Here is a 57671-nt window from a genome sequence, read left to right on the forward strand (position 1 = left end):
AGGCGCCGGCCCTCGTTGTGGTACTGGGCGACGGTGTCCTCGTTGTGGATCGCGTTGACGAGACGCTCGTACGCCGCGTGCAGCAGGGCCATGCCGGGCGCCTCGTAGATGCCACGGCTCTTCGCCTCGATGATCCGGTTCTCGATCTGGTCGGACATGCCGAGGCCGTGCCGGCCGCCGATCGCGTTGGCCTCCATGACCAGGTCGACGGCGGAGCCGAACTCCTTGCCGTTGATGGTCACCGGGCGGCCCTGGTCGAAGCCGACCGTGACGTCCTCGGGGGCGATCTCGACCGACGGGTCCCAGAACTTGACGCCCATGATCGGCTCGACGGTCTCGATGCCGGTGTTGAGGTGCTCCAGGGTCTTGGCCTCGTGCGTGGCGCCCCAGATGTTGGCGTCGGTGGAGTACGCCTTCTCCGTCGAGTCCCGGTACGGCAGCTGGTGCGCGACCAGCCACTCGGACATCTCCTTGCGGCCGCCGAGCTCGGTCACGAAGTCCGCGTCCAGCCAGGGCTTGTAGATCCGCAGGTTCGGGTTGGCGAGCAGGCCGTAGCGGTAGAACCGCTCGATGTCGTTGCCCTTGAAGGTCGAACCGTCGCCCCAGATCTGGACGTTGTCCTCCAGCATCGCCCGGACCAGGAGCGTGCCGGTGACGGCGCGGCCCAGGGGCGTGGTGTTGAAGTACGCCCGCCCGCCCGAGCGGATGTGGAACGCCCCGCAGGTGAGCGCGGCCAGTCCCTCCTCGACCAGCGCGGCACGGCAGTCGACCAGGCGCGCGATCTCGGCGCCGTAGGCCTGCGCGCGGCCGGGCACCGAGTCGATGTCGGGCTCGTCGTACTGGCCGATGTTCGCGGTGTAGGTGCAGGGGATGGCGCCCTTGTCGCGCATCCACGCGACCGCGACGGAGGTGTCGAGACCGCCGGAGAAGGCGATGCCGACGCGCTCGCCGGCGGGGAGGGACGTGAGGACCTTGGACATAGGAAGATTATGCATCACCTCGCATGGTCATGCAAAGCCCCTGGTGTCACCCCTCACGTGATTCACGTCATCGTGGCGCTGACCCGCGGCGGGCGTGGGGTCGTCCTCGGGGTGGGCGCTCTGGCGGTGCCGGCCCGGGCCGTGCCGCTCTCGCAAGCGCCTACCCTTGACCCATGACCATCAGCAGCGACCGGAGCCCGGCAGTGGACGTTTCATCTCCGAAAACATATGAAGTGCGCACTTACGGGTGCCAGATGAACGTCCACGACTCCGAGCGATTGTCCGGCCTGCTGGAGGAGGCGGGTTACGTGCCCGCTCCCGAGGGTTCCGACGGGGACGCGGATGTCGTCGTCTTCAACACCTGCGCGGTGCGGGAGAACGCCGACAACCGGCTCTACGGCAACCTCGGCCGGCTCGCGCCGCGAAAGGTCTCGCGGCCCGGTATGCAGATCGCGGTCGGCGGCTGTCTCGCGCAGAAGGACCGCGACACCATCGTGAAGAAGGCGCCCTGGGTGGACGTCGTCTTCGGCACGCACAACATCGGCAAACTGCCGGTCCTGCTGGAACGCGCGCGCGTGCAGGAAGAGGCGCAGGTCGAGATCGCCGAGTCCCTTGAGGCGTTCCCGTCCACGCTGCCGACCCGGCGCGAGAGCGCCTACGCGGCCTGGGTGTCGATCTCCGTCGGCTGCAACAACACCTGCACCTTCTGCATCGTCCCGGCCCTGCGCGGCAAGGAGAAGGACCGCCGCACCGGCGACATCCTCGCCGAGATCGAGACACTGGTCGGCGAGGGCGTCTCCGAGATCACGCTGCTCGGCCAGAACGTCAACGCGTACGGCTCCGACATCGGCGACCGCGAGGCGTTCAGCAAGCTGCTGCGCGCGTGCGGCGCGATCGAGGGCCTGGAGCGCGTCCGCTTCACCTCCCCGCACCCTCGCGACTTCACGGACGACGTGATCGCGGCGATGGCCGAGACGCCGAACGTCATGCCGCAGCTGCACATGCCCCTGCAGTCCGGCTCGGACACGGTCCTGAAGGCGATGCGCCGCTCGTACCGCCAAGAGCGCTACCTGGGGATCATCGAGAAGGTCCGCGCCGCCATCCCGCACGCGGCGATCACCACCGACATCATCGTGGGCTTCCCCGGCGAGACCGAGGAGGACTTCGAGCAGACCATGCACGTGGTCCGCGAGGCCCGCTTCACGCAGGCCTTCACCTTCCAGTACTCCAAGCGTCCCGGGACCCCCGCCGCGACCATGGAGAACCAGATCCCCAAGGAGGTCGTCCAGGCGCGCTACGAGCGTCTTGTCGCCCTCCAGGAGGAGATCTCCTGGGAGGAGAACAAGAATCAGGTCGGCCGCACCCTGGAGCTGATGGTCGCCGAGGGCGAGGGCCGCAAGGACGGCGCCACCCACCGCCTCTCCGGCCGCGCCCCCGACAACCGCCTGGTCCACTTCACCAAGCCCGACCAGGAGGTCCGCCCCGGCGACGTGGTCACGGTCGAGATCACCTACGCCGCCCCCCACCACCTCCTCGCCGAGGGCGCCGTCCTCGATGTGCGCCGCACGCGCGCGGGGGACGCGTGGGAGAAGCGGAACGCGGCCGAGGCCGCCGTACCCGCGGGTGTCATGCTGGGCCTCCCGAAGATCGGGGTTCCCGAGCCGCTGCCGGCGGCCACGGGCGGCTGCGCGGCGCACTGAGCCCACGCCGCCGGTCACGCAGGAGAGGCGGGGCGGGGCATGGGGCGCTGGGTGGTCTTGGTAGACCGTAGCTACGGGGACCATCACGACGTCGACGAAGTGGCGCACTTCGAGGGCACCCGGGAGGAGGCCCGCGCACGCCTGTACGAGATCGCCTGCACCCACCGTCCGGGCGCCGGGCTGCGCCAGAAGCGTCGGCAGGTCTACCGGATCGGTGACGGGGACGCCTACTACGCGAACATCGAGGGCATGATGGCCACGTTTCGCGTGGTGTACCGGCTCGGCGAACTGGCATGGAGCACCCATCCCGAGTCCTGGCCCTGGGCCTGGAAGTAGGCTGCCGATCATGCTTGTAGCAGCCGCCGTCTGTCCGTGTCCGCCCCTACTCGTGCCGCCGGTCGCCGCCGGGGCGGCGCCCGAACTCGACGGGGCCCGCGCCGCCTGCACGGACGCGCTGGGCGTGCTCGCGGCGGCCCGGCCCGACCGCCTCGTCGTCGTGGGGCCCGCCGAGCAGAGCGGGCGCGGCCCGCACCCGCAGGGCGCCCGCGGCTCGTTCCGCGGCTTCGGCGTGGATGTGGACGTGTGGCTCGGACCGGAGCGGGGGCCGGCTCCGCAGCGCCCGCTGCCGACCTCACTCGCCGTCGCCGCCTGGCTGCTGGACCGCACCGGCTGGTCCGACGCCCCGATCGAGGGACTCGGTGTGGGGGAACCTCTGGAGCCCGAGCGGTGTATTCAGACCGGGAGGAAGATCGCCGCCCGGGCCGAGCGGGTGGCGCTGCTGGTGATGGGCGACGCCAGCGCCTGCCGCACGCTCAAGGCACCCGGCTACCTCGACGAGCGCGCGGCCCCGTTCGACGCGGAGGTCGCGCGTGCGCTGGGCGAGGCCGACGTGGCGACCTTGAAAGCGCTGGACGCCGAGTTGGCGTACGAACTGAAGGCCTCGGGCCGGGCCTGCTGGCAGGTCCTCGCGGGCGCGGCCGAGGGAGCGAGCCTCGGCGGCTCGCTGCTGTACGAGGACGCGCCGTACGGCGTGGGGTACGTGGTCGCGACCTGGTCCTGACGGCTGGATGAGCCGCAGGAGCCGTAGCGGAGTCCTGACGGGATACGGCGGCCGGCCGGGGGCGGTCCTGCCCCGCGGCCGTCCGTCGGTGTGCCGTGCTGCCCTTCAGGAAGCCGGCGGCGGTGAGGCCGGCGGCGGCGTGCTGCCGCCACCTGGTCCCTCCGTGCCGTCCCTGTGCGCGAGTCGGTCCATGGCGCCCTTGGCTTTGCCCGTGCCCGTCTGGATCTTGCCGCTGTACTTTCCCTTGGTCTTCTCGTCCACGACCTTCGCGGCCTTGTCGAGGCCGTGCTGGACCTTGTCCCCGTGCTGTTGCGCGAGGCCCGAGACCTTGTCCTTGGCCGGGCTGAGCTTGGCCTTCAGATTGTGCAGGAGACCCATCGTTCACCTTCCCACGCGGGGCAATTACGTGCGGGCGCCGTCACCGGCCTCCCGGTCGGCCGCCTCGTCGGCGGACTGCTGCTTGGGGATCTCGACGCCGTCGGCGGCGGTGTCCTCGACGGCCTCCGTAGCCGTCGCTCCATCCGCGTCCTCGCCCTTGGCCGTCTCGGCGACCTCGGCCTCGGTCCTGCCCTCGGCCTGGGACTCGGTCCCGACCTCGGCCTCGGCCTTGGCGTCGGTCGATCCCTTCGCCTCTCCCGCCTCCGCCGCGGCGGGCTCAGCTGTTGGGATGTCGGCCTGCGTCTCGGCGGTTGACGCCTCCTCCGTGGCCTTCGACCTCCGGAGAAGTCGTGCGAAAACGCCCATATCCACTCCATACGCTACTCGTGCGGGGGGAAACCCGCGTCGTCCTAAGCGCCCGATTGCGCCACCCGGATCGCCGCCTCCGCAGCCAGGGCGGCGGAAACCACGCAACTGGCAACGACGCCGGACCCGCGCCGTCACGTAACTCGTTCGAGGTGGTGCTCCTGGGTTTGCGAGACTGGGGCGGTGAGCAGCGCACCCCCCTCCCCCCGCGTCATCGCCGTCGTCGGACCCACTGCGGCCGGAAAGTCCGATCTGGGCGTCTTCCTCGCCCAGCGACTGGGAGGCGAGGTCGTCAACGCCGACTCCATGCAGCTCTACCGAGGGATGGACATCGGCACCGCCAAGCTGACGCCCGAGGAACGCGACGGCGTCCCGCACCACCTCCTGGACATCTGGGACGTGACCGTCACGGCGTCCGTCGCCGAGTACCAGAGGCTGGCCCGCGCCCGGATCGACGCCCTGCTCGCCGAGGGCCGCTGGCCGATCCTCGTCGGCGGTTCCGGGCTCTATGTCCGCGGGGCCGTCGACAACCTGGAGTTCCCCGGCACCGACCCCGAGGTCAGGGCCCGTCTGGAAGAAGAACTCGTGCTGCGCGGCTCCGGCGCGCTGCACGCCCGTCTCTCCGCCGCCGACCCCGGGGCCGGGCAGGCGATCCTGCCCAGCAACGGTCGCCGTATCGTCCGGGCCCTCGAAGTGATCGAGATCACCGGCAAGCCCTTCACCGCCAACCTCCCCGGCCACGACTCGGTCTACGACACCGTCCAGATCGGCGTCGACGTCGCGCGGCCCGAGCTCGACGAGCGCATCGCGCGCCGCGTCGACCGGATGTGGGAGGCGGGTCTCGTGGACGAGGTGCGGGAATTGGAGGCGCGCGGGTTGCGCGAGGGGCGCACGGCCTCGCGAGCGCTCGGGTACCAGCAGGTGCTCGCGGCGCTCTCGGGGGAGTGCACGATGGAGGACGCGCGGGTCGAGACCATCCGTGCCACGAAACGCTTCGCGCGCCGTCAGGATTCATGGTTCAGGCGCGATCCGCGGGTGCACTGGTTGAGTGGGGCCGCAGCGCACCTCACAGAACTTCCGCAGCTCGCACTGGCGTTGGTCGAACGACCGGTTACAGCCTGATCACGTCCTGGCATCGGGACGCTCCGGCCGTCATCCCCGCCTCCGGCGCCGTGCCATCATCGAGCTTCGATCGACCAAGTGGAGTCCGAGTTGGGAGGGCGCGTGGCGATGGAGGCCGGCCCTCGCGACACCGCACAAGGCACCGAGCCCCTCACCGCCGAGAGCGGTGAACCGGAGCAGGACGTACAGCGTCTGAGCCCCGACGGGCCCGACGACACCCAGGGCGGTGTGACCGCCGACGGTCCCGAGCCCGAGGAGATGTTCCCGGGCGGGGAAGAGGTCGAGGTCGAGCTGCGCCCGCAGCGCCGTCTGCGGATCTGGCAGCTCGCCCCCATCGTCTCGCTGGCCGCGGTCGGCTCCCTGATGTTCGCCTTTCCCCTGGCCTTCGACTTCGGTGACAGCGGAGCGGTGATCGCGATGCTGGGTCTGCTGATCTGCTCCTGTGCGGCGGGCTGGGGCATGATGGCCGCGCGCCGGGTTGGTTACACGTGGCCGGGACTGCCGCAACGGGGGTCCGGCGGCCGCGCGGACTGGCGGGTCGCGCTCGGGTACGTGCTGCTGGTAGCGGTCGTGGTCGTCCTCGCGGTCTGGCGCGTGGCGAGGCTCCGCTAGAGGCTTTCACGGGCGTGGGGCTGTGTCGTTCTGCGGCTACCGCCGAGTGGGCGAGGCTCCGCTGGAGGTTTTCATAGGCGTGGGGCTGTGTGGATCTGCGGCTACCGCCGAGCGGGCGCGACCAGTCCTCACCGGCCTGCACGTACGATCGAGACATGAGCACCCGGATCGCCTTTCTCAAGGGCCACGGCACCGAGAACGACTTCGTGATCGTCCCGGACCCCGAGAACACCATCGACCTGCCCGCCGCCGTCGTCGCCGCCCTGTGCGACCGCCGGGCGGGCATCGGCGGTGACGGCCTGCTCCACGTCGTACGGTCCGCCGAGCACCCCGAGGCCGCACACCTGGCCGGGGAGGCCGAGTGGTTCATGGACTACCGCAACGGCGACGGTTCCGTCGCCGAGATGTGCGGCAACGGCGTACGCGTCTTCGCCCGGTACCTGCAGCGTGCCGGTCACGTCACCGAGGGTGACCTCGCGGTGGCCACGCGCGGGGGCGTGAAGGCCGTGCACATCGCGAAGGGCGGTGACGTCACCGTCGGCATGGGCAAGGCGCTGCTCCCCGAGGGGGACGTGACGGTGAGCGTCGGCGACCGCAGCTGGCCCGCACGCAACGTGAACATGGGCAATCCGCATGCCGTCGCCTTCGTGGACGACCTGGCGCACGCCGGTGACCTGTACTCCCCACCGCCGTTCAGCCCGGCCGCCGCCTACCCGAGCGGGGTCAACGTCGAGTTCGTGGTCGACCGCGGCCCCCGCCATGTCGCCATGCGCGTGCACGAGCGCGGGGCGGGCGAGACCCGGTCCTGCGGCACGGGCGCGTGCGCCGTCGCCGTCGCCACGGCCCGCAGGGACGGCGCCGACCCGGGGGCCACCGGCACCCCGGCGACCTACACCGTCGACGTGCCCGGAGGCACCCTGGTGATCACCGAGCACAGCGACGGCGAGATCGAGATGACCGGACCCGCGGTGATCGTCGCCGAGGGCGAGATCGACGCCGACTGGCTTGAAAACGCGGTTGGTTGACCATATGAATCGCAGCACTCGGATGGCCTACGGCGTGGAACCCCAGTCTCCGACCCTCTGGGCGATTCAAAACCACGGTCGGCCGCCAGTCAGGCGGCGTGAAATCGTAAACCTCGAAGCCTTCCCTCGTATGGGTGATCCGTTTCACGCTCGCCGAGAGGCGGTCAGCCGGGCGTGATGGGCTCGGTAGCATCAAGCACCGGCCCGGACGGGGGACAGATGCCATCCCCTGAGCCGTGTCCGCCATGGGGCACCCCGTCCGCCGGTCCACAGCCGGAGGTGCCCATGAGTGCGGAGGCCACGAACCCCGCGACCCCAGGTCCGGTAACAGGTGCGGCCGCCCGTTGGCGGGCGCGGATCGACCTGCGCCGCCTGGGCCGCGCCGCGCTGCTCGGCCCCGCCGCCCGAGACCGGCTGCCCGACGCCATCGGCCATGTCGCCGAGGCCCACCGCGCCCACCACCCCGACGCCGACCTCGAACCGCTTCGCCGCGCCTGGGTCCTGGCCGAGTCCTCGCACCGCGGCCAGATGCGCAAGAGCGGTGAGCCGTACATCACACATCCGCTCGCCGTGACCCTGATCCTCGCCGAACTCGGCGCCGAGACCACGACCTTGACGGCCTCTCTGCTCCACGACACCGTCGAGGACACCGAGGTGACGCTCGATCAGGTCGGTGAGGAGTTCGGCGCCGAGGTCCGCTTCCTCGTCGACGGCGTCACCAAGCTGGAGAAGGTCGACTACGGCGCCGCCGCCGAGCCCGAGACCTTCCGCAAGATGCTCGTCGCCACCGGCAACGACGTCCGCGTGATGTCGATCAAGCTCGCCGACCGGCTGCACAACATGCGCACCCTCGGCGTGATGCGCCCCGAGAAGCAGGCCCGCATCGCCAAGGTCACCCGCGACGTCCTCATCCCGCTCGCCGAACGCCTCGGCGTCCAGGCACTCAAGACCGAGCTGGAAGACCTGGTCTTCGCGATCCTCCACCCCGAGGAGTACGAGCACACCCGCGAGTTGATCGTCGACAACGCCGCGCGCGCGGACGACCCGCTCGCCGAGATCGCGGACGAGGTACGGGGGGTGCTGCGCGAGGCCGGGATCCCGGCCGAAGTCGTCATCCGGCCGCGCCACTTCGTCTCCGTGCACCGCACGGCCCGCAAGCGCGGCAGACTGCGCGGCGCGGACTTCGGCCGCCTGCTGGTACTGGTCGGCGAGGACGCGGACTGCTACGCCGTCCTGGGCGAACTGCACACCTGTATGACGCCGGTCGTCTCGGAGTTCAAGGACTTCATCGCCGTACCGAAGTTCAACCTGTACCAGTCGCTGCACACCGCTGTGGCCCGCGGCGACGGCCAGGTCGTCGAGGTCCTCATCCGCACCCACCAGATGCACAAGGTCGCCGAAGCCGGCGTGGTCGCCCTCGGCAATCCGTACGCCCCGCCCTCGGACCCCTCGGAGGCGCCGGGCGCGTCCACCGGCGCAGGCGCCGACGAGGAGCGGGTGGACCCCACCCGGCCCGGCTGGCTCTCCCGCCTCCTCGACTGGCAGGCGGCCGCGCCCGACGCCGACACCTTCTGGTCGACCCTCCGTGAGGACCTCGCCCAGGACCGCGAGATCACCGTCTTCCGACCCGATGGCGGCACCCTGGGCCTGCCCGAGGGCGCGACCTGTGTGGACGCCGCGTACGCGCAGTACGGCGAGGACGCGCACGCGTGCCTCGGCGCCCGCGTCAACGGCCGTCTGGCGACCCTGAGCACCGTTCTGAAGGACGGCGACACCGTCCAGCTCCTCATGGGACAGGACCCCGCCGCCGAGCCCTCCAAGGAGTGGCTGGAGCACGCGCACACTCCCGCGGCGCGGATCGCCATCCAGCGGTGGATCGCGACCCATCCGTCGCACGAGACGCCGGAGGAGATCGTGGAGCGGGGCGGGGCGGCCGACGTGGCGAGGGCCACCACCGCAGAGCCACCGGTGGCCGACACTCCCGACAGCGTGGGCCGGGTCACCGCCGAGTCGCAGACCTCCGACAACCCGGCCGCCGACCACCCCGGCGCCGCCGTCGTCCTCGTCGACCAGCCCGGAGCGACCGTACGGCTCGCCGGCTGCTGTACGCCCGTACCGCCCGACGAGATCACCGGCTTCGCCGTGCGCGGGGGAGTGGTCACCGTGCATCGCGTCGAGTGCGCCGCGGTGGAGCGGATGAAGAGCGTGGGGCGCACGGAGGTCGGCGTGCGCTGGGGCGACACCGCCGGGTGTCGGGTCACGCTGTTCGCGGAATCGTTCGGCCGCCCGCACCTCCTCGCCGACCTCACCGAGGCCATGGCCGGCGAGGGCGCCGAGATCGTCTCCGCGACCGTCGAACCCCCCAGCCAGCAGCGAGTACGCCACACCTACACCGTCCAGCTGCCGGATGCGGCCCGGCTGCCGTCCCTGATGCGGGCGATGCGGAACGTGGCCGGGGTGTACGACGTGAGCAGGGCGCAGACGCCTGGGGCCTGAAGGACGGACGCCTTGGGGGGCGCCTGACGGGGGCGGGGATGGGGTCGCAGGTCTGCTGGCGCGTGGGGGCCGGTCCACAGGTCTACACGCGCGTAGGGGACTGATCCACAGGCCCGGACGCGCGTACCGGTCCACAGGTCTGGACACGGGTGAGGGATCGGTCCACAGGTCTTCACGCGGGTGAGGGTCCGGCTCGTAGGTCTTCGCAGGCGTATGCGGGATCGGTCGACAGGCCCTCATGCGCGTGGCAGGACCTCACACGCGCGTGGCAGGCCGCAGGACCTCTCACGCACGTGGCTGGCCAAATGACGTCAGGCGTCTCCTCAACGGAACCGGAGCACCCCGTTCGAGTGGGACAGTCGCGCGTCGTCGCCGTGGGGCACGCGCGCGCTGGTAGCGGTGGTGCATGCCGCTCAGCTCCCACACACACGCCGGTCCCACCCACACGCACTCCACCCACGCCGACCGGCTCGGCCCCGACGCCCCCCCTCGCCGTACCGGAAACGCCCGACGGCGCAGGGCGGTCGGGCTGCTCGCCTCCGCCGTCTCCGTCTGCCTGCTGGCCGCGAGCGCCCCGGCCGCACCCCTCGGGATCGGTGACCGCCTCTTCCCGCACCTCGGCAACCCCGGCTACGACGTGGCGTCGTACGACCTCTCCTTCACCTATCCCGGCGACAACAGCAAGCCGCTCACGGCCGTCACCACGATCGACGCCTGGACGACGACCGAACTCGACCGCATCAACCTCGACTTCGCACAGGGTGAGGTCCAGTCGGTGGAGGTCGACGGTCTGTCCGCGGACTTCACCAGCGCCGGCGAGGACCTCGTCGTCACACCCGACGGACCACTGCCCGCCGGCAGCTGGATGCGGATCACCGTCCGGCACACCAGTGACCCCGTCTCCGCCGACGACCGGGACGGCGGCTGGGTGCGCACCGCGGACGGGCTCGCCATGGCCAACCAGGCCGACGCCGCCCACCTGGTGTTCCCCTGCAACGACCACCCCTCCGACAAGGCGATGTTCACCATCCGGGTCACCGCACCCGACGGCTACACGGCCGTAGCCAACGGCCTGCCGACGGATGTGGACCGCGCCGGCCGGGCGACCACCTGGACATACCGCACCCAGCACCCCATGGCCACTGAACTCGCGCAGGTGTCGATCGGCCGCTCCACCGTGCTGCGCCGCAGCGGACCGCACGGACTGCCCGTCCGGGACGTCGTGCGCACAAAGGACCGCGCCAAGCTCGAACCCTGGCTCAAGAAGACTCCCGGACAGCTCGCCTGGATGGAGGGCAAGGTCGGGCAGTACCCCTTCGAGACGTACGGCATTCTCATGGCCGCCGCCGACACCGGCTTCGAGTTGGAAACCCAAACCCTGTCCCTCTTCGAGAAGGACCTCTTCACCGAGCCCGCCTTCCCCAAGTGGTACGTCGAGTCGATCATGGTCCACGAGCTCGCCCACCAATGGTTCGGCGACAGCGTCAGCCCCCGTACCTGGTCGGACCTGTGGCTCAACGAAGGGCATGCCACCTGGTACGAGGCCCTGTACGCGGAGGAGAAGGGGGGACGCACCCTTGCGGCCCGTATGAAGGCCGCGTACGGCGCCTCCGACCGCTGGCGGGCCGAAGGCGGACCGCCCGCCGCACCCAAGCCGCCCCAGCCCGGCCAGAAGATCAGCATCTTCCGGCCGAACGTCTACGACGGTGCCGCCCTCGTCCTGTACGCCCTGCGCCAGGAAATCGGCCGCAAGTCCTTCGAGAACCTGGAAAGGGCCTGGGTGCGGGAACACCGGGACGGCACGGCGTCGACCGCCGACTTCGTGCACCTCGCCTCCGAGATCTCCGGGCGCGACCTCAGCGGCTTCCTCCAGGGATGGCTCTACGGCAAGAAGACCCCGTCGATGCCCGGCCACCCGGAGTGGAAGGCCGTGGCACCGGCGAAAAGGCGGTGACGAGACGCCCCGTACCGTGCGACCATCTTCAGGTCGGCGCGGCACGGGGCGCGGGAATCTCCCGGGGTGCTCGTGCGTTGTGAGATGTGACCGCCGAATCGGAATCCCCATCGACGTAAGGATCAAATGACCTCCTCTTCATCCCCTTCCCAGGACACGCAGCGCCTCGCGCACACATACGCCGAAGGTCTTCGGGCCGATGCCCTGATGGAAGAGGACGTCGCCTGGAGCCACGAGATCGACGGAGAGCGGGACGGCGAGCAGTTCGACCGCTCCGAGCGCGCGGCGCTGCGACGCGTCGCAGGCCTCTCCACCGAACTCGAGGACGTCACCGAGGTCGAGTACCGTCAGCTCCGTCTGGAGCGGGTCGTGCTCGTCGGCGTCTGGACCTCGGGGACCGCGCAGGACGCGGACAACTCCCTCGCGGAGCTCGCCGCCCTCGCGGAGACCGCCGGCGCACTCGTGCTCGACGGTGTGATCCAGCGCCGCGACAAGCCCGACGCGGCCACCTACATCGGTTCCGGCAAGGCCGACGAGCTGCGGGACATCGTCCTGGAGACCGGCGCGGACACCGTCATCTGCGACGGTGAGCTCAGCCCGGGCCAGCTCATCCACCTCGAGGACGTCGTCAAGGTCAAGGTCATCGACCGTACGGCCCTGATCCTCGACATCTTCGCCCAGCACGCCAAGTCCCGAGAGGGCAAGGCGCAGGTCGCGCTCGCGCAGATGCAGTACATGCTGCCGAGGCTGCGCGGCTGGGGTCAGTCGCTGTCCCGTCAGATGGGCGGCGGCAAGGGCGGCGGCCTCGCCACCCGTGGTCCCGGTGAGACCAAGATCGAGACGGACCGGCGTCGGATCCGCGAGAAGATGGCGAAGATGCGCCGGGAGATCGCGGACATGAAGACCGGCCGTGAGATCAAGCGGCAGGAGCGCAAGCGCCACAAGGTGCCTTCAGTCGCCATCGCGGGCTACACCAACGCCGGCAAGTCGTCCCTGCTCAACCGCCTCACGGGCGCGGGCGTCCTGGTCGAGAACTCCCTGTTCGCGACCCTCGACCCGACCGTCCGGCGCGCGGAGACCCCGAGCGGCCGCCTGTACACACTGGCCGACACCGTCGGTTTTGTACGGCACCTGCCGCACCACCTGGTCGAGGCGTTCCGCTCCACCATGGAGGAGGTCGGCGAGTCCGACCTGATCCTGCACGTGGTGGACGGCTCGCACCCGGACCCGGAGGAGCAGCTGGCCGCCGTGCGCGAGGTGATCAGGGACGTCGGCGCCACCGGCGTGCCGGAGATCGTCGTGATCAACAAGGCCGACGCGGCCGACCCACTGACGCTCCAGCGGCTGATGCGGAACGAGAAGCGCTCCCTCGCGGTCTCGGCCCGTACCGGCCAGGGCATCGCCGAACTGCTCGCCCTGATCGACAACGAACTGCCCAGGCCGTCCGTCGAGATCGAGGTGCTCGTGCCGTACACCCACGGCAAGCTGGTCGCCCGTGCCCATGACGAGGGCGAGGTGATCTCCGAGGAGCACACGGCGGAGGGCACCCTGCTCAAGGTGCGGGTGCACGAGGAGCTGGCCGCGGAGCTGGCGCCGTACGTGCCGGCACCGGTTGTGGTCTGAGTGCTGTAGCCCTCCGAGCCATAGCTCTGTGAGCCTTAGCTCTCTGAGAGGCCCGCCCTTCTCCCGAAGGGCGGGCCTCCAGCGTGTTCAGGTCACCGACGGTTCGTGGTCCGTTGTGGGCGTTATGGTCGTCGGTGCCGACAGCGGGCTCGGGAAAGCCGAGGGGCTCACTGGCTCGCGAACTTCTCGCTGACCGAGTCGTACGCGCCCTTGGCCACCTCACCCAGCCGGGGCCCGGCCAGCCAGCCCGCGCTCACCGGCCCGATCGAGGTGTTGGACACCAGGGCCGGCCGGCCGTCCGCACCGGTCGCGACCCAGCCGCCGCCGGACGAACCGCCGGTCATGGTGCAACCGATGCGGTACATCGTCGGGGCCGAGGCGTTGATCGACAGCCGTCCCGGCCTGTCCTGGCACTGGTACAGCGTCCCCCCGTCGAACGGCGCCGCAGCCGGATACCCACCCGCCGTGATGCTCTCCACCTGCGGCACCGCGGGCGCGGTGAAGTTCACCGGCAGGGCCGAACCGACCGTCTCCTCCAGCGACTTGCCTGTGCCCCCCTCCTCCGGCGTCACATGGATGACGGCGAAGTCGTACGGGGCACCGTCCCCGCCGGTCGGGCCGCCCTGGGCTATCCACTGGTCCGAGGTCTGCGCCCAGTCGGCCCACCAGACGCCGTACGGAGCGACGTCCTTCTCGCTCGCGCCCTCCAACTCCGCGCCCGACAAGGCCCGGTCGTTGTACGACGGCACGAACGCGGTGTTGCGGTACCAGCCACCGCTCTTGCCAGCGTGCACACAATGCCCCGCCGTCCACACCAGGTCGGACTTGCCCGGGTGTGCCGGGTCCTCCACGACCGTCGCCGAGCAGACCATGGTGCCCTCGGGGGAGTCGAAGAACACCTTGCCCGCCTCGGGAACGTTGTCGTGGTACGTAGGAGATACGGGTTTCGCGTCCACCGGCGCCGGCTCCGGGTCGGTCACACCCTGATCACCCGAGAGGTCGCTCTCCTGGACACCGCGATCGGGATCCTCGGCCTCCCGCATCCGGTCCGGGTCCCACAGGCCCTCGATGATCGGGTTGATGTAGTCCTGGGCCTCGCGCAGCCAGTCGTCCCTGTCCCAGTTCTTCCAGGCGCCGTTCTTCCACTTGTCGACATCGATCCCGTGCTCCCTGAGCCTGTCCCTGATGTCGTCCGGGATCGTGATCTTGCCGTCGCCCTCGGACGTGTCCGAGGCGGAGGCCTGCGCGTTCGCGTCCGAGTCGCCCGAACCGCAGCCGGTGGCGGTCAGTGCCAGCACGGAGGCGAGAGCCATTGCGGCGAGAACAGGAGCGGTTCTGCGGCGGGCGCCCTTTTCGCCATCGCCGCGAGCAGTCAATGACAGCGGTTCGGATCCCATGCTCTGCCTCCCCCTGTGTGGACGAACCTGGGTGCGCGACCGGAGACTTCGCGCCGACATCCCGCGAGTTCCCCCTCATGCACCGCGACTTGGAACGACATCACACACTATGCGCCCGTTATGGGGGACTTCCGACGGAACCGCAACAGTTCCGTCACGCCAAAGATCTTCAGGCAACCCGTAACCCGGTGAACGGTCCGGGGTTGGTAGCGGTGGGGGCTTGCTGCCGGCGGACGCTTCGGTCCCCGGCGCCCCAATCCCCGGAGATTTCCCGACAGTCGGGGCATCGATGTGCCGAGCTGTCGAGCAAAGGGTCCCGGGGTTCCGTATGTCGGGGCGGGTGAGTCCGCGAGGGAACCGCTTGCCCCTGCACAGCGCGACGACGGGAGAACCATGGCCGTGACCGAGACCGCACCCGGGGAGGCCATGGCGGGGCACACCGCCGTCGAGGAACCGTCGGAGGCCCGCTCCGCGCACGAGGGAATCCTGCGGCGCCAGTCCGCCCGCGAGTCGGCGGCACGCACCTACGCCCGTGCCCTCCCGATCGTGCCGGTACGTGCACGCGGTCTGACCATCGAGGGCGCCGACGGCCGCCGCTACCTCGACTGTCTTTCCGGCGCCGGCACCCTTGCCCTCGGACACAACCACCCCGTCGTCCTGGAGGCGATCCGCAAGGTCCTCGATTCGGGCGCACCCCTCCACGTCCTCGACCTCGCGACGCCCGTCAAGGACGCCTTCATCACCGAACTGTTCCGCACCCTGCCGCCCGGTCTCGCCGACCACGCACGCGTGCAGTTCTGCGGCCCGGCCGGCACCGATGCGGTGGAGGCCGCGTTCAAGCTCGTGCGCGCCGCGACCGGCCGCAACGGCATACTCGCCTTCGCCGGCGCCTATCACGGCATGACCTCCGGCGCTCTCGAAGCGTCCGGCCACGCCTTCGACGTACGGGTCGCCCGGCTGCCCTACCCGCAGGACTACCGCTGTCCCTTCGGGATCGGTGGCCCGCACGGCGCCGAACTCGCCGCCCGCTGGACGGAGTCCGTCCTCGACGACCCCAAGTCCGGGGTGCCGCTGCCCGCAGCGATGATCCTCGAGCCCGTCCAGGGCGAGGGCGGAGTGCTTCCGGCTCCCGACGCATGGATGCGACGCATGCGACGGATCACGGCCGACCGCTCGATCCCGCTCATCGCCGACGAGGTCCAGACGGGAGTCGGCCGTACCGGAGCTTTCTGGGCCGTGGAGCACAGCGGCATCACTCCCGACGTGATGGTTCTGTCCAAGGCCATCGGCGGAAGCCTGCCCCTCGCCGTGGTGGTCTACCGCGACGACCTCGACGTCTGGGAACCCGGCGCCCACGCCGGCACCTTCCGCGGCAACCAACTCGCCATGGCCGCGGGCACGGCCACGATGGCCTACGTCCGCGAGAACGGGCTCACGGAACGCGCGGCAACGCTCGGTGCGCGGATGCTGGAACAACTCCGAGGGTTGAGCCGGGAGTTTTCTGTGATCGGTGATGTGCGGGGGCGGGGGTTGATGATCGGGCTGGAGATGGTGGAGGAGGAAGGCGAAGGGGAGGAGCGGGGTGTCGCGGGTGTCGCTGGACCCGGGGGATCCAACGGGCACGGTGCGACTGGTAGGTCCGGTGGATCCGATGACGATCGTGGGTCCGCTGGGTCCGCTGGGTCCGCGGGGCTGTTGGGCTCGGTCGGGCTGAGTAGTGCCGATGGGGCGGGGGCCGGGGCGATGCCGGGTTCCCTCCCGTCCCCTCGCCCTGCCTCTCCTGAGCTTGCCGTCGCCGTCCAGCGGGAGTGCCTCCGGCGTGGTCTGATCGTCGAACTCGGTGGTCGTCACGCGAGCGTCGTGCGCCTGCTCCCCCCTCTGACGATCACCGACGAACAGGCGACCGCCGTCCTCGACCGACTCGCCGACGCCGTGGCAGCTGTGGCCCGCGGTCACGGCCGCGGTGCGGGGAGACAACAGCAGCGTCGGCGCCGGAACGAGGGGACGGGGTAGCTGCCCGAGTTGCGGCGGGAGCCGAAGGGGCGGCAGGAACTGACGTGTCGGCTGGAGCCGAACCGGGGCCGCAGCCACGCCCTCAACCCGAGCGACAACTCCTCCCAGGACCGGCGGGACAGCCGCGTTCGGGGTCGGGGCTGGGGCTGAGGGCGGGACTGGAGCCGGGGCCGGGGCTGGGACCGGAGTCGGATCCGGATCCGGAGTCGGGACCGGAGCTGGGGTCGGGACTGGGACCGGATTCGGAGTCGGGACTGGAGTTGGAATCGGGGTTCGGCCGGCAGCCGGAGTCCGGGCCGGGCCCATAGGCGCCGCCACCCTTCGCGCCACAGGCCGAGGCGCGAGCCGCTTACCGACGCTCCGAACAGTCGCCGCCATCCCGCCGATTGCTCACCGAATCCCTCCCGAACACCACTCACCTCCACGCGATGCGACCGCTCATCTGCTCTAGATCCCCGGTCAACCGGTCGCCCTTTACAACGGCACAACAATCTGCGCCCACCACCCACGAGGCAGCAGCCCCTCCCAGGCAGAACCACCCCTGAGGACACCGCACTTGAACACCACCCCCACCCCCCAAGACCGCACCCCCACGAACCCGCGCAACCACTCCGAGACAGCCCCCTCTCCGCAGCGCCGCTCCCGCCCCGACCACACCCCGCACCAGGGCAGCCCTCCCGAGCGGGAACGCCTGCGCGGCGCCACCAGCGACCCGCTGAGTCATCCAGACCCGCGCACCGCGGCCGAAGCCGCCACCGTGGAGAATCTGCTGCGCTGCTGGGTTCGCGAGACGGACCTGCCCGCCCCCACCGGCGGAGCCCTCCGCATTGATCTTCCCGCCAGCGGCACCTCCCTCCTCGTCCCCGTCCTCTACTGGTCGCCGACGGGATGGCACCGTTTCGGCCTCCCCCATCTCGCCGACGCCCCCGGGCAGGCCCCGCCGGCCGATGCGGTCACCGTCGCGGCGCTGCTCACTCGGGAGGGGCTGACGGCAGAGGCCCCCGCGTCTGCAGCCGGTGCCGAAGTCGTGGCCCGTGTGGCCGACTCCGTCCGCCGTACCGCCACCTTCGTCCGCGAGCGCCGCAAATACGCCGACGATGGCCCCGACCTCTTCCTCACCGCCGAACAGGCACTCGTCCTCGGCCACCCTTTGCACCCGGCCCCCAAGAGCCGCGAAGGTCTCTCCGAAGCCGAAGCAGCCTCGTACTCACCCGAGCTGCGCGGCTCCTTTCTCCTGCACTGGCTCGCCGTCGACCCCTCTCTGCTCGCCACCGACTCGGCCTGGACCGAACGCGGCCGTGCCGTCACCGCCGCCCAGCTCACCCGACGCCTGGCCGGCCCCGACCTGCCGCTGCCCGACGGCCGCACGGCCCTGCCGCTGCACCCCTGGCAACTCCGCGAGGTGCGGCACCGTTCCGAGACCGCCCCGCTGTTCGACGCCGGACTGCTCCAGGACCTGGGCGCCCACGGCTCCCCCTGGTATCCCACCTCCTCCGTACGCACGGTCCATCGCTCCGGCGCCCCCGCCATGCTCAAGCTCTCGCTGGCCCTGCGCATCACCAACTCCCGCCGCGAAAACCTCCGCAAGGAACTCCACCGTGGTGTCGAGGTGCACCGGCTCCTGCGCAGCGGCCTGTCCAAGCAGTGGCAGGCGGCCCACCCGTCCTTCGACATCGTCCGTGACCCTGCCTGGCTCGCCATCGACGGGCCCGACGGCAGTCCCGTCCCCGGAATCGACGTGATGATCCGGCACAACCCCTTCAACCCCTCTCACGACGTCTCCTGCATCGCCGGACTCGTCTCACCCCGTCCCGGTCCCGGCGCCCAGGCCGCTGCCACCGACGACCGCCCGGCCGGAGACAGGCCGGACCGCGACCGCCCCGAGACGGACCGGCCGGTCTGGCGGTCCCGTCTGGCCGAGGTCGTCACCCGTCTCGCCGTCCGCACCGGCCGCCCCCGAGGAGCCGTCGCCGCCGAGTGGTTCCTGCGCTACCTGGAACACGTCGTCCGCCCGGTGCTGTGGCTCGACGGGGAAGCGGGCATCGCTCTGGAGGCGCATCAGCAGAACACCTTGGTCCTGTTGGACGCCGACGGTTGGCCCGCCGGCGGCCGGTACCGCGACAACCAGGGCTACTACTTCCGCGAGTCCCGACGGGCGGAGCTCGATGCCCGCCTGCCCGGCATCGGCGCATACAGCGACACTTTCGTCTCCGATGAGGTCACCGACGAGCGTTTCGCCTACTACCTCGCGATCAACAACGTCCTCGGCCTCATCGGTGCGTTCGGCTCCCAGCGTCTGGCCGACGAACGGCTGCTCCTCGCCGCCTTCCGCGGCTTCCTCGACGATGTGGCCTGCGGACCCGCGCGACTGCGCACCACCCTCCCCGGCCGCCTGCTCGACTCACCCGTTCTGCGCTGCAAGGCCAATCTGCTGACCCGCGTGCACGGCTTGGACGAACTCGTCGGCCCGGTCGACACCCAGTCCGTCTACGTCACCATCGCCAACCCCCTTCACTCCTGAGGAACATGACCCACCCCACCTCCTGAGAGGAGAGTCCTGTGTCTGCCACAAACGCGAGTGCCGATGCCGTTTCCGCCACCTCGACCGACGGCACCGGCGCCTGTCCCGACGCGGGCGAGGACAGCGTCGCCCTGGGCATTCGCCGGGGCACCGACAATGAGGACACGCTGGAGCTGCGCCTGCCTGACGAACTAGTCGCGCTCTTCGAGGAGGGACGGTCAGGCGCAGATACAGCCACGGTCGATGCTGCAGCCAGACACGGAGACGTACACGGGCACGGGCAACAGAGCTGGAGCGATGGCACTGCCCCGCCCGCCGCACGCACCCCGGGCGGCGACGACCTCCTCGACGGAGTCGCCGACTGGGGGCCGGTCGCGACCCCGGCAGGCGCGTTCCAGCTCGTGCCCGTACGCGTCGAGCGGGACCTTGCACTCGTCTGCCGCTGGATGAACGACCCTGCCGTCACCGCGTTCTGGGAGCTGGCCGGGCCCCAGAACATGACGGAGGACCATCTGCGCCCCCAACTGGCCGGTGACGGGCGCAGCTCTCCCTGCCTCGGGGTTCTGGAAGGCACTCCGATGAGCTACTGGGAGATCTACCGGGCAGACCTGGATCCGCTGGCCCGCCACTATCCGGTCAGACCGCACGACACCGGTATCCATCTCCTCATCGGCGCCGTCACCGATCGAGGTCGCGGTCTCGGCAGCACTCTTCTCAGAGCCGTCGCCGATCTCGTACTCGACAGGCGACCCGCCTGTGCTCGTGTCATTGCGGAACCCGACCTTCGCAACATCCCGTCCGTCACCGCCTTTCTGAGCGCAGGCTTCCGCTTCTCCGCTGAGGTCGACCTGCCCACCAAGCGGGCGGCCCTCATGGTCCGAGATCGGTCCCTGCGCGATCTGCTGTAGCAACGCGTCATCACGCAATCACTTTTGGTACACCGCTCGCGCCCATCCGGTTCCCACCCGCCGCGAGACTTTTTCGACGACCCCGGACACACGACCCGGGACACACGACCTCGGACACACGACCCGGGACACACGACCTCGGACACACGACCCGGGACACACGACGCCGGACACGCGACCCGGGACGACCTCGGACGCACGACCTCGGACACCCGGGTTCCGCCATACCGGTTCCGCCCACAAAAGCCTCGGTCAATCTCGGCCACCGCATGACCGAAGTCGCCTCCACTCGGATCAGACCCGGCTGAAGTCGAACCGAGTCGACCAGATCCGACCCCGCTCGCCACCCCTCCGAGGAGTTCCCGGCCTTGATCCCGCCCCTCGTCCCCGCCGTGATCACCCCTTTGTCAGTGCTGGGCCGTAGGGTGGTCGCGCTATGACGAAGCCCTCACTCCCCGAACTCCTGCATGCTGCCGTCACTGCCGTCGGCGGTACGGAGCGCCCCGGCCAGGTGACCATGGCCGAATCCGTCGCGGACGCGATCGACGACGGCTCCCACCTGCTGGTGCAGGCCGGCACCGGTACCGGAAAGTCGCTCGGCTATCTCGTGCCCGCACTCGCGCACGGGGAGCGGGTCGTCGTCGCGACGGCCACCCTCGCGCTGCAGAGACAGCTCGTCGAGCGCGACCTACCGCGCACGGTCGAGGCGCTGCACCCGCTGCTGCGCCGCCGCCCGGAGTTCGCGATGCTCAAGGGCCGGTCGAACTATCTGTGTCTGCACCGCCTCCACGAGGGCGTCCCGCAGGACGAGGAGGAGGGGCTCTTCGACCAGTTCGAGGCCGCCGCGCCCACCAGCAGGCTGGGCCAGGATCTGCTGCGGCTGCGGGACTGGTCGCAGGACACCGAGACCGGTGACCGCGACGATCTCACGCCGGGCGTCTCCGACCGCGCCTGGGCGCAGATCTCCGTGTCCTCCCGTGAGTGCCTGGGAGCGACGAAGTGCGCCTACGGCGCCGAGTGCTTCGCCGAGATGGCCCGCGAGCGTGCCAAGCTCGCCGAGGTCGTCGTCACCAACCACGCGCTGCTCGCGATCGACGCCATCGAAGGCGCCCCCGTACTTCCTCAGCACGAAGTACTGATCGTCGACGAGGCGCACGAGCTGGTCTCCAGGGTCACCGGTGTCGCCACCGGCGAGCTCACCCCGGGCCAGGTCAATCGCGCGGTGCGCCGCGCCGCGAAGCTCGTCAACGAAAAGGCGGCCGATCAGCTCCAGACCGCGGCGGAGGGCTTCGAGCGGCTGATGGAGCTAGCCCTGCCCGGCAGGCTGGAGGAGATCCCGGAGGACCTCGGGTACGCGCTCATGGCCCTGCGTGACGCCGCTCGTACGGTCATCTCCGGGATCGGAGCGACCCGCGACAAGTCGGTCCAGGACGAGGACGCGGTCCGTAAACAGGCGCTGGCCTCCGTGGAGGCGGTGCACGACGTGGCGGAGCGGATCACGAACGGCTCGGAGTGGGACGTCGTCTGGTACGAGCGGCACGACCGCTTCGGAGCCTCCTTGCGCGTGGCCCCCATGTCGGTCTCCGGCCTGCTGCGGGAGAAGCTGTTCGCGGACCGTTCCGTGGTCCTGACCTCGGCGACGTTGAAGCTGGGTGGCGACTTCAACGGCGTAGGAGCGTCCCTGGGGCTCGCCCCGGAAGGAACCGAGGGCGAAGACCTACCGCAGTGGAAGGGCCTCGACGTCGGTTCGCCCTTCGACTACCCCAGGCAGGGAATCCTCTATGTCGCCAAGCACCTCTCTCGCCCCGCGCGCGACGGTGACCGAGTGGACATGCTCGACGAGCTGACCGACCTCATCCAGGCGGCAGGTGGCCGCACCCTGGGGCTCTTCTCCTCCATGAGGGCCGCCCAGCTGGCCGCAGAGGAGCTGCGCTCCCGCATCCCGGAGTTCCCGATCCTCCTCCAGGGTGAGGAGACCCTCGGCGAACTGATCAAGAACTTCGCGGCAGACCCGCGGACCTGCCTCTTCGGCACGCTGTCGCTCTGGCAGGGCGTCGACGTCCCCGGCCCCAGCTGCCAGCTGGTCGTCATGGACAAGATCCCGTTTCCGCGCCCGGACGACCCTCTGATGAGCGCCCGCCAGAAGGCGGTGGAGGACGCGGGGGGCAACGGCTTCATGGCGGTCGCCGCCACGCATGCCGCACTGCTCATGGCCCAGGGCGCCGGCCGCCTCGTCCGGGCCTCGGGGGACCGTGGTGTGGTCGCGGTACTCGATCAGAGACTGGCGACGGCGCGGTACGGCAGCTACCTGAAGGCGTCACTGCCCGACTTCTGGTACACCACGGACCGTAACCAGGTGCGTAAGTCCCTGACGGCGATCGACGCCGCGGCGAGGGCGACGGAAGCGGCGGGGCTTGCGGCAGAGGCCGCGGAGGCGCAGGCGGAAGCCGAGTGATCGCGGTTGGCCTGACCCCTCACCGGGTCAGGCCAACCGCGATGCTGAGCGACCCGTCACCGGGTCCGGACATGGCAGGGCCCCGGAACCGGCGCAGGGGTTCCGGGGCCCGGTCGGATCGGCGAGGCCTGCCGCGGTGCTCAGACGCGCCGCAGTACTGCCACTACCTTGCCGAGGATGGTCGCGTCGTCGCCGGGGATCGGCTCGTACGCGGAGTTGTGGGGGAGGAGCCAGACGTGGCCGTCCTCGCGCTTGAAGCGCTTGACGGTGGCCTCGCCTTCCAGCATCGCGGCCACGATGTCGCCGTTCTCGGCGACGGGCTGGCGGCGGACGGTGACCCAGTCGCCGTCGCAGATCGCGGCCTCGATCATCGAGTCGCCGACGACCTTCAGCACAAACAGCTCACCGTCGCCGACGAGTTGGCGGGGGAGGGGGAACACGTCCTCGACCGATTCCTCGGCGAGGATCGGGCCACCGGCGGCGATCCGGCCGACGAGCGGGACGTACGACGCGGCGGGCTTGCCCGCGGTGTCCGTGGGCTGCACCGAGGCGCCCTGGTCCGAGCCGCGCACCTCGTACGCACGCGGGCGGTGCGGGTCGCGGCGCAGGAAGCCCTTGCGCTCCAGCGCCATCAGCTGATGTGCGACGGATGAGGTGCTGGACAGGCCGACTGCCTGGCCGATTTCCCGCATGGACGGCGGGTAGCCGCGCCGCTGGACGGAGTCCCTGATGACCTCGATCACCCGGCGCTGCCGGTCGGTGAGCCCCGAGCTGTCCGCCCGGATGCCTGGAGGTCGGCCCGGGAGGGATCGCTTGTGCCCCTCGGGATTCACGGCTTCGTTCATCGCATGCACCGGCTCGAGTCGGCCCTGGGAACGGTCCTGGGCAGTGATGGTGGCACTGTCTGCGGTCGTGGTCACGTCGGCCCCTCTCGATGGTCTCCCTGCTGGACAACGGTAGTTGCTTTCGAAAGGTTGCGCCAAACACACGTTCGAGTGAAAAATCGCGATCCACCTGACGCGATCATGTGTCTGGGTGTATGGCTAACGCGCCGCCTGCCGAACAAAAGGGTCCATTGCTGTACTCTTCACCGCCGGATGGCGACCTCGCGGGTTGTTGCCACAGTCTGCCATCCAGTGCCCAGTCGGCCGGGTAACGGCTCCCATTTCTGCGGGAATCCCACGTCCCCTCCTTGTGGCGCCCACGGTATCTCCGCATGCGCCGCAGCGATACGGCTGTGCGTCGTGTTCGCCGCGGGCCGGGGCAGTCGTATGGCACATGCCCATACAGGCGCGACTTGCATGTACGGCGTGTATGCCGTGCCAATCCCTACATGTAGTGCTTGGATTGCTACAGCAGCCCAGAAGTTGTGGTCCCCCGGGTCTCCACGCCCGCCGCGATCCCCTATGCTTGGGGCTGCTTCGAGGGGCCCATGGGGCTCAGCGAGGCTATTGAGTCTGCTGTGAGGAGGGTTGGGAGTTCATGCACTGCCCCTTCTGCAGGCACCCCGACAGCCGCGTCGTCGACAGTCGTACGACCGACGACGGCACGTCGATCCGCAGGCGCCGCCAGTGTCCGGACTGCTCCCGTCGTTTCACGACCGTGGAGACGTGCTCGCTGATGGTGGTCAAGCGGTCCGGAGTCACCGAGCCTTTCAGCCGTACCAAGGTCATCAACGGTGTGCGCAAGGCATGCCAGGGACGACCTGTCACCGAGGACGCGCTCGCCCAGCTCGGCCAACGGGTCGAGGAGGCGGTGCGGGCCACCGGGAGCGCCGAGCTGACCACCCACGACGTGGGGCTGGCCATACTCGGCCCGTTGCAAGAGCTCGATCTCGTCGCGTATCTGCGATTCGCCTCCGTCTACCGGGCGTTCGACTCGCTCGAGGACTTCGATGCGGCCATCGCGGAACTGAGGGAGACGGGACCCCCCGCCGCGGACGACGAGGACCGCGGAGAGGCTGTGGACGGCGAAGAGGCCGTCGCGGGGAGCCAGGAAGACGATCGCGGGCCCGGAGGGACTGCACAACTCCCCGAGCCCGCCCGCGCCGCCGACTGATCGGCGGGCCGGACCGGGCCAAGACCCCGGCTCGGCCGGACGGCGGCGACCGAAGACCTGTTGCGGGCGGTAGTGAGTGGGCGCCCGCAATACCAGACAGAACACCGTGCCACGGGAACATCGGGGCACTTCAGGGCGTTTTCGCCCGTACAGGGAGGCGGCATGACAGAGACGGCGAGCGGTCCGGCACGGAGTTCCCGCGCCAAGGGCACCAAGGCGGCAGCGAACAAGGGCCTGCGTATCGAGCGCATCCACACCACCCCCGGCGTGCACCCGTACGACGAGGTGGACTGGGCGCGCCGTGACGTCGTCATGACCAACTGGCGCGACGGCTCGGTCAACTTCGAGCAGCGTGGCGTCGAGTTCCCCGACTTCTGGTCGGTGAACGCGGTCAACATCGTCACCAGCAAGTACTTCCGCGGTGCCGTCGGCACCCCCCAGCGCGAGGTGAGCCTCAAGCAGCTCATCGACCGCATCGTGAAGACGTACCGGAAGGCCGGCGAGGACTACAAGTACTTCGCCTCGCCCGCCGACGCGGAGATCTTCGAGCACGAGCTGGCGTACGCCCTCCTGCACCAGATCTTCAGCTTCAACAGCCCTGTGTGGTTCAACGTCGGTACGCCCCAGCCGCAGCAGGTCTCGGCCTGCTTCATCCTGGCCGTCGACGACTCCATGGAGTCGATCCTCGACTGGTACAAGGAAGAGGGCATGATCTTCAAGGGCGGCTCCGGTGCCGGCCTGAACCTCTCCCGTATCCGCTCCTCCAAGGAACTGCTGTCCTCGGGCGGCAACGCCTCCGGTCCGGTCTCCTTCATGCGTGGCGCCGACGCCTCCGCGGGAACGATCAAGTCGGGTGGCGCCACGCGCCGCGCCGCCAAGATGGTCATCCTCGACGTCGACCACCCCGACATCGAGGACTTCATCGAGACCAAGGTGAAGGAGGAGGAGAAGATCCGCGCCCTGCGCGACGCGGGCTTCGACATGGACCTGGGCGGCGACGACATCACGTCGGTGCAGTACCAGAACGCCAACAACTCGGTCCGCGTGAACGACACGTTCATGAAGGCCGTCGAGACGGGTGGCAAGTTCGGCCTGACGTCCCGTATGACCGGCGAGGTCATCGAAGAGGTCGAGGCCAAGACGCTGTTCCGCAAGATGGCGGAGGCCGCCTGGGCCTGCGCCGACCCGGGCATCCAGTACGACGACACCATCAACAACTGGCACACCTGCCCGGAGTCCGGCCGTATCAACGGCTCGAACCCCTGCAGCGAGTACATGCACCTGGACAACACGTCCTGCAACCTCGCCTCGCTGAACCTCATGAAGTTCCTCAAGGACGACAGCAAGGGCAACCAGTCCTTCGACGTCGAGCGCTTCGCCAAGGTCGTCGAACTCGTCATCACCGCGATGGACATCTCCATCTGCTTCGCGGACTTCCCGACGCAGAAGATCGGTGAGAACACGCGCGCGTTCCGCCAGCTCGGCATCGGCTACGCCAACCTCGGCGCCCTGCTGATGGCGACCGGCCACGCGTACGACTCCGACGGCGGCCGCGCTCTCGCCGGGTCCATCACCTCCCTGATGACCGGCACGTCGTACAAGCGTTCCGCCGAACTCGCCGCGGTCGTCGGCCCGTACGACGGCTATGCCCGCAACGCGCAGCCGCACCTGCGGGTCATGAAGCAGCACTCCGACGAGAACACCAAGGCCGTCCGCATGGACGACCTGGACACGCCGATCTGGGCCGCCGCGACGGAGGCCTGGCAGGACGTGCTGCGTCTCGGTGAGAAGAACGGTTTCCGCAACGCCCAGGCGTCCGTCATCGCTCCGACCGGCACCATCGGTCTCGCGATGTCCTGCGACACCACCGGTCTCGAGCCCGACCTCGCGCTGGTCAAGTTCAAGAAGCTGGTCGGCGGCGGCTCGATGCAGATCGTCAACGGCACCGTCCCGCAGGCCCTGCGTCGCCTGGGCTACCAGGAGGAGCAGATCGAGGCGATCGTCGCCCACATCGCCGAGAACGGCAATGTGATCGACGCCCCCGGCCTCAAGCACGAGCACTACGAGGTCTTCGACTGCGCCATGGGCGAGCGCTCCATCTCCGCGATGGGCCACGTCCGCATGATGGCCGCGATCCAGCCGTGGATCTCCGGCGCGCTCTCCAAGACGGTCAACCTGCCGGAGACGGCGACCGTCGAGGACGTCGAAGAGGTCTACTTCGAGGCCTGGAAGATGGGCGTCAAGGCGCTCGCCATCTACCGCGACAACTGCAAGGTCGGCCAGCCCCTCTCCGCCAAGACCAAGGAGAAGGAGAAGGCCGAGGTCACGGAGAAGGCCGAGGAGACCATCCGCGCGGCGGTCGAGAAGGTCATCGAGTACCGTCCGGTCCGCAAGCGCCTCCCGAAGGGCCGTCCCGGCATCACCACGTCCTTCACCGTCGGCGGCGCCGAGGGCTACATGACCGCCAACTCCTACCCGGACGACGGTCTCGGCGAGGTCTTCCTGAAGATGTCCAAGCAGGGCTCCACCCTCGCGGGCATGATGGACGCCTTCTCCATCGCCGTCTCGGTCGGCCTCCAGTACGGCGTGCCGCTGGAGACCTACGTCTCGAAGTTCACCAACATGCGCTTCGAGCCGGCCGGCATGACGGACGACCCGGACGTGCGGATGGCGCAGTCGATCGTCGACTACATCTTCCGTCGCCTGGCGCTCGACTTCCTGCCCTTCGAGACGCGTTCCGCGCTCGGCATCCACTCCGCCGAGGAGCGTCAGCGCCACCTCGAGACGGGCTCGTACGAGCCGACCGAGGAGGAGGTCGACGTCGAGGGTCTGGCCCAGTCGGCGCCACGCGCCCAGGAGCTGAAGGCGGTCGTCACGCCGAAGGCCGAGGTCGAGGCGGCCAAGCCCGCACCCCAGCAGGCCCACACCAGCGCCGAGCTGGTGGAGATGCAGCTGGGTATCCAGGCCGATGCCCCGCTGTGCTTCTCCTGCGGTACGAAGATGCAGCGGGCCGGTTCCTGCTACATCTGCGAGGGCTGCGGTTCGACCAGCGGCTGCAGCTGATGTGAGTCAAGCCAGGGCGGTGCAGTCGGACATCGGCTGCGCCGCCTTCGGCTTTTCCGTTTCTCCACGAGACGATCACACGTTAGGCTCCCCCAGCGCACGACCGGCGCAACGGCGGGGTGGGGGACACGGGGAACATGACTGACCAGCAGATCGCAGATGTCGCGCAGAGGGTGCAGCGGTCCGAGAAGGGCCCGAGTGAGTGGGGGCAGGCTGTCGCGGCACTGGTGGTGGTCGGGGGCCTCGCGGCTCTTGTGTTGTCAGGGACCTTTCAGCAGAATTCCGGTGACCCCGAACCGGCCGAGTGTCACACGTCGGACGACGCCCGGCCGTCGAAGCCGGTCTCCGGGGTGCAGTTGTGCACAGCGCTGAACCGTGCGGACCTGCCGACGTTGCTCGGTACGCCGACCGAGTACGCGATGAACGCCAGTGGCAACGAGAGCGTGAGCACCTGGGCCGACGGCACCAAGACCGTCACACCCGAGGCGGAGGTGCAACTGTCGACCTACTCCGTGAAGATCTCGACGTCCGACGACGACATTCCGGTGGCCGAGATGGCCGGCTTCCTGGGGAAGTCGGCGGAGAACAGGACCATAGGCGGGCACCCGGCGGTCCTCTACTCGGACCGGACCATCGCCCTCAACTTCAACCTCGGTGGCGGCAAGGTCGACACCGGCCCCGGTGGCATCGCCCGCAGCCTGCTGGTCGCCAAGGACAGCAAGGACGGCGGCGGCTTCTACGAGGTCGCCATATGGCGCCAGGACGACGTCGTGCCCGATGACCTCGCGTTGCTCCGCGTCGCCGAGACGGTGCTGCCGACGGTCCCGGACTGGACCGCCGGCTGACACGTCACGCCCGGCCCATGCTCCGGGTGAACGTCGCGGGGTCGTCCTCGAAGCCGTTGATCCCGGGGTGGAAGTCCCAGGTGCCGGATTCCTGACGTACGAACTCCGCGACCTTCGCGGCCGTCGCGCCGAGGACACCGCCGAAGTCGTCCTCGGCCAGAACCGTGTAACCCTCACGGATCCGCAGACCCGGGTTGATCACGCCGACGAAGGTGCGGTGTGCGGAACGCTGCTGGATGACGGCGCCGACGACCACGCGCGTGTACCGGGCGTCCAGGCGGTCGAGTTCGAGGGTCATGACCTCGTCCCAGCCGAAGCCCTTGCCGTCCTTGCTGTCCCGGTTGAGGTAGATGGTGCCGTCGGGGGAACGGCTGTCGAAGTGCACCACATAGGCGGGATCGCCGTACGGATCGCCCGCCACGTAGGTCGCGGCGACGATGTCCAGGTCGGTGGGCGGCTGACCCGCCGGACTCGGATCCCACTTGAGCGCGACCTCGACCTTGCGGATTCCCTTGTTGATGCCGCTCACCGGATTCCCCTTCCCCCTGTGTCCACGGTCCGAACTGCCGTTCAGGCAGGCACGGTTGTCCATCCTGCCACGCGCGTGTGTCACACGTGGGTCGCCTCTGGCGCCGAGCGTGACCGGCGCCACGCTCCGTGGCCTTACCATGGCGCGGTGCTGGTCAAGTGGATTCGCTGCACCGTGGTGGACCGCCGCGGCTTCGAGCGGGGGCAGCGAAAGTGGGCGGGGCTTCTGGGAGAGCCGGGGTTTCGGGGACAGGGTGGAGGCTGGAGCCGGGGGCGGCAGGGTGTGGCGCACATCTTCTCCTTCTGGGAGAGCCGTTCCTTCTACGACTCCTTCATGGCCCGTTCCCATGACCGGCTCGCGGCGGCCCAGTCAGGCACGTTCAAGGACGTCCAGGTCAAGCTGTTCGACTACCGCTTCGACGTGAAGACGGGCTTCGAACCGCGCTTCACCGACGCCGACCTGCTGCGGTTCGCCCACTGCCGCGTCCACGAGGAGCGCGCCGAGCACTTCACGCTCATGCAGGAAAAGGTCTGGAACCCGGCGATGGCCGGCTCGCCGGGCATGATCCGTGGTCTGTTCGGGGAGGCCCCGGGGCACGAGTTCCTGGTCCTCTCGATGTGGCGCTCGGCCGCCGAGCACGGCAAGTACCGCACCGAACGCGTGGAACGGCTCGCGCTGCGCGCCCAGACCGACGCCGACGTCGCCGCTCTCACGGGCGACATCCTGGACCTTGAACCGGCCTGGACGGTTTGAAATCCGGACGCACCATAAGTGCGCCTCTGTGCGGCCGAGGGTGCGGGAAATGTGTGACCTACGCTGTATGGAGGCCGTACGAGTGCTCGATACGCCCCGACCCGATCTAGGGTCTTGGCATGGCACGACCACGGCGAATCGTCCTTGTCCGGCACGGGGAGTCAACGGGCAATGTTGATGACACCGTCTATGAACGCGAGCCCGACCACGCCCTGGCCCTGACGGAACGGGGCTGGCGGCAGGCGGAGGAGACCGGTAAACGGCTGCGAGAGGTCCTGGGCCGCGAACGCGTCAGTGTGTACGTCTCTCCATACCGCCGTACGCACGAGACGCTCCGCGCCTTCCACCTGGACCCCGAGCTCATACGGGTGCGCGAGGAACCCCGGCTGCGGGAGCAGGACTGGGGGAACTGGCAGGACCGCGACGACGTACGTCTCCAGAAGACGTACCGGGACGCCTACGGGCACTTCTTCTACCGGTTCGCACAGGGGGAGTCCGGGGCCGACGTGTACGACCGGGTGGGTGGCTTCCTGGAGAGCCTGTTCCGCAGCTTCGAGGCGCCGGACCATCCCCCGAACGTCCTGATCGTGACGCACGGCCTCGCCATGCGGCTGTTCTGTATGCGCTGGTTCCACTGGACGGTCGCGGAATTCGAGTCACTGTCGAACCCGGGGAACGCGGAGATGCGGATGCTCGTTCTCGGGGACGACGGCAAGTACGCCCTTGACCGGCCCTTCGGGCGCTGGCGAGAGCCGGAACCGTACGGAATCACCGACTAGAGTGGCAGTCCGATGACCACTGACTCCTCACCCGAGGGGCGCTTGAGCCGCGCCCTGGCCAGCCTGCGCGGCCTGGCCGTGGGGGACGCGCTGGGCTCGCAGTTCTTCGTACCGGTGAACTACCCCCTGCTGAAGAACCGCGAGCTGCCGCCCGGCGACTGGCAGTGGACGGACGACACCGAGATGGCCTGCTCGGTGGTGGCCGTCCTGGCCGCCCACCACCGCATCGACCAGGACGCCCTGGCCCGTTCCTTCGCCGAACACCACGACTTCGACCGGGGCTACGGCCCCGCCGTCAACCGTCTGCTGCGGCTGGTCCGCGAGGGTGGTGACTGGCGCGAGCTCGCCGCGGCTCTCTTCAACGGGCAGGGCTCCTGGGGCAACGGCGCCGCGATGCGCATCCCGCCCCTCGGAGCCTTCTACGCGGACGACCCGGAGCAGGCGACCCACCAGGCCGAGATCTCGGCGTATCCCACCCATCAGCACCGTGAGGCCGTCGTCGGCGCCATGGCCGTCTCCGCGGCCGCCGCGCTGGCCGCCGCCCCCGGCGGTCCGCCCACCCCCGGGGAGTTCCTCGACGGCGTCATCGCGCTCGTCCCGAAGAGTGCCGTCGGTGCGGGGCTGCGCCGGGCACGCGACATGCTCGACTACGGCGACGCCTCCACCGTCGCGGCCGTGCTGGGCTGCGGGCGCCGGACGACGGCCCACGACACCGTGCCGTTCGCGCTCTGGTCCGCCGCCCGGTCCCTGGGTGACTACGAGGAGGCGTTCTGGACGACCGCCCAGGTGGGCGGTGACGTGGACACGACCTGCGCCATCGTGGGTGGTGTGATCGCCGGGGGCAAGGCCGGGAGGCCGCCCGCCGAGTGGGTGCAACGGACCGAGACGTTTCCGGAGTGGCTGCGGGTGCCGGGCTAGGGGCCCCAGGCGGCGCTGGCCGCGCCGCCCGAAAACTCTCCGTACATGGTGGGAACTCTGCGTAATCGCCCGCTCGTTGCAGTGGCAGTTGCCGTGCGACGGATGGGCCGGTGCACGCAGAAGACACGTGAGAGGCGCGGGGGTGTGGCATGGGGTGGTTGGCGGTGCTCGCCCTGCTGAGGACGGTGCTTGTCGTGCGGATGGCCGGACTCTCGTCCTCGCCGTCGATCCTCCGGGCCCGGCCCGGCCATCCGCTGCTCAGCGTGAGCCCGGCTCCATCAGCCGACGCCCGGACCCGCCGTGCCGGCGAGTGCCTCCAGGTCACTCTTGCGGACCTTGATCACCAACCAGGCGGTGGCCAGGGCGAGTACGGCCATCGAGGCAGCCGCCACGAAGCCCGACGAGATGCCCTGGGCGAGCACTTCGTGCCCCCACGGGGCGGGCAGCTGGTGGGACTTGGCGAACTCCGCCTTCTGCTCCGCCGAACCGTCAGCCATGAAGTGCGGCAGCTGCTTCTCGGCCTCGTCCTTGCTGGCCGACCCGAACACCGTCGTCAGGATGGACAGACCGAGCGAACCGCCCACCTGCTGTGTGGTGTTGAGCAGCCCAGAGGCCGCGCCGGCCTCATGCTGGGCGACGCCGGAGACCGCGGTGATCGTCAGCGTCACGAAGTTCAGGCCCATGCCGAATCCGAAGATCAGCATGGGTCCGAGAACTCCACCGACGTAGGAGCTGTCGGAACTGATGAGGGCCTGCCAGGCGAGCCCGGTCACCGCGAGCGCCGAACCCGTGAGCATGAACGGCTTGGGGCCGAGCACCGGCAGGAATCGCTGAGACAGGCCTGCTCCCAGCGCGATCACGACCGTCACGGGCAGGAAGGCGAGACCGGCCTGGATCGGGCTGTAGTCCAGCACGTTCTGGACGAACAGCACGATGTAGAAGAACATGCCGAACATCGCGGCGGCGAGACTCAGCATGATCACGTACGTGCCCGAGCGATTGCGGTCGGCGAACATCCGCAGAGGGGTGATCGGCTCCTTGGCGCGCGACTCGATGAACGCGAAGGCGAGCAGCAGCACCACGGCGACGCCGAAGGACCCGATGGTCAGGTTGTCCCGCCAGCCTTCGTCGGCGGCGCGGATGAAGCCGTAGACGAGCAGGGCCATGCCTCCCGTGGAGGTCAGGGCGCCCGCGATGTCGAAGCGGCCGCTGTGGCGCTCGGACTCGCTGATGTACAGCGGGGTGAGTACCGCGATCAGCACGCCGATGGGCACGTTGACGAAGAGCACCCATCGCCAGTCGAGCCACTCGGTGAGCATGCCTCCCGCCAGCAGGCCTATGGCACCGCCACCCGCGGAGACGGCGGCGAAGACACCGAAGGCCCGGTTGCGCTCGGGCCCTTCGGGGAACGTGGTGGTGATCAGCGCCAGCGAGGTGGGCGACGCGATCGCGCCACCCACGCCCTGCAGGACACGGGCGGCCAGCAGTTGCCAGGGCTCCTGGGCGAGTCCCCCGAGCAGCGAGGCGAAGGTGAACAGCAGGATGCCGGTCATGAAGACCCGGCGGCGCCCGAGGATGTCGCCCGCGCGGCCGCCCAGAAGGAGCAGGCCACCGAAGGTGAGCGTGTAGGCGCTGACGACCCAGGTGAGGTCGGTGGTGCTGAACTTGAGAGCGTCTTGAATGTGTGGCAGCGCGATGTTCACAATCGTCGCGTCGAGTACCACCATGAGTTGGCAGGCCGCGATGACGGCGAGCGCGATGCCGGGTCGCCCTTCCCTGCGGGCCGCACCTGGTTTCTGATCCTTGATCAACTGAGAGGTTGTCACTATGGGTCCCCCACAAGCGCGTTAGTGAACGATGGCGTTCACTGTTGCGTCAACGGTAGTGAGTCCCTCGTAGTGAACGCAAGCGTTCACTTAAGTTCGTTGGCGCGCGGCGTGTCCCCCTGTGTCGCCGCGCGGTGTCCCGTCCCTCCCCGGAATCCCCGCTTCCCTGTTCGCTGGAGTCACTCAGATGGTTACCTCGCGCTGGACGGCCGCCCCCGCTCAGGCGGCCTCCCTCCGTCGGCGCGGCGCCGTGCTGGAGCGTGCGATCCTCGACGCCGCGCTGGAGCAGCTCAGCACGGTCGGCTGGAACGGCCTCACGATGGAAGGTGTCGCCGCCGGAGCCCAGACCGGAAAGGCCGCGGTATATCGCCGCTGGCCGTCCAAGGAGGATTTGGTCGCAGACGCCCTTCGGGCCGGGCTGCCGCGTTTCGAGGAGGCGCCTGACCTCGGTGGGGTGCGCGAGGACTTGCTCGAACTGTGTCGCCAAGCGCGCGAAGCGATGTTCTCGCGGCCCGGCTTCGCGCTGCGCGCAGTCATTCACGAATGCGATCAGGCTCAGGCGGAACGCTTCCATGCCGTGATCTTCAACGGGGTCGTGGAGCCGAGCGTCAGGCTGCTTCGCGAGATCGTCAACCGCGGAATAAAGCGGGGCGAGGTGCGGCCTGACGCGGCGAACGACTATGTCTTCGATGCCATCCCCGCCATGATGATGTATCGCTCCAAGATGCGCGGCAGCGAATGGAACGACCGGGATGTCGAAGAGATGATCGACCAATTCCTGCTGCCGCTGCTGCGGAAGGCCGGACGGTGAGCGCTGATCGCGGACGTCCGGACGCCGTCAGGGGAATCCGGGTGTCGCAGGGTGATCCGAGCGGCGTAGGCTAAGGGCGCCATGCCGTACGAACCACCTACTCACACCGTCGAGCGCTCCCTTCGCGCCACGACTGGAGCGAAGATCATTGCCGGTGTCGACGAGGTGGGGCGAGGTGCCTGGGCCGGCCCCGTCACCGTCTGCGCGGCCGTCACCGGGCTGCGTCGACCGCCCCAAGGCCTCACCGACTCCAAGCTGCTCAGCGTCAAACGCCGTACCGAACTCGCAGAGATTCTGCGGACATGGGTGACGTCGTACGCCCTGGGACACGCGAGTCATGAAGAGATCGACGACCTGGGGATGACGGCCGCCCTGCGGATCGCCGCCGTGCGCGCCCTGGAGGCACTCCCGGTCCGGCCGGACGCGGTGATCCTCGACGGGAAGCACAACTATCTCGGAGCGCCCTGGAATGTCCGGACCGTCATCAAGGGCGACCAGTCCTGTGTGGCGGTCGCGGCGGCCTCGGTGATCGCCAAGGTTCAGCGCGACAAAATGATGGCCGAACTGGGTATCGACCATGCAGACTTCGGTTTCGCGGCCAACGCCGGGTATCCGTCGCCCGTGCACAAGGCCGCGTTGGAGGTTCGGGGCCCCACCCCGTACCACCGGTTGTCGTGGGCGTATCTTGATGCGCTGCCTCAGTGGCGGCACCTCAAGAAGGTCCGCAGCTGGGCGGACGGAAGCGTTCCGGAGATCGAGGGCCAGCTCGGCTTCGACTTCTGACGATTCCGCTCGCACTGATGTGCCACCCGCTGACGCGAGCCGCACCAACGTTTGATAAACATCAGCCCATGCCTCTCATTCCCGAGGAGCCTCAGATTCACGAGAGTGCCCAGGGTCCCCGCGCCACTCCGGCCAGCGGCCGCACCGCGCCGACCCCTCGTCCCGTACCCGGTCCACGCCCCGCGGCTCCGCCGCGCCCCGGTCGCCCCGGCCCGCTGCGGCCCGCGCCGCCGGTGCAGCGGACGCCGCACGACGTCGCCGTGGCCAAGCCCGGAGTGCCGGGCCCCGCTGCCCCTGCCACCGCCGCGACTCCAGCCCCGGCTTCAGCTTCGGCCGCCCCGCAGATCCAGCTCATCCCGGCCTCGGCCGCCGGTGCGCTCGACGCTGCGGAGGAAGCCGTAGACCTCCTGCTGGAGTCGGGCCGCGCCCCCGGTGAGGTGCTGGTGATCACCACTGGCGAACACCATCCGTGGGCCGCCCATGAGCTGTCCTTCGGTGAAGCCGCCTACTGGGCGCAGCACGACGCCGGTGACGACGTGTTCTACGCGGACGCCACGGTGGTCTCGCGTGCCGCGTCCCGTCCGGTGGTCGTGGTCGCCGTCAACGGCGGTTCCGCCACCGCTGCCGCCGAGGCCCTGCCACTGGCCCACGCCCGGGCCGGCGCCCTGCTGATCGTCTGCGGCGACCCGCAGCAGATCAACTCGGTGCTGGGCGCCGGAGTCTGAGCCCGTTCCGGTACGTCCGGTCGGAGGAACGCCGGGGGTGGTGAAAGGTGCCGCCTGCGCGGCACCTGCACGGTGAGCCCTTCGGTATGCGCGTGTTCGAGCGGGTGTCCCCCCGCGAACCGCGCCACGCGTGTGCCCGGCGGGCCACGATGTCGTGGGCCGTACGGCCGGGGGCGTACGGCCGAAGAACGGCGACCGGGCCAGTCTCGGCGCTCAGCTCTCAGCGCGCCGCCACGCGGCGCAGGACCTCCGAGGCGGCGCCGCCGGTGCGTGGCAGCAGGGGTGGTGACTCGGACGTGGCGAACGGCTCCGGCGCGGAGTCCGCGTTCGGCCGACGTCCACCGCGTCCCTCACCGAGCACCTGCCAGCCGTCGCGCGTCAGCGTGATGTACGCCCCGCAGCGCAGCCCGTGCAAAGTGCAGGCGTCACGCAGGCCCCACATCCACGCGCCGTCCTCCTCCGTCCAACGCGCGTCGCCCTCACGGCAGTAGAGCAGCACAGCGGTGCGCACGGGGGTGCGGCGCCGCAGGTCGTGCGGGATGACCCGGCGCAACTGGGCAAGCAGCGTGTTCCGGAACATCCAGCCGTCGGCCGGTGCCGGACGGCGCGTGAACGAGGCACTCGCCCGCAGTCGTTCGTCCGGGTCGAGGACCGCCACGATCGCGGTTGCCGGTTTGGGGCGGTGCCGGGAGTGCAGCCCGCTGACGACCTCGCGCGGATTGCGCAGCAGTGGGATGCCGGCCTCGGCCCACTCGGCGGGTTCGAGCAGACGGGCCAGAGGGTTGGCGGATGCGGCGGACAGGTCGGCTGACGACGTGGACGCCGCGGAGGACGGAGCGAATCCGAAGGTCACGGTCCTCCCTTCGGCTACGCGCCCATACGGCGGGCGGGGTCGGATTCGGGGGAGCGCGCACCGCAGGAGAGCCCTACCGGTCAACGGACGAGCCGTGCGGGGAGCGGACCTCAATTCTTCCTGTCGAACTTGGTTGCGGCAACGAGCAATTGGGTCCACCGACCCGAATCTGACGGTTAGTGGCTTATATCCCTACCCAGTGTTTTACCGGCGATGCCAGGGACGTCCGAGCTCGGCCGTTCAAGGGCCGCGTCGGTACGCGCGCGTGGCGCGCTGTCGCCTCCGGTGTCCGCTCAGCCACGTACGGCCAGCACGAGGGGCAACACCCCCTGGGCACCTGACCGCAGCAGCAGCCGGGCGGCGACCGCGAGGGTCCAGCCGGTCTCGGTCATGTCGTCTACGAGCAGCACCGGGCCCCCGGCTTCCTGCAGCGCCTCTCGCAGGGCCGGGGGCACGATGAGCGCTCCGTACAGGGCCCGCAGGCGCTGGGCGCTGTTGGAGCGGGGCAGCATGCGGTCGTCGGAGTGCTCCGTGTAGGCGAGGGATCCCAGGAACGGGATGCGGCCGACATCGGAGATCCGGCTCCCGAGGGAGGTGACCAACTGAGGCCGGCTGCGCGAGGGAACGGTGACCACCCCGACCGGGCGGGCCGGTGCGTCCGGGGCGCCGGACGCCCAACCGTCGGGCGACTTGGCCCAGTCGGCCAGCACGGTCACGACGGCGTTCGCCACGTCGTCGGGGGCGGGAGCGTCCGGAGCCCGGGGCGCGAGCAGCGGGCGGAGACGGTTGCCCCAGCCGATGTCCGACATCCGCCCCAGCGCCCGGCCCGGCAAGGCCTGTTCGCTGGGCGGAATACGGCCCTTGAGGTCGACGCCGATGGCCGGGAGCCCTGTGGGCCACATTCGGCGGGGCTCCACCACGACACCGGCGCGGGCGAGCGAGCCGCCAGCCGTGTCCAGGGCGGCCGAGGAGATGTCGATGGTGAAGCGGGGCCCCGCGCAGTTGTCGCAGCGGCCGCAGGGGGCCGCCTGCTCGTCGTCCAGCTGCCGCCTCAGGAACTCCATACGGCAGCCCGTGGTGGTGGCGTAGTCGCGCATGGCCTGCTGCTCGGTGGCGCGCTGCTTGGCGACCCAGGCATAGCGCTCGCTGTCGTACGACCAGGGCGCTCCGGTGGCGATCCAGCCGCCCTTGACCCGGTGGACCGCACCGTCCACGTCCAGCACCTTGAGCATGATCTCCAAGCGGGTGCGGTTGAGCTCCACCAGCGGTTCGAGCGCGGGCAGTGACAGTGGCCGGTCCGCTCGGGCGAGGGTGTCGAGGGTGCGCCGTACGGATTCTTCGGGCGGGAACGCGACGGAGGCGAAGTACGACCAGATCGCCTCGTCCTCGCGGCCGGGAAGGAGCAGCACCTCGGCGTGCTCGACGCCGCGTCCGGCGCGGCCGACCTGCTGGTAGTAGGCGATGGGGGAGGACGGCGAACCGACGTGGACGACGAAGCCGAGGTCGGGTTTGTCGAACCCCATGCCGAGCGCGGAGGTGGCCACCAGTGCCTTGACCTTGTTCGCGAGGAGGGCTTCCTCGGCCTGCTGGCGTTCGGCGTTCTCCGTCTTTCCCGTGTACGAGGCGACCGTGTGCCCGCACTGCTGCAGGAAGGCGGTGATCTCCTCAGCGGCGGCGACCGTCAGCGTGTAGATGATCCCGGAGCCCGGCAGGTCGTTCAGATGATCGGCGAGCCAGGCCAGCCGGTGGGCGGCGTCGGGGAGCTGGAGCACGCCGAGGCTGAGGCTCTCGCGGTCCAACGGGCCGCGCAATACCAGTGCGTCCGAGCTGGTGCCGGTTCCCAACTGCTCCGCCACGTCCGCGGTGACCCGGGCATTGGCCGTGGCCGTGGTGGCCAGCACGGGCACGCCGGGAGGGAGATCGGTGAGCATGGTGCGCAGACGGCGGTAGTCGGGGCGGAAGTCATGTCCCCAGTCGGAGATGCAGTGCGCCTCGTCGACAACGAGAAGGCCGGTGGCGGCAGACAGTTCCGGCAGGACGTTGTCGCGGAAGTCCGGGTTGTTGAGCCGCTCGGGGCTCACGAGCAGCACGTCCACGGTGCCCGCGGCGACCTCGGTGCGGATGGTCTCCCACTCCTCGGGGTTGGAGGAGTTGATGGTCCGGGCGTGGATGCCGGCTCGGGCGGCGGCCTCGACCTGGTTGCGCATGAGCGCGAGCAGCGGAGAGACGATCACGGTCGGCCCGGCACCGCGCTCGCGCAGCAGGGCCGTCGCAACGAAGTACACCGCGGACTTGCCCCACCCCGTGCGCTGCACGACCAGGGCCCGGCGCTTGTCGGCGACCAGCGCCTCGATGGCCCGCCACTGGTCCTGGCGCAGGCGCGCCGATCCGGTGCTGTCCCCGACGAGCCGGACGAGGATCCCGTCGGCAGCCTCGCGCAACTCCGTCTTGCTCGTGTGCGTCATGCCTCCATACAACAGGACGCCTCCGACAGCGGCGCCTCGCGGTGGACTGGCTGTGGACGACGGAAACGGCTTTGTCGTGGCCCTGATCGGACTTATCCACAGGGCCAAACGGAACGTCTTGATCCGCGAGATCGTCTGGGCATGACGAATCCCAGCGAAACGACCGGATCCGCTGCAAACGGCAATAACGGCGGACGGGACAGCGACGGAAGCAACAACGACGGGTCGGGGATCAGCGACCGCGTCGGATTCGACGCACATGGCGCCGAACACCAGGTCACCCTGCGGACTCCGGGTGAACTGGCCGACGCCCTGCCCTACCTGCTCGGGTACCGGCCCGAGGACAGCATCGTTCTGGTCGCCCTGCACGACCGGGGCGGCCGCGGCCGGTTCGGTGGGCGAGCCCGGCTCGGCATTCCCCCCAACAAGGACGACTGGGCGGCCGTGGCCCGGCAGTTGGCCCACGGGCTGATCACCGGAAGCGAGCGGCGGGGCGCCCGCCCCGAGCAGATGGTCGCCTACCTCTGCCAGGAACCTGCGGCCGGTGAGACCGGAAGGCAGATCACGGAGCGGCTCGCGCCGCTCGCCGCCCTGCTGCGCACGGAGTGCGGCCGGCTCGACGTTCCTGTGATCGAGGCGTTGTGCATCTCCGACGGCCGCTACTGGTCGTACTGCTGTCCGAGCGGGGAGTGCTGCCCCGTGGAGGGACTTCCGATGGGTCTGCCAGGCACCTCGGTGCTCGCCGCGGCGGCCACATACGCCGGACTGCAGGTGCGCGGCACGCTCCGCGAATTGCGGTCCAGGCTGCAGCCCTGGGAGACCGCGGCCGCGCTGGAACAGGAAGTCGCTCTGGACACCGCAGGCATGGCCCTGATCCCCAGGATGCTCGACCTGACCGGTCGGGCGGAGGTGGCCGAGGAGACGGTGCGCCTGGCCAGGCGCACCATGGCACGCTTCGCCGAGGCAGTGCCCGTGTCGGGCGCGCTCCAGGCCGACCTGCGGGACGACGAACTGCTGGGGCACGAAGAAGCGGCGGACCTCATCCTCGGCCTGCAGGACCGCACGACGCGGGACCGCGCGGCCGAGTGGATGGAGGTCGAGGAGGCCGGACCGGCACTGCGCCTGTGGCGCGCATTGGCCCGCCGGTGCGTCGGACCCTACGGCGAGCATGCCGCGGCGCCGCTCACCCTCGCCGGATGGGTCGCGTGGGCCGCGGGCGACGAGATCGAGGCCAGGGAAGCGCTGGCCATGGCCCTGGGTGCGGATCCCGACTACCTCTTCGCCCGGCTCCTGCACCAAGCCTGCAACGAGGGACTGGACCCGGAATCCATCCGCCGCTGCCTGCGCGCGGAACGCGAGGGGCGCGAATCTCGTGCGCGGGCTGAGATCACTCAATCCGCCGATGTGGACGATGTGGAGACGACCGACGACCTGGTGCGGCCGAACACGCCCGTTCCTGATCAGGTGGCAACCCCGCCCGGTTCCGACGGGTTCATGGCCGGCAAGCCCGTGCCTGGCAAGCCTGTGCCTGGCAACCGCAACGACAGGCCGTCGGCGTGCCCGTCCGGTGTCGAAGACGCGCTGTCGCCGGGTGCGTCCGGTTCCGACCGCTCTCTGCCGGTGCCACCGCCCGCCACTGCCTCCCGCCGGCGCAAGCGTGTGCGTCCCGGCACTCGCCCCGACGCCCGTCCGCATGCCGCCGAAGCGGAGGGGCGACAGCCCTGCGCGGAGGAATCCCGCCCGCGCTCTCGACCGGCCCGCGGTACCCGTCCCGGTGCCGTCCGTCGCACCACGAGCAAGGACGACGTGCGCCGGACCGCGGGCAAGGACGACGTGCGCCGACCTCAGGGCACACGGCCCGGGGGTGCCACCGAGGAGGAGGGATGAGCGACCGCTGGAAGAGCGTCGCACAAGGTTGGTCCCGCCTGTGCCGCCGGGTGGCGGTTCCGGGCCGCCCCCATTCGGTCAGCTTCCGTGCTCGTGGGCGTGACCCTGAACAGGTCCGTCCCGTTCACCTGAGTGGCGGAACGCCCGATCGGGCCGTACCGCCACAGCACCCATGTCCTGCAGGAGCCACGCACCGGGCGCCGAACACGCCCGAGCCGCGCAGAGTGCAGAGGAAGCGCCCCTTGCATCAGCCGACTCCGCCCTCCACCGACGCCGGCCGTTCCGCCCTCGCCACGTCGACGATAGGGAAAGCAAGCGCCGGTCCGCCGCCGCGGGCCACGGCCACCGGCATGTCCGAGCCGAGGTTCCCGAGCGGCAGCCGGCACACCTCGGCGGCGCTTGAGCACCGCTGGAACCCAACGCCGGACCAGGACCAGGAGGACACTGGTTCCTCGCTGTCATGGGATCGGGAGCGGTCTGCGTCGGCGACGCCTGCGCGGCGCTCGTCTACACCGGCGGAGCAGGACTGGGCTCCGCCTCCGGCCCCCAGCCGTCCCTCTCGCCCGCGCTCACCCGCCCCGTCCGGGCCGTCGCAGAACCGTCCTTCGGGTCCCCGAGGCCCAGCCGCACTACCCCCGGCGCACTCGGTCATCATCTGCGTGGCGCTCCCGGGCCTCGCCATTTCCAACGATCAAGGACAGTTGAACGGTCACGGGCTGGAAGGCTTCTACCGGGCGGGCCGACGCGTGCTCTCCCGGTGCCAGATCCGTATCGCCGGCCGTGAGCCTCTCGCGATCCAGGCCCGGACGACAGCGGCGGATCGCGCCCGTTTCGTGGCCACCGCTCGTGTCTCCCAGGGCGGAGGCCCGGACCCGGACGTCGTCGTCGAACGCACGCGCCACGCGGACGGGACGGAGCGCATCACGCTGCACAGCGCCGCCGTCCGCCCACTGCGACTGCCGGTCGAGGTGGCACTCGGTACGGATCTGGCGGACCTGGGCGCGATCGCGTCGGGCCGAGCGGGACCCGAACTCTCCGCGAGCGTCCACGACTCCGGCCTGCGCTGGTCCTGCGCCGTCGGCGGGGCGTCGGTCACGGCCGACCCACCGCCCTCCGACGCGCTGGCGTCGGCAGGTCTGTTGCGCTGGGAGTTCGACCTGCCCCCCGGAGGCACGGCCGGCCTTGAGTTGCGCGTACGCCTGGACGGGGCGGGCCCCGTTCGGGCCGTGGGGCGCGCGGCGACCAGCCCCCTGGCTTCCGCCCGCGCGACCGGAGACCACTCCGCGATCGAGCCGCTTCTGGACACGAGCATTGACGATCTGCAGTCCCTATTGCTGCGCGACCCGGCACACCTCACCGACATCCACCTCGCTGCCGGAGCCCCCTGGCGCTGTGGCCTGGCCCCGGCCGAAGCGCTCGTCGCAGCCCGCATGACACTGCCGCTCGGCACCCGGCTCGCCGCCGGGACCCTGCGCACTCTCGCGCGCACCCAACTCCGGGGTGGGACAGCGCAGTCCGGCATGATCCCCGGGCCGCGTCGGGACGCGGGCGCATATCTTCCGGCCGGTTGTACGGGCACCGAGGCCACCCTGCTTTTCCCGGCCCTTCTCGCGGAGGCCTCCCGGTGGGGACTCTCCCAGCAGGAGACAGAAGAACTGCTCCCGACAGCCGAGCGTTGTCTGCGCTGGCTGCGGGCGGCCGTGGGGGAGGGGACGTATCTGTGCGATCCACAGCCCGGCGGCCCCGTCCGCTGTGAGACCCAGGCGCATGCGCATCGCGCGGCCGTCCTCGGTGCCGATCTGCTCGACGCGTTCGACAGACCCGGCGGGACGGCGCTGCGGCAGTGGGCCGGCGAGCTGCGCGCGGCCTTCCGCGAGGAGTTCTGGGTCCACGACCGCGGCGGTGGCCGGCCGGCGGCCGCGCGTGCCCCCGACGGACGTCTCGTGCCGCAGCTCGGTGCCGCGGCCGTCCATCTCCTGGACACCGGCCTGCTGGGCGGGGGCGAACAGGCACCCGGCCTGCTCGACAGGGCACAGACCGAGCAGCTCGCGCGGCTGCTCGGAAGCCCGGTCATGGACTCCGGCTGGGGGCTGCGCGGACTGGGCACGAAAGAGGCGGGATACAACCCGTTCGGCCATCGCACCGGTGCGGTACGCGTCCACGAGACGGCGATCGCCGTCGCGGGTCTGTCCGCCGCCGGATACGAAAAGGAAGCCGGCTCGCTCCTGCGGGGTCTACTGGCGGCGGCTGAGACCTTCGGCCACCGGCTGCCCGAGATGTACGCGGGGGAGCAGCGTACCGAGGGGGGCGCTCCCCTTCCCCACCCGGCGGCCTGCCGCCCGGCGGCCACGGCAGCGGCCGCGGGAGTCCTGCTGCTGAGCTCCCTCGCGGGAATCCGCCCCGACGCCCCAGCGGGGACGGTCACGTTGCGCCCCGTGCGCAGTGCGCCTCTCGGTGAGATCGGTCTGACCGGGCTGAGGGTCGCGGGGGACCCGTTCTCGGTACGGGTCAGCAGACTCGGGCTCGCCATGGTCGAGGATGCCGCCGGGAGCTTGCAACTGAGGTCGTGACCTCGGACGACGCCCCTCCAGCAAGGGCCGGGCGCAGGGGGCCGGACCTGTGCGGAGCCAGAGTGGATCAGGTACTGATGCGGCCGACGAAGGGAGTGTTTATCGTCAGGCAGACGACTATGATCGCCGCATGCCCTACGACCCGTCAGCCTTTCCGCCCTTCGCCGTCACCGTGGACCTGGTCGTGCTGACCGTGCGCCGCCACGCCCTGTGTGCGCTCGCGGTGCGCAGGGGTGAGCCGCCGTTCCAGGGACGCTGGGCACTTCCCGGCGGTTTCGTACGGGCCGACGAGGATCTGTCGCAGGCCGCGGCCCGTGAGCTGGCCGAGGAGACCGGGCTGCGCGCACATGACCCGGCCGTCCCCGTCCAGGACAACGGAGCACACCTGGAACAGCTCGCGACCTACGGCGACCCCAAGCGCGATCCCCGGATGCGGGTAGTGAGCGTCGCCCATCTCGCCCTCGCCCCCGACCTGCCCGCCCCACGAGCCGGCGGTGACGCCAGCAACGCGCGGTGGGCGCCCGTCGAGGAGCTGTTGCAGCAGGGCGGTTACGGCCGAGACGGGGAACCGGTCGCGCCGCTCGCCTTCGACCATGCGCAGATCCTGTCGGACGGAGTGGAACGGGCCCGCTCGAAGATCGAGTACTCGTCGCTGGCCACCGCGTTCTGCCCGTCCGAGTTCACCGTGGGCGAGCTGCGCCGCGTGTACGAGGCGGTCTGGGGCGTGGCTCTGGACCCGCGCAACTTCCACCGCAAGGTGACGGGCACACCAGGGTTCCTGGTCCCCACCGGGGGCACCACCACGCGACAGGGCGGCCGCCCTGCCCAGCTCTTCCGGGCAGGCGGCGCCACTCTTCTCAACCCTCCAATGCTGCGCCCCGAAGTGTGATAGCCCCAAAAACCGGACATAACGCGCTATCTTGCTACGGGTGATCCAGGCCTTCGGACTGACCAGCAACTCCCGCAAGGACTTCCCGCCCGCGGTCGACGATGTGTCCTTCGAAGCCCGTGCGGGCCGCGTCACCGCGCTTCTCGGAGCGACGGGGGCGGGCAAGACGACGGCGCTCAGACTGATGCTCGAACTCCAACAGGGTCGTGGCCTCACCTACTTCAGGGGCCGCCCGCTGCATCGCATCGCGCATCCCTCGCGCGAGGTCGGCGTCCTCATGGGCGATGTGCCCGGCCATCCCGCGCGCACGGTCCGCGGCCATCTGCGCATGCTGTGCGCCGCAGCCGGCGTCCCGGTCCGGCGCGCCGACGAAGTGCTCGAAGTGGTGGGCCTCGTCAGCCTGCGCGACGAGCGGCTCGGCACCCTGTCGCGCGGCATGGATCGCCGCCTGGGCCTGGCCTGCGCCCTGTTGCCGGAACCCCACACGCTCGTCCTGGACGACCCCGCCGACGGGCTCTCCACGCGCGAGAGCCACTGGCTGCACGGCATGCTGCGAGCGCACGCCGCTCGGGGAGGCTCGGTCCTGTTCACCACGTCCGAGCCCAAAGAGGCCGCGTGCGCCTCAGATCACGTCATCACCCTCGATCAAGGCCGACTCGTCGCGGACCAGGAGGCCACGGAGTTCGCCCGCACCAGACTGCGCCCCCGCGTGGCCGTCCGTACCCCCCACGCCGCCCGCCTCGCCGCCCTGCTCGCCAAGGAGGCCCGCACGGCGCACCGATCCGTCGAAGTCGTCAGAGAAGGCGGCAACCGTCTGTCCGTGTACGGCAGTACATGTGCCGACGTCGGTGAGACGGCTTTCCGCCACGGCGTCCTGGTTCACCAACTCGCCGATGAGATCGGGGACATGGGGCCCGGTGCGGGTCTTTTTCCGGGCGAGGCCGCAGAAGCGGCCGAGGACCCGCGGGCGGGGGTCACGGGATCGGAGACCGGCGAGTTCCTCGGTGACGGGGCTCCTGGGGTGGCCGCGTCGGAAATGCCAGGCGGTCCAGGTGCGCACGACGACTTCGCACAGAGCGGCTCACACATGCACGGTGCCCAGGTGGTGCCCGCAGACCCGAAAGCGGACGCCGACCGGGCGCCCGGCAGCAGTCGGGACACCCACAGCGGCCCGGCTGAGGAAAGCGATCACGCCGCTCTGAGCCCCACCGCAGCCCCCAGGGCCCCCGGCCCCCTGGCCCCCCTCCCGCCCCCGATCTCCGTCAGGTCCGCGCCCAGTCCCCTGCGCCCCCTGCGCTACGAGCTGCGCCGCGCGGCTGGGATCGGCACCGGGTTCCTCACCGGCGCCGCCGTACTCGTCACGTCCGCCCTCACCGCCGTACTGCTGGCACGGATCGGTCACACTCCGCAGGCGCGGCTGCTGGCCGCATGGCCGAGGGAGCTGCCGCTGCCGCCCGCGGCGCTCGGGGCGGGGCTGCTCGGCGCGCTCGCGTTCGGTGACGAGTTCCGCCACCCTGCCCTGGCCGCGGACCGCGGAACCGTCCCCCGCCGACTGGGGCTGCTCACCGCGAAACTCGTCGTCGCCGCCGGCACCGCGCTGGCGCTTGCCATTCTCGTGGTGGGCTGCGACGCCGAAGTGCTCTATCTCGTCTACGGACGGGAACTCACAGAAGTTCCAGCCGACTGGTTTTCGCTGAGCGCCAGTTGGTTCGGGCTCGTGGTCGGGTGCGCCTGGGCAGGTGTTCTGGCCGCCGGCATCTTCCGGTCCACCACGGCCGGGCTCGCCGCGGTGGTTGCCGTGCCGATTCTCGTCGTACCTCTCGTGCGGAAAGCGCTGGGCGAGGGATCCGTGCGGGCGGCGGCCGGACTTCCCGCGCGGCTGCGCGAGGTTCTCCTGCTGCAGTGGCCCTTCGGCGGAGAGCGCTATCTGGCCGGAGTGGTGCGCGTGGTCGCCCAACCCGTGGGCGGCGCGCTGACGTTGTCGCTGACCGCCCTGCTGTGCGCATATCTGCTCACGGCCCTGCGGAGCAGGGTCCGATGACGACCTTCCGGGCGCTTCCGGTCCCGACCTGCGCACAATTTCCCGATGAAAGCGCATTTCTTTCCGATAAGGCGTCAATTGCGACGGTGTGAGCGATCACCCTTTCGTGTGCTTTTCACCAAAGACCTCAAGGGAGTTGGAGGCAACGCCGACAAAGGATCCGTGAGTACCCTTGCGCACACCATGATGACCGCCGCCCGCTCCGCCGATTCCGGTCTGGCCGGCCCGGGCGAACTCGACCGCTACCCCTACGCCGAGGCCCCGGCCGCCGGCCGCGTCGGAGCCTCCATCTGGGACGGCTCGGACCCGGAACTGGGCCGCGTGGGCCGGCGGGCCGCAGGCAGCCGCGGGCGCGGACTGCACGGCCAACTCGTCCAGCAGCTGGGTCAGATGATCGTCTCCGGTGACCTGGGAGCCGACCGGCCGCTGGTACCCGAGGAGATCGGCCAGCGTTTCGAGGTGTCCCGCACCGTTGTCCGTGAGTCGCTCCGCGTCCTGGAGGCCAAGGGCCTGGTCAGCGCCCGCCCGAACGTCGGCACGCGCGTGCGTCCCGTCAGCGACTGGAACCTCCTTGACCCGGACATCATCGAGTGGCGGGCCTTCGGGCCGCAGCGCGACGACCAGCGCCGTGAGCTGAGCGAACTGCGCTGGACGATCGAGCCGCTCGCCGCGCGCCTGGCCGCGGGGCACGGCCGTGCGGACGTCCAGCAGCGTCTCGGCGACATGGTCGAGATCATGGGGCACGCCCTGAGCCAGGGTGACGCGCTCACCTTCTCCCGTGCCGACGCCGAGTTCCACTCCCTGCTCATCCAGCTCGCGGGCAACCGCATGCTGGAGCATCTTTCCGGGATCGTGTCCGCTGCCCTTCAGGTCTCCGGCGGTCCGGTCACCGGCTGTGACCGACCGAACGAGTCGTCGCTCGCCCACCACGGTCGGATCGCCGACGCCCTCGCCGCCAGCGACGGTGCGGCGGCCGAAGCGGCCATGCGCCAACTGCTCGCCGTCCATCCTGAGGTGGAGCGCGTGGTGCCGGCGCCGCGCGAGCACTGACCGCACACCGCGGGCAGTAGGGCCGAGGATGTCTTCCCTCCAGTGGTGTCGTTCGGCCGCCGAACCGCCTCCGTCGGACCCCGCAGGTCCCTCCGGGGATCCTGCGGGGTCCGATCGGCGCGGCGTGGTGACGGCACTCGGGGCGCCGCTGGTCGGGACGGGCCCGTGACCTCGTCTGTCCATGTCTGACCATTTTTGGCTGCTTACGGGGTGTGACTCGGGCCACGCAGATTGGGCGTAACGCTCGCGGGAACAGCGCGATGACCTAAGAGGTGACAGCCGCGGAGGGAATACGGACGCCGTTTCAGGCGCTGTGCATCTTCCCGGCCCCCCGCCCGCGCCGTCGGCCACTCCCAGGCCGATGGTCGGCTCCTGTCCGCCGTGGACGGGGCCGGAAGCCGTTTTCCAACGTTCCGAGAGGTTGTTCGTGTCGGCCAGCACATCCCGTACGCTCCCGCCGGAGATCGCCGAGTCCGTCTCTGTCATGGCTCTCATTGAGCGGGGAAAGGCTGAGGGGCAGATCGCCGGCGACGACGTGCGTCGGGCCTTCGAAGCTGACCAGATTCCGGCCACTCAGTGGAAGAACGTACTGCGCAGCCTCAACCAGATCCTCGAGGAAGAGGGTGTGACGCTGATGGTCAGTGCCGCGGAGCCAAAGCGCACCCGAAAGAGCGTCGCAGCGAAGAGTCCGGCCAAGCGCACCGCCACCAAGACGGTCGCGGCGAAGGCGGTGACCACGAAGAAGGCCACCGCCACCGCCACCCCGGCGGAGCCTGCCGCCGAAGCCTCCGTCGAGGACGAGGCGCCCGTGAAGAAGGCCGTAGCCAAGAAGACGACGACCGCGAAGAAGGCGGTCGCCAAGAAGACGGTCGCCAAGAAGACGGCGGCCAAGAAGACGACCTCCGGCAAGGACGACGCCGAGGTCGCCGAGGACGAGGTCCTCGAAGAGATCAAGCCCGGTGAAGAGGAAGAGGAGGGGGCCGAGAACAAGGGCTTCGTCCTCTCCGACGACGACGAGGACGACGCGCCGGCCCAGCAGGTCGCCGTTGCCGGTGCCACCGCCGACCCGGTCAAGGACTACCTCAAGCAGATCGGCAAGGTCCCGCTGCTCAACGCCGAGCAGGAGGTCGAGCTCGCCAAGCGCATCGAGGCCGGTCTGTTCGCCGAGGACAAGCTGGCCAACGCCGACAAGCTCGCCCCGAAGCTCAAGCGCGAGCTGGAGATCATCGCCGAGGACGGCCGCCGCGCCAAGAACCACCTCCTGGAGGCCAACCTCCGACTGGTGGTCTCCCTGGCCAAGCGCTACACCGGCCGCGGCATGCTGTTCCTGGACCTCATCCAGGAGGGCAACCTCGGTCTGATCCGCGCGGTCGAGAAGTTCGACTACACCAAGGGCTACAAGTTCTCCACGTACGCCACCTGGTGGATCCGTCAGGCGATCACCCGCGCGATGGCCGACCAGGCCCGCACCATCCGTATCCCGGTGCACATGGTCGAGGTCATCAACAAGCTCGCGCGCGTGCAGCGCCAGATGCTCCAGGACCTGGGCCGCGAGCCCACCCCGGAGGAGCTGGCCAAGGAACTCGACATGACCCCCGAGAAGGTCATCGAGGTCCAGAAGTACGGCCGCGAGCCCATCTCGCTGCACACCCCGCTGGGCGAGGACGGAGACAGCGAGTTCGGTGACCTCATCGAGGACTCCGAGGCCGTCGTCCCGGCCGACGCGGTCAGCTTCACGCTCCTCCAGGAGCAGCTGCACTCGGTCCTCGACACCCTGTCCGAGCGCGAGGCGGGTGTCGTCTCGATGCGCTTCGGTCTCACCGACGGTCAGCCGAAGACCCTCGACGAGATCGGCAAGGTGTACGGCGTCACGCGCGAGCGCATCCGCCAGATCGAGTCGAAGACCATGTCGAAGCTGCGTCACCCGTCGCGTTCGCAGGTGCTGCGCGACTACCTCGACTAGGTCGCAGTCGTACGACACCGAAGGCCCGGTCCCCCGTCAGGGGCCGGGCCTTCGTGCTGCGCGCGCAGGCGCCCTGCATGACTCTGGGTTTCCGATCACCACCCCGGAGTGAGGAGCATGCATGCGTCACCTCATTGCCCGGTCGTTGGCCCGGCCGCTGATTCTGGCGGCCGTGGCGGCGGCCATACCGCTGGCGTCGGCCGCCCCCGTGGCCGCCGACAGCATCGTCGTCGGGGGATTCCCCGTCGACGTGTCCAAGGCGCCCTGGACGGTCGCCCTGTCCAGCCGTGACCGGTTCGGAGGTACGCGCGCCGGGCAGTTCTGTGGCGGTGTCGCCGTCGGTCCGACCACGGTGCTCACGGCGGCCCACTGCATGGGCGAGGACGTCCTGGGGGCGCCGCCGGAGCAGGTGAGTGACTTCCGTGTCATCGCGGGCCGTACGGATCTGCTCTCGGACCAGGGGGTGGAGATCGCCGTACGTGAGGTCCGGGTGAATCCGGCCTACGACCCGCAGAGCAACGCGGGTGACTTCGCCGTCCTCACGCTCGCCGAGCCGCTGCCGCAGGGCGCGGTCATCGCCATGGCGGCCGCCGGCGATCCGGCGTACGCGCCGGGAACCCTTGCCACGGTCTACGGCTGGGGCGACGTCACGGGCGGGGGTGACTACGCGCGCCGTCTGCGGGCGGCACAGGTGCAGCTGATGTCCGACGCGAGCTGTGGGGAGGCTTATCCGAGTGGCGGCGACGGCACCTATCTCGCCGACACGATGCTGTGCGCCGGGGAGGAGCGGGGTGGTCGTGACGCCTGCCAGGGGGACAGCGGGGGACCGCTGGTCGCCCAGGGCAAGCTGGTCGGGCTGGTCTCCTGGGGCAGCGGCTGTGGACGAGCGGGCCAGCCCGGTGTCTATACCCGTGTGTCCGAAGTCATGCGGACGCTGGACCGGGACGGCCGCACCGCGGCCGACGGACGCCACGGCACCGCGTGACAAGACCTCGGGGGCGCTGAGCGCCCTCGCAGAACCATGAGCAAGGGCGGCTGTCCCTGGGAACAGGGGCAGCCGCCCTCATACCGGCCTGTGCCGGAGCTGGCTCGTCGTGGACGCGAAGTGTCAGCGCTCTTCTTCTGATACGGATGCCGGAACAGACGTGAGTCGCTCCGTCTCGTCCTGTATCTCAGCGGCGATCTTCTTGAGTTCCGGCTCGAACTTGCGACCATGGTGGGCGCAGAAGAGCAGTTCTCCGCCGCTGAGCAGGACGACGCGCACGTACGCCTGGGCGCCGCAGCGGTCGCAGCGGTCAGCGGCCGTCAGCGGGCTCGCGGGGGTCAGAACAGTAGTCACGTCGCCTCTTCTCTAGCTCGACGAGCTGTCGTACCAGGGTCAACATCCAACCAGCCCCAAAACGTTCCCGCTCGGGGCTTCACCCAGAGAGAAATTTTCCGGGCGGCCGGCTGCTGCCGGTTTGGCGGCGAATGTGCCGTATTGCGTGTCTATGTGTCTTACGGTTTCGCACTGTCGGTCAAGGTCGGTCCTCCGGCTGGGTTGCCGGTTGTTCATGAGGACGTGCCCGGAGCCTAAATGGTTCATGCCTGTAAGGGAACGTGATATGTACTTCACCCCATCGAGGGATCGAACAGGTATGCGACCCTGGACTACTCTGGGTTTCCGCACGAGGGTTGCGTTACAACGGCTCTACCAGGCCTCGGTACCCTCATGGCGGCTACCGATGCCGCGCCCTTACCCAGAAGGGCCCCAACTGAAATTCAGCGAGGAGCGAACCGCGTGACCGCCGAAACGTCCGTGCCGTCCACAGCTCTGCTGGCAGGAGCAGACCGGGACGGTTCCAACTACACCGCGCGGCACCTGCTCGTCCTCGAGGGGCTCGAGGCCGTACGCAAGCGCCCGGGTATGTACATCGGCTCGACCGACAGCCGTGGCCTGATGCACTGTCTGTGGGAGATCATCGACAACTCCGTCGACGAAGCCCTGGGCGAGTACTGCGACCACATCGAGGTGATCCTCCACGACGACGCCTCCGTGGAGGTCCGGGACAACGGCCGGGGCATCCCGGTCGACGTCGAGCCCAAGACCGGCCTGTCCGGTGTAGAGGTCGTCATGACCAAGCTGCACGCCGGCGGCAAGTTCGGCGGCGGCTCGTACGCCGCCTCCGGCGGTCTGCACGGCGTGGGCGCCTCCGTGGTGAACGCCCTGTCCGCGCGGCTGGACGTCGAGGTGGACCGTGGTGGCCACACCCATGCGATCAGCTTCCGGCGCGGCGTGCCGGGTGCCTTCGCGGCGAACGGCGCCGATGCCAAGTTCGAGGCAGCGAGCGGCCTGCGCAAGACCAAGAGGATCCCCAAGACCCGGACCGGTACGCGCGTGCGGTACTGGGCCGACCGGCAGATCTTCCTCAAGGACGCCAAGCTCTCCCTGGAGAACCTCCACCAGCGCGCTCGTCAGACCGCGTTCCTGGTGCCGGGCCTGACCATCGTCGTCCGCGACGAGTACGGCCTCGGCGAGGGCGGCAGCAAGGGTGAGGAGTCCTTCCGCTTCGACGGCGGCATCAGCGAGTTCTGCGAGTACCTGGCCGCCGACAAGCCGGTCAACGACGTCCTCCGCTTCTCCGGCCAGGGCACGTTCAAGGAGACCGTCCCGGTCCTCGACGACCATGGTCAGATGACGCCCACCGAGGTCACCCGAGAGCTCGGTGTGGATGTAGCGATGCGGTGGGGGACGGGCTACGACACCACCCTGAAGTCGTTCGTCAACATCATCGCCACGCCCAAGGGTGGCACCCATGTCGCCGGCTTCGAACAGGCCGTCGCCAAGACGATGAACGAGGTGCTGCGCGCCAAGAAGCTGCTGCGCGTCGCCGAGGACGACATCGTCAAGGACGACGCGCTCGAGGGCCTGACGGCGGTCGTCACCGTCCGCCTCGCGGAGCCGCAGTTCGAGGGTCAGACCAAGGAGGTCCTCGGTACTTCGGCGGCCCGCCGCATTGTGAACACCGTGATCTCGAAGGAGCTCAAGGCGTTCCTCACGTCGACGAAGCGGGACGACGCGGCCCAGGCCCGGGTCGTCATGGAGAAGGCGGTCGCCGCCGCGCGCACGCGTATCGCGGCCCGTCAGCACAAGGACGCACAGCGCCGGAAGACGGCCCTGGAGTCGTCCTCGCTGCCCGCAAAGCTCGCCGACTGCCGAAGCGACGACGTCGACCGCAGCGAGCTGTTCATCGTCGAGGGTGACTCCGCGCTCGGCACGGCTAAGCTCGCCCGGAACTCCGAGTTCCAGGCGCTGCTGCCCATCCGCGGCAAGATCCTCAACGTCCAGAAGTCGTCCGTCACGGACATGCTCAAGAACGTCGAGTGCGGTGCGATCATCCAGGTCATAGGAGCAGGCTCCGGCCGGACCTTCGACATCGACGCCGCCCGCTACGGCAAGATCATCATGATGACCGACGCCGACGTCGACGGCTCTCACATCCGGTGCCTGCTTTTGACGCTGTTCCAGCGCTACATGCGGCCCATGGTCGAGGCGGGCCGGGTGTTCGCCGCGGTGCCGCCGCTGCACCGCATCGAGCTCGTCCAGCCGAAGAAGGGGCAGGACAAGTACGTCTACACGTACTCCGACCGTGAGCTGCGCGAGAAGCTGCTGGAGTTCCAGAGCAAGGGGGTCCGGTACAAGGACTCCATCCAGCGGTACAAGGGTCTGGGTGAGATGGACGCCGATCAGCTGGCCGAGACGACGATGGATCCGCGGCACCGGACTCTGCGTCGGATCAACCTCGCCGACCTGGAGGCCGCGGAGCAGGTCTTCGATCTGCTGATGGGCAATGACGTGGCGCCGCGGAAGGAGTTCATCTCCGGGTCGGCGGCGACCCTTGATCGGTCGCGTATCGACGCGTAGTCGCTGTGCTGGGGTGCCGGCCGAGGCCGGTTCTGCAACCGGGCCTCGGCCGGCACCCCCAGGTGGTCTCCCTCGCCCCCTCCGCTGTCGGCGCGGCTTTCGCGGTGGGGAATGAGCCCCTCTTTGCGGAAGGCCCCGCGGGCGGAGGCTGCAGCGTGACTTGCTTCAGGCTGGCCGCTTCAGATTTGCGGCTGCGAAATCGGCTCCTGTCGGCCCGGCATCCCGGGTCGGGCGGTGTGGCCGGATGGTTCCACTCAAGGCTGTGGGCCGGCCTCTCCACCCGTGGGTGGACGGTCGGGGTGGCTGGGGATCCACCTGTGATCCACCCCTGCTCCGATCTCCCGACCTGCGTATTTCCGTAGCTTCGAAGGTGTCGGCGGCGTCCGCTGCCGGCAGACCCTTCCTCGCTCACGGAGGCTGTGATGTCCGGGCTCGTCGACGCGTTGCTGATCGTGGTCGCGGTGGTCGTGGTGATCGCCCGGCAGTTCCGGGCGAGCCGGATCGACGCCGGGCGGCGCTGGTGGCTGTTGCCCGCCGTCCTCGCCGTCGTGGCACTTCGCGAGCAGGGGCTGGTGGATGCCCATCACCGCATGGCATCGGTAGCCCTGCTCACCGCCGAGCTGCTCACCGGCCTCGTCATCGGGGCCGGCTGGGCCTGGACGACCCGTATATGGACGGAGCCGGACGGCGCGGTGTGGAGCAGGAGCACCAAGGCGAGCGGGGCCGTCTGGGCCCTCGGTATCGGACTGCGCGTCGGCCTCTTCGCGCTCGGCGCGGTGCTCGGTGTCCATCAGGACCCTTCCGCGCTGCTGCTCGCCCTGGCGGCCACCCTGCTCGTGCGCTCCGGAATCCTCGTCGGGCGAGCGCACTCGCTGCGCCCTGTCGCCGCGCCCGCCCCGGCGTACGGTGAGCCCATGTTCCGGTCCACGGGGAAGGAACGCGTGTGACGGACAATGCCTGGACCCGCTGGCCCTCGCGGGAGGCGCTCGGGCGTGAGGCCACCATGCGTCCTCGGCGCCTGCTCGGCTGGGTCACGCGCTCGCTGGTGCTCGCCGTGCTCCTATGGGGCGTTTTCAACAGCAGCCATGTACGGGGCTGGGGCGTACTCGGCGCAGTGGCGGGAGTCCTCCTGTCCGCGGTCGTCGCCTGGGCGCTCTTCCGCACCACTCTGGAGCACCGGCTCTGGCCCTCCCTGGCGCTCTATGGTGTTCTCCTGACGATCGCGGTCGCTGCCCAGGCCGCCGACTTCAAGGTCGTCGCCCTCGTCCTGTGGTGCGGCTGCGCCATCACCGCTCTGGAACGGCTGCCCATCGCCGCCGCCCTGCCCGTGACCGTGATCGCCCTGGCCCTCTACGCCGCCGTCAACGACGACGCGTGGCTGACCACCCTTGCCACGACGGCGGGGCTTGCCCTGGCCGGCTACGTTCTGCGGCTGGACGCCGAGGCCCGCGGCAACGCGCAGCGACTGCTCAACCAGGAGCGGGCCGCGCGGGCGGCCGAGGCGGAGTCGGCGGCACTCGCGGAGCGGGCCCGTATCGCTCGGGAGATTCACGACGTGCTGGCCCACAGTCTCTCGGCCCAGCTCGTGCACCTGGAGGCGGCCCGGCTGCTGATCGAGGGCGGCGCGGACCGGGATCAGATCCTCGAAAGGGTGGTCGCGGCCCGGGGCATGGCGCGTGACGGTCTGGCGGAGACCCGGCAGGCGTTGTCGGCTCTGCGGGGGGACCTGACCCCGCTGGAGGAATTCCTGACCCAGCTCGTCGGGACCGCCGACGGAGCCGAGACCACCGTTTCGGGTGAGCGCAGACCGTTGCCGGCCGAGGCGTCGCAGGCCGTGCGCAGGGTCGCGCAGGAGGCCCTGACCAATGTCCGTAAGCACGCGCCGGGAGCCAAGATCCGGGTGTGGCTGGAGTACGGCGAGGACCGGGTGATGCTGGTCGTGCGGGACTCGGGCGGTTCGCCGGGTGAACTCACCTCCACCGGAGGCGGGTACGGTCTGCTGGGGATGCGGGAGCGCGCCGAACTGCTGGGCGGTTCGCTGGACGCCGGGCCGGACGACGAAGGGTTCGTGGTGACGTTGAAGGTGCCGGTATGACGGAGGGGACGGAGTCGAAGCCCGCGCGGGTGGTGGTCGCGGACGACCAGACCGTGGTGCGCGAAGGCATCGTGATGCTGCTCGGCCTGCTGCCCGGAATCGAAGTGGTGGGCGCGGCCGGGGACGGCGAGGAGGCGGTGGAGCTCGTCGCGGAACTCGCCCCGGACGTGGTGCTGATGGACCTGCGCATGCCTCGTTGTGACGGGGTGGAGGCGACTCGGAGGATCCGCGCCGAGCACCCCGGGACGCAGGTCGTGGTGCTGACGACGTTCGCGGACGACGAGTCGCTGTTTCCCGCGCTCAAGGCGGGGGCCCGCGGCTATCTCACCAAGGACGCGGGAGGTGACGAGATCGTGCGGGCCGTGCGGAGCGTGCTCTCCGGGGACGCCGGACTGTCGCCGAGCATCCAGCGTCGTTTGCTGGAGCGGCTGTCTGACCCCGAGCCACCGCAGCCGGTGGCCGCGGAGGCACCCGACGGGCTCACCGCACGGGAGGTCGAAGTGCTGGCGCTGATCGCAGAGGGACTGAGCAACCAGGAGATCGCCCGAAGACTGCATGTCTCCACCGCCACGGTGAAGACCCACATCAACAACCTCTTCGCCAAGACGGGAATCAAGGACCGTGCGCAGGCGGTGCGTTACGCCTTTGCGAAGGGCCTAGTACGGCCACCTATGGGAGGGGTCACCTAATGGGGTGAAGAGGGTGGGGAAGAAGAGTCAGGGATCTTCCCGTTCTGTCCATCCTTGGGCATGCAGTCAAGCAACGCTCGTCCCCGCGGAAGCGGGGGTGATGCCGAGAGTTCGGCCGAGAACCACGACGGCCACGATGTGGCCAGCACTGAGGCGTCCGCCGGTGTGCGGTACGACGACCCCTGGTACGACGCGCTCGCCTCAGGCTGGGGCGAGACGGGCGGTGACGGTACATCCGTGGGCCCGGCTGCGACGGCGCGCGCGGAGCGCGAGGGCCGCGACGCCGCGGCGGCCGACGTCTACCTCGAAGTGCAGCGCAGCGCGGCCTTTCAGGAAGTGCGCAGCCGGTACCGGAGGTTCGTGGTGCCCGCGGGCATCGGGTTCTTCGCGTGGTACGTGGCCTATGTCGTGGCAGCGACGAGCGCGCCGGGACTGATGGCGCGGCCGGTCGCCGGCGCGGTGAACGTGGCGATGCTCGCGGGACTCGGGCAGTTCCTCACGACCTTCCTGCTGACCTGGGCCTACGCCCGGCATGCGAGGCTGCGCCGGGACCGGGCCGCGCTGGAACTGCGGTGGGACACCCAGGAACTGACCCGCACGGCACGGGGCGGTGCGTCGTCGTGACGGGGAATCACCAGACCCTGGCGCTGCTGCTGTTCAGCGCGTTCGTCGCGGTCACGCTGGGGATCACGACGTGGGTGAGCCGCCACCGGCACGGTTCGGCGGAGGAGTTCTACGCGGGCGGGCGGTTGTTCTCGCCGATGGAGAATGGTTTTGCCATCGCGGGTGACTACATGTCGGCCGCGTCCTTCCTCGGTATCTCCGGGCTCATCGCGCTCTTCGGGTACGACGGGATGCTCTACTCGGTGGGCTTCCTCGTAGCCTGGCTGGTGGTGCTCTTCCTCGTCGCCGAACTGGTGCGGAACTGCGGGCGGTTCACGCTCGCCGACGTGGTCGCCGCGCGGATGAGCGAGCGGCCGGTGCGGATCGCGGCGGGGACTTCCTCGGTCACCGTGTCCGTTCTGTACCTGGTGGCGCAGATGGTGGGCGCGGGCAGCCTGGTCGCACTGCTGCTCGGAGGCACCAGCGAGGCGGCCCAGTCCTGGACCGTCATCGCCGTGGGGGCGCTCATGGTGATCTACGTGTCCCTGGGAGGGATGCGGGCGACCACCTGGATCCAGATCGTGAAGGCGGTCCTGCTGCTCTGCGGGACCATCGCGTTGACCGTGCTCGTGCTGGTGCGGTTCCACGGCGACTTCGACGAACTCCTGCTCACGGCGGCGGAGCGCAGCGGTCACGGTCAGTCGTTCCTGGCACCCGGTCTGAAGTACGGCGGGGACTGGACCGCCCGCCTCGACTTCATCAGCCTGGGACTCGCCCTCGTGCTCGGTACGGCGGGTCTGCCGCACATCCTGTCCCGCTTCTACACCGTGCCCACGGCACGCGCCGCACGGCGGTCGGTGGTCTGGTCGATCGGGCTCATCGGCGGTTTCTACCTGATGACGATCGTCCTCGGGTTCGGTGCCGCGGCGATCGTGGGGCCCGAAGCGGTACGGGGATCGAAC

Annotated in this window: 45 protein-coding genes (2 of these 45 running past the window's edge); 35 read left to right on the plus strand and 10 right to left on the minus strand. The window is 69.9% G+C overall.

What is annotated here, in order from left to right; all coding sequences use genetic code 11:
* On the minus strand, positions 1–980 hold the 5' portion of the coding sequence (gene argG / locus BFN33_RS20845) for an argininosuccinate synthase (protein WP_062035887.1). It extends 475 nt beyond the left edge of the window; the window shows 980 of its 1455 coding nt (coding positions 1–980); its start codon is at positions 978–980; the stop codon falls past the left edge of the window.
* A 173-nt stretch (positions 981–1153) separates the two neighbouring features.
* On the opposite strand from argG, the gene miaB reads away from it, so the two are divergent.
* From miaB to BFN33_RS20860, 3 genes are read left to right on the plus strand one after another with little or no spacing between them, the layout of a single operon-like run.
* Entirely contained in the window at positions 1154–2680 is a 1527-nt protein-coding gene (gene miaB, locus BFN33_RS20850; RefSeq protein WP_176742428.1) for a tRNA (N6-isopentenyl adenosine(37)-C2)-methylthiotransferase MiaB, read from the plus strand.
* A gap of 51 nt (positions 2681–2731) precedes the next feature.
* Positions 2732–3016: a hypothetical protein gene (locus BFN33_RS20855; RefSeq protein ID WP_256122804.1), complete on the plus strand. Its 285-nt coding sequence runs from the start codon at positions 2732–2734 to the stop codon at positions 3014–3016.
* Positions 3017–3026: 10 nt separating this feature from the next.
* Entirely contained in the window at positions 3027–3740 is a 714-nt protein-coding gene (locus BFN33_RS20860; protein ID WP_079140903.1) for a class III extradiol dioxygenase subunit B-like domain-containing protein, read from the plus strand.
* 105 nt (positions 3741–3845) lie between these two features.
* Here the strand turns inward: BFN33_RS20860 and BFN33_RS20865 are convergent, their stop codons facing one another.
* Positions 3846–4118 (minus strand): antitoxin, encoded by a 273-nt coding sequence (locus BFN33_RS20865; protein ID WP_069761582.1) that lies wholly within the window; start codon positions 4116–4118, stop codon positions 3846–3848.
* 24 nt (positions 4119–4142) lie between these two features.
* Positions 4143–4484, minus strand: a complete 342-nt coding sequence (locus BFN33_RS53205; RefSeq protein WP_069761583.1) for a hypothetical protein — start codon at positions 4482–4484, stop codon at positions 4143–4145.
* 183 nt (positions 4485–4667) lie between these two features.
* Here BFN33_RS53205 and miaA point away from each other — a divergent pair, with 183 nt between their 5' ends.
* From miaA to hflX, 6 genes are all read left to right on the plus strand, one after another.
* On the plus strand, positions 4668–5606 hold the full coding sequence (gene miaA / locus BFN33_RS20875) for a tRNA (adenosine(37)-N6)-dimethylallyltransferase MiaA (protein ID WP_069761584.1): 939 nt from the start codon (positions 4668–4670) through the stop codon (positions 5604–5606).
* Positions 5607–5714: 108 nt separating this feature from the next.
* A complete protein-coding gene (locus BFN33_RS20880; protein WP_069761585.1) occupies positions 5715–6218 on the plus strand; it encodes a hypothetical protein in 504 nt (167 codons plus the stop codon).
* A gap of 155 nt (positions 6219–6373) precedes the next feature.
* Entirely contained in the window at positions 6374–7243 is an 870-nt protein-coding gene (gene dapF, locus BFN33_RS20885; protein WP_069761586.1) for a diaminopimelate epimerase, read from the plus strand.
* Between the two features lie 285 nt (positions 7244–7528).
* Positions 7529–9739: a bifunctional (p)ppGpp synthetase/guanosine-3',5'-bis(diphosphate) 3'-pyrophosphohydrolase gene (locus BFN33_RS20890; RefSeq protein WP_069761587.1), complete on the plus strand. Its 2211-nt coding sequence runs from the start codon at positions 7529–7531 to the stop codon at positions 9737–9739.
* A gap of 406 nt (positions 9740–10145) precedes the next feature.
* A complete protein-coding gene (locus BFN33_RS20895; protein ID WP_069761588.1) occupies positions 10146–11693 on the plus strand; it encodes a M1 family metallopeptidase in 1548 nt (515 codons plus the stop codon).
* 126 nt (positions 11694–11819) lie between these two features.
* On the plus strand, positions 11820–13316 hold the full coding sequence (hflX, locus tag BFN33_RS20900) for a GTPase HflX (RefSeq protein WP_069761589.1): 1497 nt from the start codon (positions 11820–11822) through the stop codon (positions 13314–13316).
* Between the two features lie 167 nt (positions 13317–13483).
* On the opposite strand, the gene BFN33_RS20905 is transcribed toward hflX, so the two are convergent.
* Positions 13484–14713, minus strand: coding sequence for a serine protease (locus tag BFN33_RS20905; RefSeq protein WP_069761590.1), 1230 nt, complete (start codon positions 14711–14713; stop codon positions 13484–13486).
* A 393-nt stretch (positions 14714–15106) separates the two neighbouring features.
* Between BFN33_RS20905 and BFN33_RS20910 the strand changes: the two genes are divergently transcribed.
* From BFN33_RS20910 to BFN33_RS20925, 4 genes are all read left to right on the plus strand, one after another.
* On the plus strand, positions 15107–16726 hold the full coding sequence (locus BFN33_RS20910; protein WP_069761591.1) for a diaminobutyrate--2-oxoglutarate transaminase family protein: 1620 nt from the start codon (positions 15107–15109) through the stop codon (positions 16724–16726).
* A 556-nt stretch (positions 16727–17282) separates the two neighbouring features.
* Positions 17283–19247 (plus strand): IucA/IucC family protein, encoded by a 1965-nt coding sequence (locus BFN33_RS20915; RefSeq protein WP_069761592.1) that lies wholly within the window; start codon positions 17283–17285, stop codon positions 19245–19247.
* A 38-nt stretch (positions 19248–19285) separates the two neighbouring features.
* Entirely contained in the window at positions 19286–20155 is an 870-nt protein-coding gene (locus tag BFN33_RS20920) for a GNAT family N-acetyltransferase (RefSeq protein ID WP_069761593.1), read from the plus strand.
* A gap of 436 nt (positions 20156–20591) precedes the next feature.
* The gene (locus tag BFN33_RS20925; RefSeq protein WP_069761594.1) at positions 20592–22610 is read left to right on the plus strand and encodes an ATP-dependent DNA helicase; all 2019 of its coding nucleotides are present in this window, start codon (positions 20592–20594) and stop codon (positions 22608–22610) included.
* 140 nt (positions 22611–22750) lie between these two features.
* On the opposite strand, the gene lexA is transcribed toward BFN33_RS20925, so the two are convergent.
* Complete coding sequence (gene lexA, locus BFN33_RS20930) at positions 22751–23530, minus strand: transcriptional repressor LexA (protein ID WP_057613273.1); 780 nt, start codon at positions 23528–23530, stop codon at positions 22751–22753.
* 562 nt (positions 23531–24092) lie between these two features.
* On the opposite strand from lexA, the gene nrdR reads away from it, so the two are divergent.
* The 3 genes from nrdR to BFN33_RS20945 all read left to right on the plus strand — a co-directional run bounded on the left by nrdR (position 24093) and on the right by BFN33_RS20945 (position 28576).
* Entirely contained in the window at positions 24093–24668 is a 576-nt protein-coding gene (gene nrdR / locus BFN33_RS20935) for a transcriptional regulator NrdR (protein ID WP_057613272.1), read from the plus strand.
* A gap of 162 nt (positions 24669–24830) precedes the next feature.
* The gene (locus BFN33_RS20940; protein ID WP_069761595.1) at positions 24831–27731 is read left to right on the plus strand and encodes a vitamin B12-dependent ribonucleotide reductase; all 2901 of its coding nucleotides are present in this window, start codon (positions 24831–24833) and stop codon (positions 27729–27731) included.
* Positions 27732–27868: 137 nt separating this feature from the next.
* Positions 27869–28576, plus strand: a complete 708-nt coding sequence (locus tag BFN33_RS20945) for a DUF6215 domain-containing protein (protein WP_069761596.1) — start codon at positions 27869–27871, stop codon at positions 28574–28576.
* 4 nt (positions 28577–28580) lie between these two features.
* Here BFN33_RS20945 and BFN33_RS20950 read toward each other — a convergent pair whose 3' ends face one another.
* A complete protein-coding gene (locus tag BFN33_RS20950) occupies positions 28581–29105 on the minus strand; it encodes a TerD family protein (protein ID WP_069761597.1) in 525 nt (174 codons plus the stop codon).
* Between the two features lie 147 nt (positions 29106–29252).
* Here BFN33_RS20950 and BFN33_RS20955 point away from each other — a divergent pair, with 147 nt between their 5' ends.
* From BFN33_RS20955 to BFN33_RS20965, 3 genes are all read left to right on the plus strand, one after another.
* A complete protein-coding gene (locus tag BFN33_RS20955) occupies positions 29253–29858 on the plus strand; it encodes a YdbC family protein (protein WP_059207239.1) in 606 nt (201 codons plus the stop codon).
* A gap of 119 nt (positions 29859–29977) precedes the next feature.
* Positions 29978–30637, plus strand: coding sequence for a histidine phosphatase family protein (locus BFN33_RS20960; protein WP_069761598.1), 660 nt, complete (start codon positions 29978–29980; stop codon positions 30635–30637).
* 12 nt (positions 30638–30649) lie between these two features.
* The gene (locus tag BFN33_RS20965) at positions 30650–31555 is read left to right on the plus strand and encodes an ADP-ribosylglycohydrolase family protein (RefSeq protein ID WP_069761599.1); all 906 of its coding nucleotides are present in this window, start codon (positions 30650–30652) and stop codon (positions 31553–31555) included.
* Positions 31556–31833: 278 nt separating this feature from the next.
* On the opposite strand, the gene BFN33_RS20970 is transcribed toward BFN33_RS20965, so the two are convergent.
* A complete protein-coding gene (locus BFN33_RS20970) occupies positions 31834–33381 on the minus strand; it encodes an MFS transporter (RefSeq protein ID WP_069761600.1) in 1548 nt (515 codons plus the stop codon).
* Positions 33382–33568: 187 nt separating this feature from the next.
* On the opposite strand from BFN33_RS20970, the gene BFN33_RS20975 reads away from it, so the two are divergent.
* The 3 genes from BFN33_RS20975 (at position 33569) to BFN33_RS20985 (ending at position 35700) form a co-directional block, all read left to right on the plus strand.
* On the plus strand, positions 33569–34192 hold the full coding sequence (locus BFN33_RS20975) for a TetR/AcrR family transcriptional regulator (protein ID WP_069761601.1): 624 nt from the start codon (positions 33569–33571) through the stop codon (positions 34190–34192).
* An 81-nt stretch (positions 34193–34273) separates the two neighbouring features.
* A complete protein-coding gene (locus tag BFN33_RS20980) occupies positions 34274–34975 on the plus strand; it encodes a ribonuclease HII (RefSeq protein ID WP_069761602.1) in 702 nt (233 codons plus the stop codon).
* Positions 34976–35043: 68 nt separating this feature from the next.
* Positions 35044–35700, plus strand: coding sequence for a hypothetical protein (locus tag BFN33_RS20985; RefSeq protein ID WP_079140904.1), 657 nt, complete (start codon positions 35044–35046; stop codon positions 35698–35700).
* A 220-nt stretch (positions 35701–35920) separates the two neighbouring features.
* On the opposite strand, the gene BFN33_RS20990 is transcribed toward BFN33_RS20985, so the two are convergent.
* Together BFN33_RS20990 and BFN33_RS20995 are read right to left on the minus strand one after the other, a co-directional pair.
* On the minus strand, positions 35921–36553 hold the full coding sequence (locus BFN33_RS20990) for a hypothetical protein (RefSeq protein ID WP_069761604.1): 633 nt from the start codon (positions 36551–36553) through the stop codon (positions 35921–35923).
* Positions 36554–36846: 293 nt separating this feature from the next.
* Positions 36847–39018 carry a RecQ family ATP-dependent DNA helicase gene (locus BFN33_RS20995; RefSeq protein ID WP_069761605.1) on the minus strand — a complete coding sequence of 724 codons (2172 nt, stop codon included), beginning with the start codon at positions 39016–39018 and terminating at the stop codon, positions 36847–36849.
* 141 nt (positions 39019–39159) lie between these two features.
* Between BFN33_RS20995 and BFN33_RS21000 the strand changes: the two genes are divergently transcribed.
* The 7 genes from BFN33_RS21000 to BFN33_RS21035 all read left to right on the plus strand — a co-directional run bounded on the left by BFN33_RS21000 (position 39160) and on the right by BFN33_RS21035 (position 50403).
* Entirely contained in the window at positions 39160–40905 is a 1746-nt protein-coding gene (locus BFN33_RS21000) for a DUF4192 domain-containing protein (protein WP_069761606.1), read from the plus strand.
* Positions 40906–41558: 653 nt separating this feature from the next.
* Positions 41559–43475, plus strand: a complete 1917-nt coding sequence (locus BFN33_RS21010) for a glycogen debranching N-terminal domain-containing protein (RefSeq protein ID WP_079140938.1) — start codon at positions 41559–41561, stop codon at positions 43473–43475.
* A gap of 130 nt (positions 43476–43605) precedes the next feature.
* Positions 43606–44364 (plus strand): NUDIX domain-containing protein, encoded by a 759-nt coding sequence (locus BFN33_RS21015; RefSeq protein ID WP_069761609.1) that lies wholly within the window; start codon positions 43606–43608, stop codon positions 44362–44364.
* 40 nt (positions 44365–44404) lie between these two features.
* The gene (locus tag BFN33_RS21020) at positions 44405–46405 is read left to right on the plus strand and encodes an ATP-binding cassette domain-containing protein (protein ID WP_069761610.1); all 2001 of its coding nucleotides are present in this window, start codon (positions 44405–44407) and stop codon (positions 46403–46405) included.
* A 162-nt stretch (positions 46406–46567) separates the two neighbouring features.
* Positions 46568–47455, plus strand: a complete 888-nt coding sequence (locus BFN33_RS21025) for a FadR/GntR family transcriptional regulator (RefSeq protein ID WP_079140905.1) — start codon at positions 46568–46570, stop codon at positions 47453–47455.
* Positions 47456–47882: 427 nt separating this feature from the next.
* Positions 47883–49418, plus strand: coding sequence for an RNA polymerase sigma factor (locus BFN33_RS21030; RefSeq protein WP_069761890.1), 1536 nt, complete (start codon positions 47883–47885; stop codon positions 49416–49418).
* A gap of 121 nt (positions 49419–49539) precedes the next feature.
* Positions 49540–50403 carry a serine protease gene (locus tag BFN33_RS21035; RefSeq protein ID WP_069761612.1) on the plus strand — a complete coding sequence of 288 codons (864 nt, stop codon included), beginning with the start codon at positions 49540–49542 and terminating at the stop codon, positions 50401–50403.
* Between the two features lie 123 nt (positions 50404–50526).
* On the opposite strand, the gene BFN33_RS21040 is transcribed toward BFN33_RS21035, so the two are convergent.
* Positions 50527–50757 carry a hypothetical protein gene (locus tag BFN33_RS21040; RefSeq protein ID WP_057611313.1) on the minus strand — a complete coding sequence of 77 codons (231 nt, stop codon included), beginning with the start codon at positions 50755–50757 and terminating at the stop codon, positions 50527–50529.
* A 441-nt stretch (positions 50758–51198) separates the two neighbouring features.
* Here BFN33_RS21040 and BFN33_RS21045 point away from each other — a divergent pair, with 441 nt between their 5' ends.
* The 6 genes from BFN33_RS21045 to BFN33_RS21070 all read left to right on the plus strand — a co-directional run.
* Entirely contained in the window at positions 51199–53322 is a 2124-nt protein-coding gene (locus tag BFN33_RS21045; protein ID WP_069761613.1) for a type IIA DNA topoisomerase subunit B, read from the plus strand.
* A gap of 422 nt (positions 53323–53744) precedes the next feature.
* Positions 53745–54269: a DUF1453 family protein gene (locus BFN33_RS21050; protein WP_069761614.1), complete on the plus strand. Its 525-nt coding sequence runs from the start codon at positions 53745–53747 to the stop codon at positions 54267–54269.
* The gene (locus tag BFN33_RS21055) at positions 54266–55417 is read left to right on the plus strand and encodes a histidine kinase (RefSeq protein ID WP_069761615.1); all 1152 of its coding nucleotides are present in this window, start codon (positions 54266–54268) and stop codon (positions 55415–55417) included. The genes BFN33_RS21050 and BFN33_RS21055 overlap by 4 nt, the downstream gene beginning before the upstream one ends.
* Positions 55414–56106, plus strand: a complete 693-nt coding sequence (locus BFN33_RS21060) for a response regulator transcription factor (protein WP_069761616.1) — start codon at positions 55414–55416, stop codon at positions 56104–56106. The genes BFN33_RS21055 and BFN33_RS21060 overlap by 4 nt, the downstream gene beginning before the upstream one ends.
* A gap of 60 nt (positions 56107–56166) precedes the next feature.
* Positions 56167–56730 (plus strand): DUF485 domain-containing protein, encoded by a 564-nt coding sequence (locus BFN33_RS21065; protein WP_069761617.1) that lies wholly within the window; start codon positions 56167–56169, stop codon positions 56728–56730.
* On the plus strand, positions 56727–57671 hold the 5' portion of the coding sequence (locus BFN33_RS21070; RefSeq protein ID WP_069761618.1) for a cation acetate symporter. The gene runs 648 nt beyond the window's last position; 945 of the gene's 1593 nt are visible here — the first part of the coding sequence; it begins with the start codon at positions 56727–56729; its stop codon lies off the right edge, out of view. Before BFN33_RS21065 ends, BFN33_RS21070 begins: the two co-directional genes overlap by 4 nt.

It is taken from the genome of Streptomyces sp. LUP47B (assembly GCF_001746295.1).
Taxonomy (GTDB): domain Bacteria; phylum Actinomycetota; class Actinomycetes; order Streptomycetales; family Streptomycetaceae; genus Streptomyces.

Excerpts from the sequence above, each read along its gene's own strand:
- miaB (WP_176742428.1), top strand. The coding sequence starts at position 1,154 with ATGACCATCAGCAGCGACCGGAGCCCGGCAGTGGACGTTTCATCTCCG.
- BFN33_RS20860 (WP_079140903.1), top strand. The coding sequence starts at position 3,027 with ATGCTTGTAGCAGCCGCCGTCTGTCCGTGTCCGCCCCTACTCGTGCCG.
- BFN33_RS20865 (WP_069761582.1), bottom strand. The coding sequence starts at position 4,118 with ATGGGTCTCCTGCACAATCTGAAGGCCAAGCTCAGCCCGGCCAAGGAC.
- BFN33_RS53205 (WP_069761583.1), bottom strand. The coding sequence starts at position 4,484 with ATGGGCGTTTTCGCACGACTTCTCCGGAGGTCGAAGGCCACGGAGGAG.
- BFN33_RS20880 (WP_069761585.1), top strand. The coding sequence starts at position 5,715 with ATGGAGGCCGGCCCTCGCGACACCGCACAAGGCACCGAGCCCCTCACC.
- dapF (WP_069761586.1), top strand. The coding sequence starts at position 6,374 with ATGAGCACCCGGATCGCCTTTCTCAAGGGCCACGGCACCGAGAACGAC.
- BFN33_RS20890 (WP_069761587.1), top strand. The coding sequence starts at position 7,529 with ATGAGTGCGGAGGCCACGAACCCCGCGACCCCAGGTCCGGTAACAGGT.
- BFN33_RS20895 (WP_069761588.1), top strand. The coding sequence starts at position 10,146 with ATGCCGCTCAGCTCCCACACACACGCCGGTCCCACCCACACGCACTCC.
- hflX (WP_069761589.1), top strand. The coding sequence starts at position 11,820 with ATGACCTCCTCTTCATCCCCTTCCCAGGACACGCAGCGCCTCGCGCAC.
- BFN33_RS20905 (WP_069761590.1), bottom strand. The coding sequence starts at position 14,713 with ATGGGATCCGAACCGCTGTCATTGACTGCTCGCGGCGATGGCGAAAAG.
- BFN33_RS20910 (WP_069761591.1), top strand. The coding sequence starts at position 15,107 with ATGGCCGTGACCGAGACCGCACCCGGGGAGGCCATGGCGGGGCACACC.
- BFN33_RS20925 (WP_069761594.1), top strand. The coding sequence starts at position 20,592 with ATGACGAAGCCCTCACTCCCCGAACTCCTGCATGCTGCCGTCACTGCC.
- nrdR (WP_057613272.1), top strand. The coding sequence starts at position 24,093 with ATGCACTGCCCCTTCTGCAGGCACCCCGACAGCCGCGTCGTCGACAGT.
- BFN33_RS20940 (WP_069761595.1), top strand. The coding sequence starts at position 24,831 with ATGACAGAGACGGCGAGCGGTCCGGCACGGAGTTCCCGCGCCAAGGGC.
- BFN33_RS20945 (WP_069761596.1), top strand. The coding sequence starts at position 27,869 with ATGACTGACCAGCAGATCGCAGATGTCGCGCAGAGGGTGCAGCGGTCC.
- BFN33_RS20960 (WP_069761598.1), top strand. The coding sequence starts at position 29,978 with ATGGCACGACCACGGCGAATCGTCCTTGTCCGGCACGGGGAGTCAACG.
- BFN33_RS20965 (WP_069761599.1), top strand. The coding sequence starts at position 30,650 with ATGACCACTGACTCCTCACCCGAGGGGCGCTTGAGCCGCGCCCTGGCC.
- BFN33_RS20975 (WP_069761601.1), top strand. The coding sequence starts at position 33,569 with ATGGTTACCTCGCGCTGGACGGCCGCCCCCGCTCAGGCGGCCTCCCTC.
- BFN33_RS20980 (WP_069761602.1), top strand. The coding sequence starts at position 34,274 with ATGCCGTACGAACCACCTACTCACACCGTCGAGCGCTCCCTTCGCGCC.
- BFN33_RS20985 (WP_079140904.1), top strand. The coding sequence starts at position 35,044 with ATGCCTCTCATTCCCGAGGAGCCTCAGATTCACGAGAGTGCCCAGGGT.
- BFN33_RS20995 (WP_069761605.1), bottom strand. The coding sequence starts at position 39,018 with ATGACGCACACGAGCAAGACGGAGTTGCGCGAGGCTGCCGACGGGATC.
- BFN33_RS21000 (WP_069761606.1), top strand. The coding sequence starts at position 39,160 with ATGACGAATCCCAGCGAAACGACCGGATCCGCTGCAAACGGCAATAAC.
- BFN33_RS21015 (WP_069761609.1), top strand. The coding sequence starts at position 43,606 with ATGCCCTACGACCCGTCAGCCTTTCCGCCCTTCGCCGTCACCGTGGAC.
- BFN33_RS21035 (WP_069761612.1), top strand. The coding sequence starts at position 49,540 with ATGCGTCACCTCATTGCCCGGTCGTTGGCCCGGCCGCTGATTCTGGCG.
- BFN33_RS21050 (WP_069761614.1), top strand. The coding sequence starts at position 53,745 with ATGTCCGGGCTCGTCGACGCGTTGCTGATCGTGGTCGCGGTGGTCGTG.
- BFN33_RS21060 (WP_069761616.1), top strand. The coding sequence starts at position 55,414 with ATGACGGAGGGGACGGAGTCGAAGCCCGCGCGGGTGGTGGTCGCGGAC.
- BFN33_RS21065 (WP_069761617.1), top strand. The coding sequence starts at position 56,167 with ATGCAGTCAAGCAACGCTCGTCCCCGCGGAAGCGGGGGTGATGCCGAG.